General features: G+C 51.6%; 51 protein-coding genes and 1 pseudogene. 18 read left to right on the top strand and 34 right to left on the bottom strand.

Going from position 1 to position 57,671, the window contains the following annotated elements:
• The first annotated feature begins 341 nt into the window (after positions 1-341).
• The 4 genes from D3P08_RS16055 to D3P08_RS16040 all read left to right on the top strand — a co-directional run bounded on the left by D3P08_RS16055 (position 342) and on the right by D3P08_RS16040 (position 4,207).
• Entirely contained in the window at positions 342-812 is a 471-nt protein-coding gene (locus D3P08_RS16055) for an NUDIX domain-containing protein (protein WP_119600726.1), read from the top strand.
• A gap of 218 nt (positions 813-1,030) precedes the next feature.
• A complete protein-coding gene (locus D3P08_RS16050; protein WP_119600725.1) occupies positions 1,031-2,146 on the top strand; it encodes a putative periplasmic lipoprotein in 1,116 nt (371 codons plus the stop codon).
• A gap of 340 nt (positions 2,147-2,486) precedes the next feature.
• Entirely contained in the window at positions 2,487-3,458 is a 972-nt protein-coding gene (locus D3P08_RS16045) for an alpha/beta hydrolase (protein WP_119600866.1), read from the top strand.
• Between the two features lie 218 nt (positions 3,459-3,676).
• Positions 3,677-4,207 (top strand): dihydrofolate reductase family protein, encoded by a 531-nt coding sequence (locus tag D3P08_RS16040; RefSeq protein WP_119600724.1) that lies wholly within the window; start codon positions 3,677-3,679, stop codon positions 4,205-4,207.
• A gap of 112 nt (positions 4,208-4,319) precedes the next feature.
• On the opposite strand, the gene D3P08_RS16035 is transcribed toward D3P08_RS16040, so the two are convergent.
• Complete coding sequence (locus tag D3P08_RS16035) at positions 4,320-5,084, bottom strand: TioE family transcriptional regulator (RefSeq protein WP_119600723.1); 765 nt, start codon at positions 5,082-5,084, stop codon at positions 4,320-4,322.
• Between the two features lie 167 nt (positions 5,085-5,251).
• Here D3P08_RS16035 and D3P08_RS16030 point away from each other — a divergent pair, with 167 nt between their 5' ends.
• Both D3P08_RS16030 and D3P08_RS16025 read left to right on the top strand, forming a co-directional pair.
• The gene (locus D3P08_RS16030) at positions 5,252-6,232 is read left to right on the top strand and encodes an ATP-binding cassette domain-containing protein (protein ID WP_119600722.1); all 981 of its coding nucleotides are present in this window, start codon (positions 5,252-5,254) and stop codon (positions 6,230-6,232) included.
• Positions 6,229-7,053: an ABC transporter permease gene (locus D3P08_RS16025; RefSeq protein WP_119600721.1), complete on the top strand. Its 825-nt coding sequence runs from the start codon at positions 6,229-6,231 to the stop codon at positions 7,051-7,053. The genes D3P08_RS16030 and D3P08_RS16025 overlap by 4 nt, the downstream gene beginning before the upstream one ends.
• Positions 7,054-7,116: 63 nt before the next feature.
• On the opposite strand, the gene D3P08_RS27895 is transcribed toward D3P08_RS16025, so the two are convergent.
• The 3 genes and pseudogenes from D3P08_RS27895 to D3P08_RS16015 form a co-directional block, all read right to left on the bottom strand.
• Positions 7,117-7,359, bottom strand: a complete 243-nt coding sequence (locus D3P08_RS27895) for an S-layer homology domain-containing protein (RefSeq protein WP_119600865.1) — start codon at positions 7,357-7,359, stop codon at positions 7,117-7,119.
• Positions 7,357-7,413, bottom strand: a pseudogene (locus D3P08_RS28090) (S-layer homology domain-containing protein); the annotation flags it as partial. The pseudogene D3P08_RS28090 and the gene D3P08_RS27895, both read right to left, overlap by 3 nt.
• 120 nt (positions 7,414-7,533) lie before the next feature.
• Complete coding sequence (locus D3P08_RS16015; RefSeq protein WP_119600720.1) at positions 7,534-7,854, bottom strand: hypothetical protein; 321 nt, start codon at positions 7,852-7,854, stop codon at positions 7,534-7,536.
• Positions 7,855-8,081: 227 nt separating this feature from the next.
• Here D3P08_RS16015 and D3P08_RS16010 point away from each other — a divergent pair, with 227 nt between their 5' ends.
• Together D3P08_RS16010 and D3P08_RS16005 are read left to right on the top strand one after the other, a co-directional pair.
• Positions 8,082-8,981: a class I SAM-dependent methyltransferase gene (locus D3P08_RS16010; protein ID WP_119600864.1), complete on the top strand. Its 900-nt coding sequence runs from the start codon at positions 8,082-8,084 to the stop codon at positions 8,979-8,981.
• 56 nt (positions 8,982-9,037) lie between these two features.
• Entirely contained in the window at positions 9,038-9,424 is a 387-nt protein-coding gene (locus D3P08_RS16005; RefSeq protein ID WP_119600719.1) for a nuclear transport factor 2 family protein, read from the top strand.
• A 55-nt stretch (positions 9,425-9,479) separates the two neighbouring features.
• On the opposite strand, the gene D3P08_RS16000 is transcribed toward D3P08_RS16005, so the two are convergent.
• From D3P08_RS16000 to D3P08_RS15965, 8 genes are all read right to left on the bottom strand, one after another.
• Positions 9,480-10,655, bottom strand: a complete 1,176-nt coding sequence (locus tag D3P08_RS16000; protein ID WP_119600718.1) for a sugar ABC transporter permease — start codon at positions 10,653-10,655, stop codon at positions 9,480-9,482.
• Between the two features lie 12 nt (positions 10,656-10,667).
• Positions 10,668-12,188 carry a sugar ABC transporter ATP-binding protein gene (locus D3P08_RS15995; RefSeq protein WP_119600717.1) on the bottom strand — a complete coding sequence of 507 codons (1,521 nt, stop codon included), beginning with the start codon at positions 12,186-12,188 and terminating at the stop codon, positions 10,668-10,670.
• 89 nt (positions 12,189-12,277) lie between these two features.
• Positions 12,278-13,387, bottom strand: a complete 1,110-nt coding sequence (locus D3P08_RS15990; protein ID WP_119600716.1) for a sugar ABC transporter substrate-binding protein — start codon at positions 13,385-13,387, stop codon at positions 12,278-12,280.
• Between the two features lie 132 nt (positions 13,388-13,519).
• The gene (locus tag D3P08_RS15985; protein WP_119600715.1) at positions 13,520-15,640 is read right to left on the bottom strand and encodes a methyl-accepting chemotaxis protein; all 2,121 of its coding nucleotides are present in this window, start codon (positions 15,638-15,640) and stop codon (positions 13,520-13,522) included.
• A gap of 946 nt (positions 15,641-16,586) precedes the next feature.
• On the bottom strand, positions 16,587-17,735 hold the full coding sequence (gene xylF / locus D3P08_RS15980; RefSeq protein ID WP_119600714.1) for a D-xylose ABC transporter substrate-binding protein: 1,149 nt from the start codon (positions 17,733-17,735) through the stop codon (positions 16,587-16,589).
• Entirely contained in the window at positions 17,722-19,281 is a 1,560-nt protein-coding gene (locus D3P08_RS15975) for a response regulator (RefSeq protein ID WP_119600713.1), read from the bottom strand. Before D3P08_RS15975 ends, xylF begins: the two co-directional genes overlap by 14 nt.
• The gene (locus tag D3P08_RS15970) at positions 19,256-20,722 is read right to left on the bottom strand and encodes a sensor histidine kinase (RefSeq protein ID WP_119600712.1); all 1,467 of its coding nucleotides are present in this window, start codon (positions 20,720-20,722) and stop codon (positions 19,256-19,258) included. The genes D3P08_RS15975 and D3P08_RS15970 overlap by 26 nt, the downstream gene beginning before the upstream one ends.
• On the bottom strand, positions 20,719-21,693 hold the full coding sequence (locus D3P08_RS15965) for a sugar ABC transporter substrate-binding protein (RefSeq protein WP_119600711.1): 975 nt from the start codon (positions 21,691-21,693) through the stop codon (positions 20,719-20,721). The genes D3P08_RS15970 and D3P08_RS15965 overlap by 4 nt, the downstream gene beginning before the upstream one ends.
• 283 nt (positions 21,694-21,976) lie before the next feature.
• Between D3P08_RS15965 and D3P08_RS15955 the strand changes: the two genes are divergently transcribed.
• On the top strand, positions 21,977-22,582 hold the full coding sequence (locus D3P08_RS15955; RefSeq protein ID WP_119600709.1) for a pentapeptide repeat-containing protein: 606 nt from the start codon (positions 21,977-21,979) through the stop codon (positions 22,580-22,582).
• A gap of 44 nt (positions 22,583-22,626) precedes the next feature.
• Here the strand turns inward: D3P08_RS15955 and D3P08_RS15950 are convergent, their stop codons facing one another.
• From D3P08_RS15950 to D3P08_RS15940, 3 genes are all read right to left on the bottom strand, one after another.
• The gene (locus tag D3P08_RS15950) at positions 22,627-23,844 is read right to left on the bottom strand and encodes an MFS transporter (RefSeq protein WP_119600708.1); all 1,218 of its coding nucleotides are present in this window, start codon (positions 23,842-23,844) and stop codon (positions 22,627-22,629) included.
• Between the two features lie 24 nt (positions 23,845-23,868).
• The gene (locus tag D3P08_RS15945) at positions 23,869-24,894 is read right to left on the bottom strand and encodes an ROK family transcriptional regulator (protein WP_119600707.1); all 1,026 of its coding nucleotides are present in this window, start codon (positions 24,892-24,894) and stop codon (positions 23,869-23,871) included.
• Between the two features lie 172 nt (positions 24,895-25,066).
• Complete coding sequence (locus D3P08_RS15940; protein ID WP_338068727.1) at positions 25,067-26,977, bottom strand: multicopper oxidase family protein; 1,911 nt, start codon at positions 26,975-26,977, stop codon at positions 25,067-25,069.
• A 350-nt stretch (positions 26,978-27,327) separates the two neighbouring features.
• Between D3P08_RS15940 and D3P08_RS15935 the strand changes: the two genes are divergently transcribed.
• Positions 27,328-28,020 (top strand): response regulator, encoded by a 693-nt coding sequence (locus D3P08_RS15935; RefSeq protein WP_119600705.1) that lies wholly within the window; start codon positions 27,328-27,330, stop codon positions 28,018-28,020.
• Positions 28,021-28,033: 13 nt separating this feature from the next.
• The gene (locus tag D3P08_RS15930) at positions 28,034-29,350 is read left to right on the top strand and encodes a HAMP domain-containing sensor histidine kinase (RefSeq protein ID WP_240647573.1); all 1,317 of its coding nucleotides are present in this window, start codon (positions 28,034-28,036) and stop codon (positions 29,348-29,350) included.
• Between the two features lie 39 nt (positions 29,351-29,389).
• On the opposite strand, the gene D3P08_RS15925 is transcribed toward D3P08_RS15930, so the two are convergent.
• Genes D3P08_RS15925 through D3P08_RS15915 form a run of 3 tightly spaced genes read right to left on the bottom strand, consistent with a single transcriptional unit; the run spans position 29,390 to position 31,759 of the window.
• Positions 29,390-29,998, bottom strand: coding sequence for a dienelactone hydrolase family protein (locus tag D3P08_RS15925; protein WP_119600703.1), 609 nt, complete (start codon positions 29,996-29,998; stop codon positions 29,390-29,392).
• A complete protein-coding gene (locus tag D3P08_RS15920) occupies positions 29,995-31,074 on the bottom strand; it encodes a sensor histidine kinase (protein WP_119600702.1) in 1,080 nt (359 codons plus the stop codon). The genes D3P08_RS15925 and D3P08_RS15920 overlap by 4 nt, the downstream gene beginning before the upstream one ends.
• 1 nt (position 31,075) lies before the next feature.
• Positions 31,076-31,759 (bottom strand): response regulator transcription factor, encoded by a 684-nt coding sequence (locus tag D3P08_RS15915; protein ID WP_119600701.1) that lies wholly within the window; start codon positions 31,757-31,759, stop codon positions 31,076-31,078.
• A 187-nt stretch (positions 31,760-31,946) separates the two neighbouring features.
• Here D3P08_RS15915 and D3P08_RS15910 point away from each other — a divergent pair, with 187 nt between their 5' ends.
• The 3 genes from D3P08_RS15910 to D3P08_RS15900 all read left to right on the top strand — a co-directional run bounded on the left by D3P08_RS15910 (position 31,947) and on the right by D3P08_RS15900 (position 34,867).
• Positions 31,947-32,957: a DJ-1/PfpI family protein gene (locus tag D3P08_RS15910; RefSeq protein ID WP_119600700.1), complete on the top strand. Its 1,011-nt coding sequence runs from the start codon at positions 31,947-31,949 to the stop codon at positions 32,955-32,957.
• Positions 32,954-33,580: a DUF2306 domain-containing protein gene (locus D3P08_RS15905; RefSeq protein WP_119600699.1), complete on the top strand. Its 627-nt coding sequence runs from the start codon at positions 32,954-32,956 to the stop codon at positions 33,578-33,580. Before D3P08_RS15910 ends, D3P08_RS15905 begins: the two co-directional genes overlap by 4 nt.
• 444 nt (positions 33,581-34,024) lie before the next feature.
• A complete protein-coding gene (locus tag D3P08_RS15900) occupies positions 34,025-34,867 on the top strand; it encodes a hypothetical protein (protein ID WP_119600698.1) in 843 nt (280 codons plus the stop codon).
• Positions 34,868-34,943: 76 nt separating this feature from the next.
• Here D3P08_RS15900 and lacZ read toward each other — a convergent pair whose 3' ends face one another.
• The 8 genes from lacZ to D3P08_RS15860 all read right to left on the bottom strand — a co-directional run bounded on the left by lacZ (position 34,944) and on the right by D3P08_RS15860 (position 45,425).
• Positions 34,944-38,057, bottom strand: coding sequence for a beta-galactosidase, LacZ type (gene lacZ / locus D3P08_RS15895; protein WP_119600697.1), 3,114 nt, complete (start codon positions 38,055-38,057; stop codon positions 34,944-34,946).
• A 43-nt stretch (positions 38,058-38,100) separates the two neighbouring features.
• Positions 38,101-39,522, bottom strand: a complete 1,422-nt coding sequence (locus D3P08_RS15890) for a glycosyl hydrolase family 28 protein (RefSeq protein ID WP_119600696.1) — start codon at positions 39,520-39,522, stop codon at positions 38,101-38,103.
• A gap of 87 nt (positions 39,523-39,609) precedes the next feature.
• Positions 39,610-41,196, bottom strand: coding sequence for an extracellular solute-binding protein (locus tag D3P08_RS15885; protein WP_119600695.1), 1,587 nt, complete (start codon positions 41,194-41,196; stop codon positions 39,610-39,612).
• A 75-nt stretch (positions 41,197-41,271) separates the two neighbouring features.
• Complete coding sequence (locus D3P08_RS15880; protein WP_119600694.1) at positions 41,272-42,141, bottom strand: carbohydrate ABC transporter permease; 870 nt, start codon at positions 42,139-42,141, stop codon at positions 41,272-41,274.
• A 31-nt stretch (positions 42,142-42,172) separates the two neighbouring features.
• Positions 42,173-43,156 carry an ABC transporter permease gene (locus D3P08_RS15875; protein WP_240647571.1) on the bottom strand — a complete coding sequence of 328 codons (984 nt, stop codon included), beginning with the start codon at positions 43,154-43,156 and terminating at the stop codon, positions 42,173-42,175.
• 214 nt (positions 43,157-43,370) lie between these two features.
• Positions 43,371-43,784 (bottom strand): VOC family protein, encoded by a 414-nt coding sequence (locus D3P08_RS15870; RefSeq protein ID WP_119600693.1) that lies wholly within the window; start codon positions 43,782-43,784, stop codon positions 43,371-43,373.
• A 77-nt stretch (positions 43,785-43,861) separates the two neighbouring features.
• Complete coding sequence (locus D3P08_RS15865) at positions 43,862-44,581, bottom strand: sigma-70 family RNA polymerase sigma factor (protein ID WP_240647568.1); 720 nt, start codon at positions 44,579-44,581, stop codon at positions 43,862-43,864.
• A gap of 124 nt (positions 44,582-44,705) precedes the next feature.
• The gene (locus tag D3P08_RS15860) at positions 44,706-45,425 is read right to left on the bottom strand and encodes a YceI family protein (protein WP_119600691.1); all 720 of its coding nucleotides are present in this window, start codon (positions 45,423-45,425) and stop codon (positions 44,706-44,708) included.
• 194 nt (positions 45,426-45,619) lie between these two features.
• On the opposite strand from D3P08_RS15860, the gene D3P08_RS15855 reads away from it, so the two are divergent.
• From D3P08_RS15855 to D3P08_RS15845, 3 genes are all read left to right on the top strand, one after another.
• Positions 45,620-46,303: a response regulator transcription factor gene (locus D3P08_RS15855; protein WP_119600690.1), complete on the top strand. Its 684-nt coding sequence runs from the start codon at positions 45,620-45,622 to the stop codon at positions 46,301-46,303.
• Complete coding sequence (locus D3P08_RS15850) at positions 46,288-47,682, top strand: HAMP domain-containing sensor histidine kinase (RefSeq protein ID WP_147381814.1); 1,395 nt, start codon at positions 46,288-46,290, stop codon at positions 47,680-47,682. Before D3P08_RS15855 ends, D3P08_RS15850 begins: the two co-directional genes overlap by 16 nt.
• Before the next feature lie 204 nt (positions 47,683-47,886).
• Entirely contained in the window at positions 47,887-48,378 is a 492-nt protein-coding gene (locus tag D3P08_RS15845) for a hypothetical protein (protein WP_119600688.1), read from the top strand.
• A gap of 355 nt (positions 48,379-48,733) precedes the next feature.
• On the opposite strand, the gene D3P08_RS15840 is transcribed toward D3P08_RS15845, so the two are convergent.
• From D3P08_RS15840 to D3P08_RS15810, 6 genes are all read right to left on the bottom strand, one after another.
• Positions 48,734-49,288 (bottom strand): 2'-5' RNA ligase family protein, encoded by a 555-nt coding sequence (locus tag D3P08_RS15840; RefSeq protein ID WP_119600687.1) that lies wholly within the window; start codon positions 49,286-49,288, stop codon positions 48,734-48,736.
• Between the two features lie 679 nt (positions 49,289-49,967).
• Complete coding sequence (locus tag D3P08_RS15830) at positions 49,968-51,152, bottom strand: MFS transporter (protein WP_119600685.1); 1,185 nt, start codon at positions 51,150-51,152, stop codon at positions 49,968-49,970.
• 64 nt (positions 51,153-51,216) lie between these two features.
• On the bottom strand, positions 51,217-51,807 hold the full coding sequence (locus D3P08_RS15825; RefSeq protein ID WP_119600684.1) for a TetR/AcrR family transcriptional regulator: 591 nt from the start codon (positions 51,805-51,807) through the stop codon (positions 51,217-51,219).
• Between the two features lie 138 nt (positions 51,808-51,945).
• On the bottom strand, positions 51,946-52,644 hold the full coding sequence (locus D3P08_RS15820) for a hypothetical protein (RefSeq protein ID WP_147381813.1): 699 nt from the start codon (positions 52,642-52,644) through the stop codon (positions 51,946-51,948).
• Positions 52,645-52,753: 109 nt separating this feature from the next.
• On the bottom strand, positions 52,754-53,569 hold the full coding sequence (locus tag D3P08_RS15815; protein ID WP_119600682.1) for a sensor domain-containing protein: 816 nt from the start codon (positions 53,567-53,569) through the stop codon (positions 52,754-52,756).
• Positions 53,570-53,689: 120 nt separating this feature from the next.
• Complete coding sequence (locus tag D3P08_RS15810) at positions 53,690-54,229, bottom strand: hypothetical protein (protein WP_119600681.1); 540 nt, start codon at positions 54,227-54,229, stop codon at positions 53,690-53,692.
• Positions 54,230-54,404: 175 nt separating this feature from the next.
• On the opposite strand from D3P08_RS15810, the gene D3P08_RS15805 reads away from it, so the two are divergent.
• Complete coding sequence (locus tag D3P08_RS15805) at positions 54,405-55,697, top strand: galactokinase (RefSeq protein WP_119600680.1); 1,293 nt, start codon at positions 54,405-54,407, stop codon at positions 55,695-55,697.
• 157 nt (positions 55,698-55,854) lie between these two features.
• Here D3P08_RS15805 and D3P08_RS15800 read toward each other — a convergent pair whose 3' ends face one another.
• Positions 55,855-56,856, bottom strand: coding sequence for an NADP-dependent oxidoreductase (locus D3P08_RS15800; protein WP_119600679.1), 1,002 nt, complete (start codon positions 56,854-56,856; stop codon positions 55,855-55,857).
• Positions 56,857-56,954: 98 nt separating this feature from the next.
• Positions 56,955-57,278, bottom strand: a complete 324-nt coding sequence (locus D3P08_RS15795) for an ArsR/SmtB family transcription factor (RefSeq protein WP_119600678.1) — start codon at positions 57,276-57,278, stop codon at positions 56,955-56,957.
• Positions 57,279-57,671: the final 393 nt, after the last annotated feature.

Below are 57,671 nucleotides of genomic sequence, written 5' to 3'. Positions count from 1 at the left end.
TCATTCACGGACGGTTTTGCAATACGAGCTAGTTTGCCGAAAAAAATCGGCAGCCTCGTTAAGCTATTTGGCAGTTTACGCCAATACCAATAGGGAAATTTTTCTTGACACTAAAACAGTGATGTGGGTATTATTTCCATATAGTGATGATTAAGGAGAATAACGATGTATACTTTGACATTAAAACAATCTCACCATCATGAAAAGCGTTAATCCATTCTTCTAAAAATTAGGGATGGGTTAACGCTATTCGCGCTTCCCATTCTGCGATATGCAACGCGCAGGACTTAGGGTCTAGCGCGTTTTTTATTTTTTTTCACAAAAGAAACGGAGGAGTAGAAATGGCAATCATAACAGATTCAAAAGGTAATATTTTTTTGGAGTTTATGAAAATTGAGTATGATAAGCTCAGTACAATTACTCTGGATGCTCCACTAACACATGCTCTAATTGTGGTGAAGTGCCAAGAAAAGTACCTCTTCTTACATAATAAGTGGAGAAAGAACTGGGAACTGCCAGGAGGTATTATTGAACCGGGTGAGAATGCTCAACAATGTATAATTAGAGAATTATTTGAAGAAACCAATCAAAATATTGACACAGTTGTGTTCAAAGGTCTAATGAAGTTTAGACTTCGGCCAAGTTTTCATGGACCAGAACGAACAGAATACGGGGCTTTGTTTAAGGGTGAACTGTGCAAACTTGATGATTTTATTGAAAACGATGAGGCTTCATCAATCATCCTATGGGATGGTATATCAGAGATTGGTGATATCGCCGAAATAGATAGGAAGCTAATTGAATTCGTGTGATAGATGATTGTACAGCAATCCAGGGAGCAGTTTGCCGCCGCGGCAGCTGCTCATTTTCATTGAACGAAGGGGTAGATTTGCATGGTAAGTCTCAGTCGACCTTTATTGAGAATTGGTAGCATTTAGAAACAAAGTACTCTTTTTATTCGTCTAACGTACGTGTACTTGAACTAGGATGTACTTGCAGAAGAAACTTATTGGAAGGAGCATAATGTAAGATGAAAAAATTGTTCTTTGCAATGGTACCCGTGTTGCTATTAACTGCGTGTGCAGAGGCGACAACTACCATCACGAACTCACCGGCTCCTTTATACGCGGTAACCGCAAGTCCAATCCATACAGCGCTTTCAGACGCATCCAACACAATCGTTGCAGAGGGACCGCTTACATTGTCAAGGAACGATCTATTCCAGCTTACAAAGAAGCAAGAATACTTGAGTGTAGTGCTTAAAAACGGAACATATTTTGAGGACTGGTCACCAGGGCCTTTAATGGGTCGCAATTGGGAGGGAGAATTCGAAATCCAGCTATCCAATGAAAACGGCGAGGTGAAAAGTGCTGTCGAATTAAACGGTTATTTCAATGGCGAAATGGTGTTTAACTCGTTCTTTGACATCGATTTCGATGATTACAACGGGGATGGGAATATCGACTTTACGATTGGTCAATATGCATCGAGCAATGGCGGTATATTTAAGCTGTTTACGCTCGACCAGTCTGGACGAATCGCAGAATTGCCTATTAAAGGGCATCACGAGCTATTCGTGAGCGGTACTGGACGTTACTCCACCAAGTTAGCTAAAAACAAATTTGGTTTTTCAAGTACGTATTATGATAACAGTATCGGAAAAGACGTCATACAATCCTTTGTGTGGAACGGAAAAGAGTTTGTCAGTGAATCGGAATTCGGTCAACCGACGGACTCAGAATACGATCTCTCCAATCTGAAACTGCCCCTGCCGAAGGGATGGGACTTAAGTAAAGGAGACCGCTTTAGCTTAGCCATCACCGATGAAAATGGGGTCAATCTCGGGAGTATTGTTACGTACCCGTATGCTGACGATTTTGACTTTAGACTTTATAAGCCCAACCATAGCGAAATTACAAATGAAGAAACGATCGATACTCCCATCGGAAACGGCAAACTATATACGCTCGACGCTGACAACGGTACTGCCGCCTCCGGTCTGACTGGCACACATGACGTTTATTTTGCAGTTATCCCTATAGAAGACAGAATTGTTTACGTACTGGAATTTTCAAAGCATGATAAAGAGGCTGCGTCCAAAATGCAATTCATCGGTCTGCTGAACGGGTTGCAGTTAAAAAAGTGAACACCAGCCGATTGGAGATATTGCTGATTAGGAAGGCCCTTCATCCCTTCGTGGATGCTGGCCGATTACGGTACGTAGCTCTACAAGTAACTACGGCAGCCGGCTACTGACCGGTTGCCGTTGTTGCTCGTTAAGGTAACTGACAGAATAGCCCCATCAAAATAGAAGTTATGAGTGGACATAGGAAAAAGGATGTCATGGGTGTGCAAAAATAAAAAATTCGCTTTTACTGTGTAATTAACCATGATCAAAAGTTTAACGCCCATAATTTGAATCTTATCAAGTTATAATGTGTTACCTAAGAGGCGAAGACCGTTGTTCATTTATGGGGGAATTGAAGATGAATGCTATAGCGAAACGCTTATCCTACAATGAATCCGAACTGTATTGGAAAAATTATCAGAAATTCTTTCCTGAAGAACTGCGATTAAATGAGAATTGTTTACCGACTGAAGAGTGGTGGGATTGGAACGATATTCGTGTCCATCTCGATCGGATGTCTGTTCCTGATTCAAAAATTAAAGTTATCTTAATACACGGCGCGGGTGGGAACGGTAGAATGCTGGCCCCCTATGGACGAATGCTGCAAATAAATGGGTATGATGTTTTATCTCCTGATCTTCCTCCCTATGGTTTAACTTACATGGATTCATTGAAATCATTAGATTACCTGCTATGGATTGAACTACTTACAAAATTGATCGAGCAGGAAGTAAAGCGAGACGGTAAACCGATTGTTTTGTTAGGAGCAAGTATCGGTGGCATGCTTGCTTATCATGCTTCGGCCATGAGCACGCATGTTAGAGGATTGGTCGTCACAACATTTGTAGATACAAGTCATTCAAAAGTTCGGGATCAAATTGCCCCGAATAAGTTAATTAGTCGTTTAGGTAAATTCTCAATGGATGTTTTCCCCTTTATTTTGGATCAATTTCGAATTACTGTTTCGAAAGTATCTAGGATGGAATTAATTACGAATAACTTCGAATTGACCGAACTAATCATAAAGGACCCGCATGCGGCAGGCACAAAAGTCACATTACGTCTTCTTAGAACTTTTATGAATATGAAACCATTGATTCAACCTGAACGTTTCGACATTTGCCCTGTATTACTTGTCCATCCTGAAGTAGATCCAATGACGCCTTTTGCCCTAAGCGAACCTTTTTATAACCGATTAAAAGGCAAGAAAGAATGTGTAATATTAGAAGGGTCTGGACACTTTTCAATAGAACAACCAGGGTTGGACCAAATGAAAACCGCCGTACTTTCTTTTTTAAGCGAGATTGAAAATGAAACTAACAGACTATAATGCAAGGATAAGTTTTACGAGTGATCGGTTTGTTACACTAACAGAACCTTTGTGAAGCTAATAATCAATTCAGTCAGGCAAGACCTGTTCACATTAGCAATCCATGAGAAACCGGGCATGCTGTTGGAAGATATAATGTAGATATAAAAGAGGCTGCAGTTGGAACTTTTAATCCTGATCCTAATATGCGAGGAAAACCCGGGAGGAGAGCCAGTCGTATGGCAAAGATCGTTTACGCATTGAACATGTCTCTGGACGGGTACGTCGACCACATGGCATTCCAGCCTGACCCCGTGCTATTCCGTCATTTCATCGACGACGTGCGCGGGTTGACCGGAAGCCTGTACGGGCGCCTTATGTACGAGACCATGCGGTATTGGGATGAAGACGATTTGGAATGGAATGCACCGGAACGAGAATACGCAGCAGCGTGGCAAAGCAAACCGAAGTGGGTGGTGTCCAGGACGTTAAAGTCCGTCGGCCCGAACGCTTCTCTGATCGAGGGGGACCTCGAAGCCGCTGTTCGTGAGCTGAAGACAAAGCATGAAGGAGAGATTGAAGTTGCCGGACCGCAGTTGGCGCAAAGTTTAACGGAGCTCGGTCTCGTTGATGAGTATCGGCTTTATCTCCATCCCGTCGTGCTGGGTCACGGCAAGTCATTCTTCGCCGGTCCGCGGCACCCGCTGCGCCTCATAGCCAGCGATCGGATTGGCGAGCAGGTGATCAGATTGACCTATGTACCAGTTTAGTGCCTGTACTGCCATACAATGTTGGCAGCTTTGTTTCAATAGCGACAGCCTAGGACTTTACTTTCTCGTCCATGGCTGTCGCTTTTCGATTTCAAGGGTCAGACACCAGCCGCTATCCCTCCGTGTCCATCTGCAAATCTTGCGCGGTGTACGGATTCCCCAATCCTTCTGCCGGCATTAACCCCACCTCTTTGCACAGCTCGACCAGCTGGTGGACGGCATAGAACTGCCGCTGTCCCCGTTCATGAATGCGCCGCAGCGCTTTGACCGCAACCCGCTTCGCTTTCTCAAAGCTTTGATGCTCCACCGCTTGTACAAGCTCTTTCATATGCTCCAAAAAATAAACGGTGCCCCGCAGCGTTCGGATCAGCAAAATTTGCCGAAGATGCGTCGGGGTGTATAGCCGGTACCCATTATCGGGATCCCGTTCGGGTATGATAAGCCCTTCCTTCTCCCAATGGCGGATTGCCGATGCCCGCACGCCGGCGAGCTCGGCGGCTTCCCCAATCGTCATGCGGGATTTCGGCTTTCTTCCTGGGGGGATCGGCGGATCCGGCGATTGCAGAAGCGAGAGGGTCTTGTCGGCGGCCTCCTTCTCTTGATAAAGGGCTGCCTGCTCCCTATTCACCAGCCAAAACGCCGCATCCATGTCCCCCGCTTGTATATACCGCAGCGCCTCGGACGTCACCGCCGTACCGAAGCCGGCGAACATCGCCCGGAGACAGCGGAAATAGGCGCGGTGCGTTCTTGTATAAAGACGATAACCGTTTGCTCCGCGCTCGGGCGGCGGGACAATCCCCCAAGCTTCGTAATGGCGCATGGCGCTAGTGCTGATATGAAGCTCGCGGGCAATCTCGACCGGCTTATAATACTCCATGCGTTCACTCGCTCCTCCCGAAACCAAACATTCTAGAAAAACATTAAAGAACATGCTTGATACTTTGATCCAAACCCCTTTAATATTCGAGAAATATTGTTCAAAACCTTCTCACTTGCATCAATGTTGTAATCTTGAATTGTAGCTGATGAGAAGGAGGAGGATTTATGGAACGGATCCGTTACGCAATCGAAGCGCGAGGGATTCAAAAATCGTTCGGCGGCACGGAGGTGCTCAAAGGCATCGATCTCCAAGTGGAACGCGGCACCGTGTACGCGCTTCTTGGGCCGAACGGCGCGGGGAAGACGACGCTCGTGCATATCTTGTCTACGCTTCTTCGCCCGGACGGCGGAGAAGCCCGCGTATTTGGGCTCGATGTCGTACAGAGCAGCGATGCCGTCCGCAGACATATCGGACTAACCGGACAATTCGCAGCGGTGGATGAGTCGCTTAGCGGCCGGGAAAATTTGATGCTGTTCTCGCGATTGCTCGGCTACCGGAAGCGCGACGCTGCCGCTCGAGCGGAGGAATGGCTGGACGTATTCGGGCTATCGGATGCGGCCGGGAAGCAGGCGGGAACTTACTCCGGCGGCATGCGGCGGCGGCTCGATATCGCTGCGGCAATGCTGGTGAAGCCGGAGCTTCTGTTTCTGGACGAACCCACGACGGGGCTCGATCCTCGCAGCCGGAACGAGGTATGGGACATCGTCCGTCTGCTTACGGAACGCGGCACAACCGTGCTGCTGACTACGCAATATTTGGAGGAGGCCGACCGGCTGTCGGACCGAATCGCCGTTATTCACGAAGGCGTAGTCATCGCCGAAGGAACCCCAGCCGAGCTGAAAGCGTCCGTTGGCTCCGGCACAGTTCGCGTGCAGCTCGCGCGGAAGGAGCAGCGAGGCGATGCCGCGATGGCGATGCGGCAGGTGCTCGGCGCTGCAGCCCGGCAGGATGCTGATCCGGCGGTGCTGACCGCTCCGGCGCTTGACCCCAAGCTGGCGGCTCGCTTGCTCTTGGAGTTGTCGCAAGCCGGCATTGAAGTGGAGCAATTCTCGCTCGGGCAGCCGAGTCTCGACGAAGTCTTCCTGTCGCTGACCGGTCAAAAAAATGAAGTGCTTTTTGAATCGAAGGAGGTGCAGTCGTCATGAGTACGACGGAGTCAAAGCTGATGTTGGCGCTGAACGCTGGAGAAACGCCTCGCCGGCCTCACGCGCTGCATGCCATAGCCGCCTTTGTCTGGCGGTCATGGCGAGGGACGCTCAAAATGCTGCATTATTTGGCGATAGACGTGCTCATCTTCCCCGTCATCTTCCTGCTCATATTCACGTATCTGTTCGGGGGCGCCATCTCGGGCGGCACCGGCGCGTATTTGCAATATTTGCTGCCCGGCATGCTTGTCTATACCGTAACCAGCATGACCGTCTATATCGGCATCGGGATTAAAAATGATATCGACCGCGGCGTGTTCAACCGGTTCCGCACGCTCCCTTTCTGGCAGCCGGCGGCCATCATTGGAACGATGCTTATCCAGCTGTTGACCTATACATCCGCGCTCATTACAACCATTCTGTTAGGGATGGCGCTTGGGTTTCGGCCGGAGGCCGGTATAATCGGCGTCTTGTCCGGCCTCATCTTTGTCGTGCTGTACGCCTTCTGCCTCAGCTGGCTGTTCGCCTTTATTGGCGTTATCGCCAAAAAGGTCGAATCCATTACAAGCATGACCTACATCGTCCTGTACCCGCTTCTGTTCACAAGCAATGTATTCGTCGATACATCGACCATGCCGGACTGGCTTGGCCCTATCATCGCATGGAATCCGATCAGTCTGGCCTCGACGGCCGCCCGGGGACTGATGCATGGCTCGGCGTCTTTCGGCGATCTTGCATCGGCGCTCGCGGTTATGGCGGTTTTTGCGCTCGTGTTCGCGCCGCTGACGTTCCGGGCGTACCGCCGAAAAGGTTCGCAATAAGCATAGGGTCGTCGAAAATCATGCAAAATGCAAAAGGGGCGCCGATATGCGGCGCCCCCTTCATTACTCTGAACCGAGCAAATTATAAATCATAACAGCCGCTTGCGCGCGATTTACGGTTCCGTCCGGGTCGAATTTGCTGCCGGTTACGCCCTGCATATTGCCTTCTTCCGTAAGCAACGCTACGGACTCCCGTGCATAATCGGCTATTTCAGAGCCGTCTTTGTAAACTCCCAAGGAAGCCTCAGTATGTTCAGCCTCTAAACCGGATAAAGCATTCAACACATTAGAGCCCAAAACCGCCATCTCTTGCCTCGTTATCGGACGGTCAGGCGCAAATTTCCCGTCACCGACGCCCGGAAAGCACGAAGAAAACGATCTGTTTGCAGGTCCTGCTCTGTATCATGTTTTTCCTCCTTGGATTACGATGAATCAATCTCGTAATACTTTCGTCGCAGGAGGAATATATTCCTTGTTCAATTAATCGTGTGTAATCTCATGCCGCTCCAGCTGGCCATCCCGATTAAAGTAGAGCCTTAATAAGCTGTCGTCTACGCCTAATCCGGCTGACCCTAAGTAGTAAACGAACTGCACCGACGGCTCTTCCAGCCGTTGTTCAGGCTCGCCAAGCAGGTCAATAATCTCGGTCGCTGTCATTCCTTCAAGCTCATATTGGCTCAGCATACTGTTTACCATTCCTTTTCTGGACTCCGGTTCCTCAGCCCACTTTTCCTTATGGAATGAACCGCTGCATGAACAAAGCATGACTAAGACCAGCATAGCAAAACTTATCTTTTTCATAGGACCGCTCCTTTCCTGCTCAATATCTAACGGAAATAATCCGTAAATGTTGCATTCGGGAGTTGAACTCGGTTATTATGGATATATTGAGTCCATAATCGTAGAGAGGCCCTGATGCGTCCACACACCAGCCAACAAGCTGCTGCGTTCACATCAGAATCGGTTTTTCGCGTTTTAATTATGGATATCTGTTGTCTATAATAATATCTAGGAGGAAACAGCTGATGATGAACGATTTCTTCGACGCCGCGATTTGGGAAGAAGCATGGAAAAGACATGGCGATACCTTGGTGAACAAAATGAAACAAGCAGGCATTGACCCGGCGCGCTCCTTTGATCATAAAGCGAAAACGTTTAATGAGCAGTCCTTTAGCGAAGAAGGAAAAAAGCGGAGCAGCCGGATTCTGAACTGGCTCGAAACCCAAGGGGTCCGCTTCGATAACGCCTCCGTCCTTGACATTGGCGCCGCTTCGGGCGTGTTTTCGGTGCCGTTTGTGGAACGGGGAGCTCAAGTAACCGCCGTAGAGTCTTCTCCTCCGCTTGTCGAGCTGCTGAAAGAAAACGCGGCACAGTTCCCTGAAGACAAGGTAACGATCGTGCCGGAACGGTTCGAGGATATTGACCCGCACGCCAGAGGCTGGAGCAAAGCATTTGATCTTGTATTTGCCTCGATGTGCCCCGTTATTCACGATTGGGACAGTGTAGAGAAGCTGCTCCAGTGCGCACGGGAGTATTGTTATATCAGCATGCCGGCCGGTTCGGCAGAGCATAGTCTGGTGAACGAAATTTGGCCTCTCGTCACGGATAAGCCCTTCAATCCGAAATATACGGAAATGGGCTATCTGCTTCATCTGCTGTATCTGAAGGGCTACTCCTACGAGTCGCTTGTCACAACCGAATCGAAAACGGCGGAAATCTCCACAGAAGAGGCTATGCAAGAAATAATGCACTTACTGCGCGGCCACGGTCTTCCTGCTGACGACCGGAATCGAAAAATAATTGCCGACTATTTGGAACGAGCTTATCCTTCCGGCACCGTAGTAACTCATCAGGGCGGCCGCTACGGCAAGGTGCTGATTCGTTTGCAAAATAAAAGCATGATTTACCATTCAAAACAAAACGTGTAAAATGTCACTACTACCAATCGCTATGAGGACAAGTAATTATAGGGAGGAGCTCGCAAATGGCGGCGGTCGATGAAAACCTAGAAATCATTAAAAGTTATATCGAGGCTTATAATTGTTTTGATACCGAGGGTATGGCAAAGCTCCTGCATGAAGAGGTCATTTTTAGAAATTTTATGAACGGCGAAATGAATACCGAGACAAAGGGCATAAAAGAATTCAGGCAATTAGCTGAACAATCAGCCTCGTTATTCTCCAGCCGTCGTCAGACCGTTACCAGTACCAGAGCAATTGATAGCAAAGTAGAAGTAGAAATTGAGTACGAGGCTGTAATCGCTCACGATTTGCCTAACGGGTTAAAGTCAGGGGATAAACTGCAGCTAAAGGGTAAGTCACTATTTGAAATTCGCGAAGGCAAGCTATCGTTAATTGAGGATTATAGTTAGGTGATTACAAATGAAAGGGCGCCGACAAGCGGCGCCCTTCATTGCTTCTATGAAATTAGCCTCTCTTCTTGCGCGTCATGACGTCGAAGATAACCGCTGCCGCAAGCACGCCGCCGCGAATCATGTACTGATAGGAGATACCTACGCCGAGCAGGTTCATGCCGCTGGTGAGCGAAGCCATTACAACCGCGCCGATAACCGCGCCCGTTACTTTACCTACGCCGCCTGCGGACGATACGCCGCCGACATAAGCAGCCGCAATCGCGTCAAGCTCGAACAGCGTACCGGCTGTCGTTGTCGCGGATTGCAGACGGGACGTGTACAGAATGCCGGACAATGCGGCCAGCATCCCCATGGAGCCGAATACGATATACGTAATTTTCTTCACGTTGATGCCTGTCAAGTGAGCCGCTTCCGGATTGCTGCCTACCGCGTAAATATGTCTGCCAAGCACCGTCTTCGTCGAAATGAAGTGGTAGAGGGCAACGACAAGCAGCACGATAACAACCGTCCAGGAGAAGCCGTTATAACCGGCAAGAATCCAAGTTACATAAGCGATAATAGCGGAAACAAAGATTAACTGAATGGCAAAGATCCCTTTGGAAACCACATCGAACTGATACTTAATCTTATTTTTACGCTTATTGATCTCGCTATAAATGTACAGAATAATAGCCAGAGCGCCCAAGATAAGGGATAGCAAATGCAAGCCGCCTACTTCGGCAATCGAAGGAATAAAGCCGTTGCCGATCGCGTTAAAATTGTCATCCTTGATGATGATGGTACCCGTCTTCTCCGTTACTTGAAGGAGCGCGCCTCTGAAAATCAGCATCCCCGCCAAGGAAGCAACGAAGGACGGAATGCCGAATTTCGCGACAAGGACGCCGTTAAACATCCCCACCACAATGCCGAGCACCAGAATAATCGGAATGGTCAGATAGAACGGTACGCCCGCCTGCGAAAGGAGAATCGCGGCGATCGCGCCCAGGAAGCCGGCTACAAAGCCGACAGACAAGTCGATCTCACGGATGACGATAACTAGCGTCATACCTACAGCCAATACGGCAATGTAGCCCGTCTGGTCAAGCAGGTTACTGATATTACGGGAGGACATGAACAGTCCGTCCGTCAGAATAGTGAAGGTGAGCATGATGACGAACAGGGCAATATACATGCCGTATTCGCGAATGTTCACTTTGAGCAATGACTTCGCTTCATTAAAAAGGTTCATAGGGTCTTCCTCCTATAGTGTTGCAAGCTGCATAATGTTTTCTTGAGTCGCCTCTTCAATCGAGAGCTCGCCTTTCAAAGCTCCTTCGGCCATTACGTACACGCGGTCGCTCATGCCAAGCACTTCGCCAAGCTCGGAAGAGATCATAATGATGCTCATGCCTTCGCTGATCAGCTTGTTCATAATCGTATAGATCTCGAACTTGGCTCCGACGTCGATACCGCGTGTCGGTTCGTCCAAGATCAGCAGCTTCGGCCCAACGAACAGCCATTTGCCGAGCGACACCTTCTGCTGGTTGCCGCCGCTGAGCTTGCCGACGAGCTGCTCGACGGAAGGCGCCTTCACATGCATTGAGGCTTTGTATTCATTCGCGATCTTTACTTCTTCGTTCTCGTTGATCACGCCGTTTCTCGAGATGCCCTTCAAATTCGCGGCAACGACGTTGCTTTTTATATCTTGAGCAAGGAATAGGCCGTCGCCCTTCCGGTCCTCCGTCACGTAAGCGATACCCGCTTTGATCGCGTCGCTTGTGTGGGAGAACTTCTGTGGCAGACCGTCTACAAATAAGTCGCCTTGCAGTTTATAAGACTTGGGATTTCCGAAGATGCTTTGCGCCAGCTCCGTGCGTCCCGAGCCCATTAAGCCGGCTATTCCGACGATTTCTCCCTTTTTCACGTGAAGATTAACATTTTTTACGACATAGCGGCCCAGCTGCGTATCATAAGCGGACCAATTGTTAAGCTCCAAAATTTTATCGCCGAACTTCTTGTCCGGTCTCTTCGGATAAATGTCGTCGATCTCGCGACCAACCATGTTTTTAATAATCGTGCTCTCGGTAATTTCGCCTTTGGACCCTTCCAATGTGCAAATCGTACGCCCGTCGCGGATGACTGTCGCCCGGTCCGCAATCGATATAACTTCTTTCAGCTTGTGGGAGATCATAATGCAGGTAATGCCTTGTTTCTTCAGCTCGCGCAGCAGCTCGAGCAGGTTCTCGCTATCGTTTTCGTTAAGCGCAGCTGTCGGCTCATCGAGGATGAGAAGCTTAACGTCTTTGCTTAAAGCTTTGGCGATTTCGACCAACTGCTGTTTGCCGACGCCCAAATCCTTGATTAATACTTCCGGATTTACGTCGAGTCCTACCTTTTTAAGCATGTCATTCGCTTTAACGATTGTTCGGTTCCAATCAATGACCCCGCCGCGTTTCACTTCGTTGCCGGCAAAAATATTCTCGTACACGGTGAGATCCGGGAATAACGCCAGCTCTTGATAGATAATCGCAATACCGGCCTTCACGCTGTCGCTGATTTCGCCGAATTGCTGTACTTTGCCCTCGAACACGATATCGCCAGTATAGGTGCCGAAAGGATATACGCCGCTCAGCACTTTCATCAGCGTGGATTTGCCGGCGCCGTTCTCGCCGATCAGGCAGTGAATCTCGCCCTTCTCCACCTTGAAGCTGACATCTGTGAGCGCTTTGACTCCCGTAAATTCCTTGGAAATGTTGTTCATCTCCAGTATATATTCGCTCATCGTTATGCCCTCCTAACCAAACAACAGTTACAATTACGGGAATCGTGGCGTCTCCGCCACGATTCCCCTTGTACTATGCTTTTTCTGTATTACAGACCCGTGAACTCGTCAGCTTTGTAGTATTCCGATTCAATCAGCTCTGCCTTCACGTTGTCTTTGTTCACAACGATAACGTTTGTTTGCTTAGCTGGAACGTCAATGACACCGTTGTTGTACGAGCCTGTTGTTTCAGGCGTTTTGCCGTCCAGGATGGATACAGCCATACCCATTGCGTCCGTTACCAGCGTACGAACGTCCTTGAATACCGTCATGGACTGCTTGCCGTCGATAATGTACTGAATGGAAGCTTTCTCAGCGTCTTGACCAGTAATGACATAGCTAGTAACCGCGCTGTCCGCACCGAATACGTCTGCAATGGAACGAGCTGTTCCGTCGTTTGGAGCAAGGATCGCTACATCGCCTTTTTGCTCAGCCGAAGCCGATGTCAAATGCGTTTGAGCTTTGTTTTTCGCTTCGTTAGCATCCCAGTTTGTTGTTACTTGGCCGATAATTTTGCCCAGCTCGTCGCGGGACAGTTCAGCTTTGTCTTTCAATGCTTCCGCTTCGCTGGAGTTCGCAATCACGAATGTGCCGTCAGCGATTTTTGGCTGAAGTACTTTCCAAGCGCCGCTGAAGAACAGGAACGCGTTGTTGTCGGAAGCCGCGCCAGCATACAGGTACAGCGGTTGACCCGAACCTTTAGCGTTGTCTACCAGGTATTTCGCTTGCTCTGCGCCGACCGACTCGCTGTCAAAGGTTACATAGTAGTCAACAGCGTCTGTGTCCGTAATTAAACGGTCATACGCGATAACTTTGATGCCTTCTTTTTTCGCCGCTTCTACAGAAGCTGCAGCTGCCGCGCCGTCATGAGGACAGATGATAAGAACTTGAATGCCTTTGTTGATCAATGTTTCTACGTTTTCTTTCTCTTTCGCGGAAGAACCTTGGCTGAACAAGATTTCCGTCGTATATTTCGTGCCGGAGAGCGCATCTTTAAAGCGCTGCTCGTCCTGCACCCATCTTGGCTCGTCTTTGGTAGGCAATACGATGCCGACGCTTACTTTACCGCCGCTTCCGCCGCTGTTATTTCCGCATGCAGCCACGATAATCGAGAAGATCGCAACGACCAGCAGAAGAGAAATCGACTTCATTTTCTTCATTTTTTTGTACCCCTCTCAAAATGTTTCTTTTGGTTACAGGTCAACTATAGCACCGAATATTCGTCATGAAAGCGCTATACAATAGCACTCTTTTGCGAATGCCTTGACTTTTTTGACGAAACTTGTCCCCTTTTATTTGTCGGGCTGGTCCTCCCCTGATCCTGACAGACTGTCCATATCCACCTTAAACTTGGAAACCGCGTCTTTCAGCTCCGACACCAGCTCGACCAGACGGTTCGCATGCTCGGACATCTCTTTGAGGGATCCGGTCTGCATATCAACCGAAGACGCAATCTCTTGCGTGGAAGCTGTTGTCTGCTCGGAAACGGCCAGAATGCTTTGAATCGAAGCGACCACCGCTTCCTTCAAATGCTCGACGCTTCGGATCGTAAGGAGCTCGCCCTGCACATGCCGCTGCATCATTCCTAGCGAATCATTCATGTTGCGCATGGTAATACTAACCTGCGAGACGGCTTGCTTCTGCGTCTGGTTCACCGCATTGGTGTCGCCTACGACGGCTACGAGTCTGCCGGTTTGCGCAAGCATGCCTGAGATGGTCTCCTGGATGGTCTTGGCCGACAATCTCGCCTGCTCCGCTAAGCTTCTCACTTCATTCGCCACAACGGCGAACCCTTTTCCGTGCTCTCCCGCCCTGGCGGCTTCAATCGATGCGTTAATGGATAAAATATTCGTCTGCTCGGTTATCTCAAATATTGCTTTCGTTACGGAAGAAATCGATTGCGACTGCTTGTTCAGGTCATCCACCAGGTGAGAAACCTGTTGAAAGGCTTGCTCCAGCCGCGTATACGACTCCTCCAGATGCTTCACTTGTTCGTTGCCGCTTTCGATATGCCGGCTGGAGTCCGCAAGCGCATGCTCCATCTCGCCTGACTGCGCAATGAGCGTGCCGATTCTTTGGCTTAATTGATGCACGGCCTCGGAGCTTTTTTCGATCTCGCTCGATGTATTGGCAGCGCCAAGCGCGATTTCTTCCGTCGCGCGCGCCACTTCCAAGCCGGCCGCCACATTGTCGCTCGCGATCCCGCTTACGCTGTTCGCCGTCTGCTCCACGGTTCCGACGCTGGCATGAACGCGCTGAATCAGCCCCCGGATACTGCCAAGCATCGCATTGTAGCTATCCGCCAGCATCCCTAGCTCATCCTTTTTCTTATAATCAAACTCTGCGACTAAGTCGCCTTGGGCTGTCCGTGAAATCGTCGAACGCAGTCTGTTGATTACTTTCAGCAGTCCCGACGCGATATAATAAGCCGCAAATGCGCCAATACATAATCCGACCGCAAGCGCAATGACGCTCGTCACCACAAATTCGGACAGGCTCTCGCTCAGCTTCTCTTTGTCCACGAAGGAGACGATGCTCCAATTCATCGAATAAACGAACGAAACTTCTCCGTTATAATGAACCCCGTCCCAGGTAAAATCGATTTTGCTGCGTTTACCGTCCGCGACCTCTTGTACCCAGCCGAACTCCTTCTTCATCTGTTCCTTGTCTGGCAGAACATCTTCTCCGCCCGCAGCGCTGCCATTCGGATCGATATTTTTCCCGTCCATACCCCGCATAAAGGAGGAGACGATTAAGCCACGGCTGTCATAGATGATCAGCTTGTTCCTTCCGAACATCTCGTTCGATTCCCGCAGCGCGCCGATTCCGTTCAAATCCATATCGAAGCCCGCCACGCCGTACAATTGCCCGCCGGCCATAACGGGCGTCATAACCGACACCGTCATTTTGCCCGTCAATTCATCCTGCCGGACATCGGTCCAGACGGTCTCCTTCTTTTCCAAAGCAAGCTTGTACATTGGCGTCTCACGCGCGTCGCCCTGCATATCGATGGCAGGCGACCTGTGCAGCTTTCCCGTCTCGGCGGATATGAAATAGACGCCCTGCAAGGACGGGTCCTTGGCCTTTGCCGTCTCCAGCAAGAAGCCAATCGCCGCATCCGGATTATCCGAATGAAGCGAAGCCATCTCAACGCTTCCCGCAAGCTGTTCGACGGACTTCTGATATTGTTCGGTTAGCATACGGACTGCTCTGGTAGCGCTTTCAACTTGAACGGCATTGTTCTCCGAGAAGGTGTTCTCGAGCGATGTTTTAACGGTTGAGAAAAGCATGGCGGTAGATCCCAGCAGCGCAATGAACACCGCCGCAGAAATTAAAGCCATCCACTTGACGCGAAGAGAGCGCGCATTGAATCGAATATTGTTCCTGATGACACGTTGAAGTGCATTCTTCATCCGGCGTAACCCCTTCTCTAATGAAATGATTAGGCATGTCCATCAAGATTTTACTCGACGAAGGAAGGAGACACCGGAACAATTAGCGTTATTAAATTGCTGTGTGTAGTATTTTTTTGTTGTGCGACCGTGGAAATGGGCGGCTCGGCCAATTAAATGGATGAACGGTACTGGCATTTACGCTGTCATCAGAGCGTAATGGAAATGCGAAAAGGACCCCACTCCCTGCCGTGAGGCGGGAATTGAGGTCCGTGTTCACGATCTATTTTCGTCCGGCGCGTTTTAGGCGGCAGGGGCGGCTTATTTCGTCCGATCCGCATCATCCGGCGCGTTTAAGGCGGTGAGAGCGACTTATTTCGTCCGATCCGCACCGTCAGGTGCTTTTAAGTCGGCGGGAGCGACTTGTTTCGTCCGATCCGCATCATCCGGCGCGTTTAAGGCGGCGGGAGCGACTCACTTCGTCCGATCCGCGCCATCCGGCGCGTTTAAGGCGGCGGGAGCGACTTGTTTCGTCCGATCCGCGCCATCAGCGCGTTTAAGGCGGCAGGGGCGGCTTATTTCGTCCGATCCGCATCATCCGGCGCGTTTAAGGCGGCAGGGGCGGCTTATTTCGTCCGATCCGCACCGTCAGGCGCGTTTAAGGCGGCGGGAGCGACTTGTTTCGTCTGGTCCGCACCATCAGGCGCGTTTAAGGTGGCGGGAGCGACTTGTTTCGTCCGATCCGCGCCATCAGCGCGTTTAAGGCGGCAGGGGCGACTTGTTTCGTCCGATCCGCGCCGCCCGGCGCGTTTAAGTCGGTGGGAGCGACTTGTTTCGTCTGGTCCGCATCATCCGGCGCGTTTTAGGCGGCAGGGGCGACTTATTTCGTCCGATCCGCATCATCCGGCGCGTTTAAGGCGGCGGGAGCGACTTGTTTCGTCCGGGCCGACATGGACTCTACTCTTTGCTAATCTTGGTCCAAGTACCGGTACACATCCTGCCGGGAATGGAAGCCGTCTGCGATGATGGTCGCGTCGAGATTAAGCTTGTCGACGGCAATCGGGGAGAGCAGCACGGACGGCACTTCGATCTTCCCGTTGTTCACCTTGCGGTCCGCGCCCGGATCCTTGCCCTGCGCCAGCATAACGGCAAGCTCGGCCGCCTTCTGCGTGAGCGCACCGATCGGTTTGTACACCGTCATCGTCTGGGTTCCGGCGACGATGCGCTGGGCGGCCGCCAAGTCCGCGTCCATGCCGGCTACGGGAATGCGCCCCGCGAGCCCCTGCGCCGCAAGCGCCTCGATCACGCCGCCCGCCGTCGCGTCATTCGCTGCGATCACCGCGTCAATCTGATTGCCGTTCGCCTGAAGCGCAGCCTCCATGTTGGCCTTGGCGCTCGCAGGCGTCCAGTCCTTGCTCCACTGATCGTATACGACCTGAATATCGCCGTTGTCGATGAACGGCTGCAGCACGTTGAACACGCCCTTTTTGAAGAGATGGGCGTTATTGTCCGTTTCGGCGCCGCCGATGTAGACGTATTTCCCTTTCGGAACCAGCTCGGTGATCGCCACGGCCTGCATCATGCCGACCAGCTCGTTGTCGAAGGAGACGTACAAGTCGACCTCCGAGTTTTTGATCAGGCGGTCATAGGCCATCACTTTAATGCCGGCGGAATGCGCCTTCTTCACTATCGCCGCCGTCGCCTCCGCGTTATGAGGAACAACTACGAGCAAGTCGACGCCCTCGCTAATCATCTGTTCCGCCTGCATGATCTGCACCGCGTCATCGCCGTTCGAAGCCATAATCACGACCTCGGCGCCAAGCGCTTCGACCGCCGCCTGGAACTGATCCCGGTCCTTCAGCCACCGCTCCTCAAGCAGGGTATCCATCGAAAACCCGATTTTAATCCTGTCGTCCCCGGCAGGCTGAACCGGAGAAGTAATCGCCTCCTCGCCTCCCGCAGTCTGAGTTGGCGCCAGATTGGCCGTTCCGCTGCTGCCCGCATTGTCCTTGCAGCCTGTCACGATGAAGAGGAGCGCGATCGCAAGCAGAAGCAGCCAGGCTTTCATCCCATTCCTTCTCATCCGGTCCGCTCCTTTGCCGTTAGTTCTCATCATCGGTCAGCCTCTTCTTGCCAAGCAGCGTCTTGCGGTATTCCTTCGGCGACACATTGGACATCTTCTTGAATACCTTGCTGAAGTAATTCGGATCGTGATAACCGACCTCGAACGTAATTTCCTTCAAGCTTTTCTCCGGATCGCCCATCAGCTTCTTCGCTTTCTCGATTCGGCATTCCGTCAGAAAGTCGATGTAGTTAATCCCGAGCTGCTCCTTGAACATCTTGCTGATATAAAAGGGACTTAACCCGACCCGCTTGCCGATCGCGTCGAGCGAAATATTTTCATGGGAATGCTCCATAATGTATTGCTTGATTTGCTGCATCGTATCCGGCTCGAGCCTCTCGTAATAGTCCACATACGACTGCCGCATCCGGTCAAGCAGATGCCCGGTTTCGGAGCGAAGCTGCCTGTAGTTCTGGGCTTGGAAGGAGAACAACGGCGTTCCCGTCTCCACCCCCAGCTCGCTAAGCACCCGAGACGCCAGCCACAGCAGCTCCAGCACGCGCTGCTGCGCGTGCAGCAGATTCGTGCCTTCATTCTCGAACAGCTGGATGAAGTCCATTACGCTTGTCCGGACCTGCTCCCATTCGCCGAGCCGCATATGATCAAAAAACTGTTTTTCCTTCTGCCTGATCTGCTGAGGGTCCGCGGCCATATGGAGCGCCGGCACATCGGAATAGAACCGGTATTTCACCGGCAGCGTCGTATCGATCGAAGCGATAAGCGCCTCATGATAGGATTGCCGAATGAGCGCCAGCGACCCGCATTCATTCCCGATCCCGACGAACCAGCCCGCTCCCGCTTCCGACTTAGCCGCAGATAGGATCTCCCGGGCGAGAAGCATCGCTTGGGAGCGATAGGATCGCTCCGGATCCCGAATCACGATGATCGGGAGCTGCCGCCCGTAAAGCGCTCCGACCAGCGCATTGCCCGCATGCCGCACCTTCTCTTTGACGGTGGAATAGGCGCTTTCCCCTCCCGGCGGCAGCGACACCAGCATTACGAACATCTCGCCCGCCGTACGGATCTCCAGCAGGGCGACGAGCTCATCGACATGCACGTCATGCACATGGTCGAACAACAGCTGCGTCACGATATCGGTCTCAATCAGCGGCAGCGTCTTTCGAAGCGCGTCCTGCTGCAGCATGCTCGTCTCGAGCGATCTGCGCTCCTCCTCAATCTGCGCGATGACCTTCCCGACCGTTGCAATGATCTCGCTAGCCTTGCTTGGCTTGAGCAAATAATCTTTGACGCCCAGCTTGATCGCCTGGCGCGCGTATTCGAACGCGTCGTAGGCGGTCACCATAATATATTTGATCCCGGGATTTTCCGCGCTTATCCGTTCAACGGCTTCCAGACCGCTCATCCCCGGCATTTTGATATCCATCAAAATAAGATCCGGCTGGAACGAACCTGCCATCTCGACGGCGATTTTCCCGTTTTTAGCTTCCTCAATGACAAGCTCTGGAAAGCCCTTCCGCAATATCGCGTGCAGCCCTTCCCGCTCGATCTGTTCATCATCCACGATCAGGAGCTTTATCATAGCTGTCGATTCCCCTTGTTTTCGGTATTTTCAAAATCACTTTAGTGCCGCGCTCGCCATCGCTCTGAATGTCCATCACATCATCGATACCGTAGAAGAGACGCAGCCGCTTCACCACGTTGCTGAAACCGATGCCGGTAGAATGCCCTTCCGTTTCGACAACATGCTCTTCCAGGATTTGCTTTATTTTCTCCTTGGTCATGCCCGGTCCGTCATCCTCGATCTCGACGAATACCCGCTCGCCGCCATCGATAATACGGAACCAGATCACGCCGCCCTCCTCCATAGGCTCAACCGCATGGATGACGGCATTCTCGACAATCGGCTGAAGGGTCAGGCCCGGCACCTGGACATGCAGACAAGAATCATCGATGTCGGCATACAGACGCAGCCGCTCGGTAAACCTCGCTCTTTGTATGTCAATATACTGCCGCATAACCTTTACTTCATCATACAAGGTAACGGACCGGTCGAGCCGCTTCAAGTTATACCGCAGCAGCCCCGCTACGCTGACGAGCAGATCGCTTGTCTCCTCCGAGCCTTCCAGATAGGCCTTCTTCGATAACGTATCAAGCGTGTTGAACAAAAAATGCGGATTGATCTGGCTCTGAAGACTTCGAAGCTGGCTTTCCTGCAGCAGCAGCTTATTCTCCTGCAGCTCCTTCTCAAGCTGCGCCTTCTGCTGAATTTCAGATATTAGGTTGTTAATATTGACCCTCATGCGGTCGAACATCTTCGCCAGGAACGAGATTTCGTCATTCGAATTGACCTCGATCTGCAGATCAAAGCGCCCTCGGGAAAGCTCCTTCGCCGCCAGCGTCAGCTTCTGCACGGGCCGCGTAATGCTGAGCGAGAACCAATACGTGAACAGCAGCAGGAGGAAGGTAATCAGAAGCAGCAGCAGGACGCCCGTTTTTTTCAGCTCCTGGGACTGTTCGATAATGCCGCGGTAGAATTGATCATAGGTCTTCAGCTCGGTATCGAGCAGCGTAAGCGTCATCTCGGATATATACTTCGAGATGCGCGTCGCCTCGTCGAACGCATCGGAGGAAGCCTCCGAATCCTTCTCCGATTGGAAAAGCAGCGAACGGTCTGTCGTTTCAACCAGGCTGTCGATCAGGTTCGTGTAGCTGGTTATAGCGAAAGCGTTTTCGACATTCTGCAGTTCGGAAACCTCGGCTTTCGCCCGCTGGATGTTCGATTTGCTCGCATGAAGCAGCTCCAAGTTATCCGGAGTCGGGGCCAGCAAGTAGTTATTGAGCGACGCAATCATGTGCTGGCTCGCGCTTGTCACTTCATTCATGCGCAGATAGCGCTGCAGAATATCGTTGTATTGGTCCTGCGTCTTCTGATTGTAGTAAGTAAGCGCGCCCCAAATGGCAGCCATAATAAACAATACGATTGTCGCGAGGGTCCAAATCTTTTTCTGTATACTGTTCATTGCGCGTCCATCGCCTTTAACATTCTGATTTCGGTTAAGTAGCCGTTCATATCGAGCGGAACCGTCTCTCCCCTCAGCCATTGCAGCATCATGTCTACGCTGATCTGGCCCATCATTTCGGGCGACTGCTCGATCATGCCGTCGAGCTTGCCCTGCTGCATCAGTCTGAGCGACTCGCGTCCGTCATCGAAGGAGTAGATATGATACGGCTCGATTTGCGAACGCCTGCCGACCTCCAGCAGCATCGCCTCCGCTAAGTCCGCGTTGACCGCGATGAAGGCGTCCACATCGGGCAGGCGATTCATCAAATCCCTCGTAGTGGCGATGATCTGCTCCCTTGTATCCGGCGTCTCCGCATATTCGGTCCGAACGTTCGGGTAGCTCTTCAGCACGTCCTGAATGCCGCTCACCCGCTGCTTCTGGTAATACTCCTGATGCGCATCGGCGAGCAGGATAACGGTCCCTTCCGTCCCCATATCCTGGACAAGCTGATTCGCGATCATCTTTCCCGCCTGATATTGGTCTGAGCCGACATACGTCCTCCTCAAGCTTTCCGACATCGGCACATCATTCGCGACGGTAATGACAGGGATACCGTGAAAAGCCGCCTTCACCTTCGTCAAATTTTTAAAGCTTTCCGTGTCCAAGCCTTGCACGATGATACCGTCCACCTTCGTATCGATCGCAATTTCAATTTTTTTCAAAAAATCCTCCTGATTGCCGTAGCTTCCCCATACCTCAAGGCTGGCCCCCTCTTGCTGCGCCTGCTTCTCCGCTCCCTCGCCAACCTTTTTCCAGAACGGCATCTCCAGCTCTTGCGTAATCAGCACAAGCCGGTATTGGGACTGCATAGCATCCGTCGGCTGCGGCAGCTTCCAGTCGGAGCGGAACGCCTTCTCCGCCGACACGAAGGTGAAATAACAAAGCGTTATACATAGGAGGCCAAGTATACCTATGACCGTTTTCCGCAAATGAAGTAGCTCCTTTGTACTAGTATCTACGTTCATCATATCATGAGCATGACAATGTTCAAGTGGCAGTAAAATGCAAAGACTCTTTCCGGTACAGGGACGCTCCGCAGCCTCTGAACGGCATAGAAAAAAAGACCTTGACTTTTAAGCAGGCTTACAACGGTACTTGACACCCGTGTGCTATAGTAAAAGCGGTATTTCACTTCGAACACGTTCAGGTAAGCCTTATTTACGCTATAAATCATGCTGTTTCCACCACTTTTGCCCAGCGGGAGGCCCTTTTATGTTTCAGCATATCAACCAAAAGTTTGAAGACGTCGATTTTGGAGGCCGTGATTTAAGATACGGCGAGCTTATCAATTGCACCTTTGCCCGATGCTCGTTCTCGAACGGATCCTTGGAGGAGATATCGTCCATGAACTGCCGTTTCACGCAGTGCAACTTCACTGGGGCGTCACTAAACGGTTCCATTCATAAAGAAACGGCGTTCGAGAATTGCAGCTTCAGCAGCGCGAATCTCTTTGTGGCCAAATTTGAGGATTGTAAAATGATCGGCTCCGAGTTCTCAAACGCGAATCTGGACGGGATCTCCATCCTTCAAGGCGACTGGTCCTATACGAATTTGAGGCACGCCCGGCTCGTTAGACAGGATTTGCGAGGTATTAAATTTTATGAGGCCGATTTATCGGGAGCCAATCTGGAAAAGGCCGATTTACGAAATTGCGATTTCACGATGGCGGTACTGGCAAAAGCCAATTTGCAGGGAGCCGATGCTAGAGGAGCCGTTATGGAAGGAGTCGATTTCAAAACCTTTGCCATTTCAGGGCTGAGGATGGATAAGGAGCAATGTGTGCTGGTTGCTATTTCCTATGGAGCGAAGGTCGTGTGATGCAAAAAAGCAGCCGGTCCCTTCGACCGGCTGCCCTTGATTCATTAGAGCGGAACGCCAATCTCAGACGCGCGCTCCTTCCGTTTATTCAAAAGCACGTTCAACCGTTCCGAGCACAGCAGCATCGCTCCAGCTGACAGAACAATATAGAGCGGGAAGATGCCGATGCCCGCGAACCCGGCAAGCAGCCCTAGAAGCGGCGGCATTAAGGTGCTTCCCGTATAGGCGACCGCCATCTGATAGCCCATAATGCGCCCAGCCTGTTCCTTGCCGAACCGCGCGGGCGTCTCATGCAGCATGCACGGATAAATCGGCGCAAGCCCCAGTCCCATAATTAGCAATCCGGCAAGCGAGAAACCGGTCGGAAGCGGAAGCAGCAGAAGAAGCGCCCCGGCTAGCGCCGTCGCCTGGCCGCCCCGGATGAGCAGCCGGTTGCTCAGCTTGAACGTAATGAAGCCCGTAATCAGCCTTCCAATCGTAATGCCCGCAAAATAAATCGCCACCCACTGCGCCGCCTGGTCCGCAAGCAGACCTCTCTCCTTCACCAAATAACTGCTGCCCCACAAGCCTACCGTAATCTCGACTCCGCAATAGAACAAGAACGACGCGAGCGCGTACGTAACGCCACTCATGCGCATTTTCGGCAACCCCTCGTTGCCAAGAGACATCTCCGTCTCCGTCTGCTCCGCATCCAAAACAGCGCCTTGATTCACGCTGCGGGACTTCCACAGCGGGAGCGTGACGAAAAGGACGATCACCAGCGCGAACTGAATGCCCGCTACGGTTAAATAACCGTCTCTCCAAGAGCTATCCCCCGATAAAAAGGCCGCCATAATCATCGGGCCCGCCGTCGCGCCGACGCCCCAGAAGCAATGCAGCCAGCTCATATGGTGGGCTTTGTACCGCTCCGCGACGTAGTGATTGAGCCCCGCATCGACAGCCCCGCCGCCGAGTCCAAGCGGGATGGCGCAGACGATCAGCCATAGGATGGACGGCGCATACGAGAATCCCGCCAGCGCCCCAGCCGTCATAATACAGCTTATAAGCGTCACAGCCCCCGTGCCAAACTTGCGCACAACGGCTCCGCTCAATAAGCTGGACACGATCGTGCCGACCGTAACCGTCATCGACAACACCCCAGCCATTCCAAACGGGGCGTCCAGATTCGCCCGCATGATCGGCCATGCCGAGCCAAGCAAGGAATCCGGCAGACCAAGACTGATAAAAGCCAAATAAATAATAAGAAGTAAAATTGTTGCCATATTTGCAGCTCCTGTCTATCCATTTCATTCGTCTGTAGAAATCATGACTTGCAGTCCGAGTCTCTTCAGTCCGTTCAAATAATCTTCCTTCCAATCGCTTGCCATAAGCCTCGGAAGATGCTCCTTAGCGATATAGGAAGCGCTTCTTGCCGCGATCGCGTCCAGAAGCTCCCCGCTTACTTCATCTTGGCAGAATATCACGGCACTCGGATTCAATATCGCCGTAAACGCAGCAATCAGCCGGCTCACGGCATCAACGCCGGCCGACTCCCGCATGACGCTAGCCGCCCCGCCGGCGCTTGCTATCGCTTGCTGAAAGTTATGAGCGTCATACAGCGGCACGAACGACACCTCGCCCGAAAAGGAAGTCATCCCTCTCACGACTTGACCTCCTATCAGAATGCCCGCGCCCGGTCCGTTTTGACCGAAATACAGATAGATCAGCGACGGGCTCTCGCCGGCGCTCACCCGGTCGTAATAGCCCAACACCGCCGCGTTCATATCGTTCTCCGCCACGACTGGAATCGCAAACCGCTGTTCAAAATAACCTTTCAGGTCGAAATGCTGGAACTTCTCGTATCCCGGTATAAAGATGATGCGCCCCCCGTCCACCGCTCCGGGCACACCGAAGGAGAGCGAGCGGATTCGAGGAAACCGATCAAGCAAAGCCTCTATATGCTTCGCCAGCGCCTCGATGTCGTCAAACAGGAAGCCGGGAGCCGTTCCTTGCTCCTTCACTTCGCCTAAGGCGTTGTAAATCGTATACTGCGTTTCCGATTTCTCGAGAAACAGCGCCGCGCCCAGCTTATAATCCGGGTTGTACGCGTAACGCTGCGCCCTTCTGCCGCCGCTTGAGAGGTCTAGTCCGGCGTCCAGCAGCTCGCCCGCCTCTTCCATCTGGGCGACAACCTTGCTGATCGTCGGAAAGCTGATGCCTAGCTTTTCGCTTAGCTCCGCCTTCGTCGCGCTTCCGGACGCCAGCAGCACGGACCGTATGCCTCTCAGAACCGCCTTCTTCATTTCCTTCGGCGTCGAAATTCTCTCGTTCATAGAACCATCACCTCGATTACAAGAACTTATTAAACGCATTTAATAAGTATGCGTTTATCGTAACAGAGTTCCGGCTTCATGGGAAGCGCTTCGTATCCGGTCGATAAAAAAAAGCCGGTCATTCCGACCGGCTGCCATCCAATCATTCCGTCATTTCACGGACTCCTATACGTTAATCCGGCAAATTACCGGACCTTGTGCCCACTTCGTACGAAGGAAGCACATGGTCATACATGAGGTGCAGGATCATCCCCGTCTTCGCATGATCGAGGTTATGGCAATGGTCCATCCACATGCCGGGATTGTTGGCGAGGAACGCCACCTCGTACGTTTCGCCGGCATAGACGTTTAACGTGTCGGTGTACCATGGCGTCGCTACCTCCCTGCCGTTCTTTTTCAATACGATCATATGATGGCCGTGGAGATGCATCGGATGCTCGGTAAGACTCCGATTCACGAAGGTTGTTTTCACTTTATCGCCTTCTTTGACAACAAAGGTTGGCGTATGGGGGTGAACCTTCCCGTTAATCGTCCAAAGGAAATGGAACTTTCCGTTATAGAATCCCATCTCGTTCCCAAGGATCATGACAAATTCCCGGTCGAACGCCGCCGCGGTCGTTAATTCATTGACGACGGGCTTTCCATAATGCGAGGGATCGAACAGCTCCGATTCCTTTTCGAAGGGCTGCATTTCCGGCAGCGTATCGCTATAGAAAATAACGCCGGGACTTTCAGCATCCTTACCGTCTCCCATTTTAAACTGAACGGGATGTTCCGGCATTGTAAAAGAAAGATCATATCGTCCGCCGGAGGCAACCCGGAACGCGGTTCGATCCGTCAATTGTCCCGGCTCTTGAATGTCCACTCCGTCAATGGCCGTTATTTGATAACCGGTCCCCTGAAGCCTATATTTTTGCGAGTAATTGTCCGTGTTGATGATTCTCAGTTTAACTTTCCGGCCAGGCTCCACCTGCTTTGTTTGCGTCTCATCTTCCTCTCCAAAAGCGGTCTTCTCTCCCTGATCGGTAACCCAGTCATGATTAATCAAAATCAGCTCTTCATCGACGTTTCCCGCCTTATTCTTCGATTCGACGATAAGCGAGCCGAAAAGTCCCTTCACAACCTGCTCGGAGGCTTGCTGATGGGAGTGAAACCAGTAGGTTCCTTCTTGCTCCGCGCGGAATTTATAAGTAAACGACTCGCCCGGTTTAACGACATTCTGGGTCATGCCGGGCACGCCGTCCATCGCGTTCGGCACGTTGTAGCCGTGCCAATGGATCGTCACGCCAGCGTCGATATCTTTGTTCACGAGCTTCACTTCCACCATGTCCCCATAACGCACGCGAAGCTCCGGCGCAAGCTCTCCGTTATAGGTCCAGGCATCGACGACGGCGCCGGAGGAGAGACGTATTTTCTGCTGCTGGGCGACGAGCTCGAACTTTCGATCCGCCGGAGCGGCAAGGTCGCCTGTCAGCGACGCCACTTCAACCATGCCGCCATGATCCTGATGCGTAGAATGTCCGGACATCATCGTAGGCGATCCGCCTCCCTCATCCAGCAGATGATGGTTCATCATATCGGAGGCTTCCGGCAGCTTGGAGGCATTGATTCCATAAAGCGATGCCGCAAAAACAACCGCACATAGCAAAAATAGGGTTCCAGCCGCCGTAACGGCCGCCGTCAGGAGCTTTTTCCAGAAAGGTCTCTCCGCTTGCTGCCCGCTTAGAACGGTTCGGTACCTTTTCAAGACAACAAACGAAGGTAAAATTAAGAGAACAAGAAGCAGTGCAGGCCGTTGCATCATTTCGAGCAGGCTTGGCATAACGGGCTGGGCAAAAATGTTACTGAGCGCGCACAAGCCGGAAGCTGCCGCAACCGCATAGACAGGGATAACGACCATCGGATGACTCGCGGTGTTCCGCGCTTCCGCCGCAGATTTTCCGGCCTCTGCCCGAATCTTGTTCAGCTTCGGCAGCGTGAACAGCATAAATGCCAAATGAGACACCGCCATGACGGGAACAACGGCTTTCACTGTCCCTTCTACCAATAACCAGCCGTTATTGGCATACAACAATAGCTGCAAAGCATACCATCCGGCTCCAAGCAGGAGAGCAACGCAGCTGATTCCAATGCATACCGATGTCCAACGCTTCAACCAGCGAGGGCTCGCTACATAACAGAGCACCGTCGTCACGCATCCGGCAAGCGCCCACAATATTGTCATGACAAACGCTAGGGGAATGCCAGCAAAGTTCGCAAATACGATCATCTCTTCACCTTTTTCGTTTCCAGAATTTGAATATGATGTTAGAATAGCACCGGAATGTTGCGAACTTGTTGCGACTCTATCGAGAGGTGATGATGCTTGCGTTACGGCTTTTCGTCATTCGATATAATAGACTCATAGAATGCGTTTCCGGGGAGGGGCTGTGCATGGGAATCAAAGTATTGCTCGTGGAGGACGAAGAGAAAATATTATCGCTGATGGAAGCTTATCTCCTCAATGAGGGCTATGAAATTTTGACGGCCAGGGACGGGAAGGCGGCCGTTCAGCTGTTCGCCGATCACAAGCCGGACATCGTTATCCTGGACTGGATGCTCCCGCAGATGAACGGGCTGGACGCGTGCCGCCGCTTTCGCGAAATCGGGGAGCCTGGCATCATTATGGTAACGGCAAAAAATGAAGAGACCGATAAAATCGTCGGCTTGGAAGTCGGAGCTGACGACTATTTGACGAAGCCGTTCAGCTTAAGAGAGCTGTCGGCGCGCATCCGGTCTTTACTTCGGCGAATGAACAGGGCGGATAGCAGCGAGCAAGGCAGCGTGCTGCGAAGAGGCGATTTGATTATACGCGAGGATAGCCTGCAAGTGTTTAAGGGAACGCAGGAGCTGCGGCTTACGCCGACCGAATTCAAGCTGCTTCATTTGCTGGCCTCGAAGCCGAGCAGGGTCTTCAGCCGAATGCAGCTGCTGCAGCATGCGTTTGAAGAAGAATTTGTGATCGACGAACGGACAGTTGACGCCCATATCAGCAAGCTGCGCAAGAAGCTCGATCCCGATCCGTCCGCTTATATCCAGACCGTGTACGGATTCGGGTATCGTTTTGGGACCAACCATGAAAATTAGAAGCAAACTCCTATTGTCTACGGGCATTCTGGTCCTGTTTATCTTGTTCTGTCTATTCGCCGTCACCCAGATTCAATTTTATATCATACGGGATTACGCTTATGAGGAGGATAAGGCCAGCTTTACAGCTCTGAAGGAGGAATTCGAACGTTATTACGCGGAGCATGAGGAGTCGTGGGCGGGAGTAAGCGAAGCTGCGCTCGAACACAGCGCGCCGTTTCTTGAAATCGCGATGACGGCGGACGGAGATACGTTATACCGCAAAGGGAATCTCTCCTTTTCAGGCATTGCCGAGGGCGGCGTCCCGCTAAAGCTGTTTTGGAATGAACGCGAGATAGGCAAGCTGTATGCAATGAACGAACGCCAGGTCAAGACGTTCGAATTCAGGTCGCTGTGGTATGGCATTTTGCCTAATATTACGCTTGTATCCCTGCTGCTAACCTCCGCTGCGGCGCTAATCATCATCTTGTTGTTAACCTGGACGCTCACTTATCCCATTCGGAAAATTGTCGCGGGAATCGATAGCATGAAGAAGGGTAAACCTGAAGCCGCGCTGCCTGTCCGAAGGAAGGACGAATTCGGACAGATATCACGGGCTCTTCAAGAAATGTACGATAGCCTAACCGGTCTGGAGAAGTCCCGCAAGCAGCTGCTGTCCGATGTCGCTCACGAGCTGAAAACGCCGCTCATGATCATCCAAGGAGAGCTGGAGCTTGCACAGGAGCTGGAGACCCCTTTGTCTCCGGCTAAAACGTCATCGCTGCTTGATGAGGTTCTGAGACTTTCCCGATTGGTGCACGATGTGCTCGACTTATCCAAGCTGGAGGCCGGCGGAACGGAGCTGCGAAAAACAACGGAAAATATGACCGCCATGGTGGACGATTTGGCGGATAAAATCCAGTTTTTGGCGGAAGAGAAACAAATCGAAATAACCGTGCAAGCCGGCAAGGAGAACATTGAGGCGTCCGTTGATAAACAGCGCATTCTTCAGGCCTTGTACAATATTATGACGAATGCCGTCCACTATACGGACAGCGGCGGACGCGTCCGCATCCGAATCGATCAAGTACGCTATGCCGGCCAACAAGGCGAACTCGTACAAATCGTCGTTGAAGACAGCGGGCATGGCATATCCGAAGAGGATCTGCCCCATATTTTCAACCGATTCTATCGGGCAGACCGCTCTAGGGCGCGTTCGAACGGCGGAACCGGCCTCGGTCTGGCGATTGCCCAGCAAAATATACTGCTGCACCAAGGCAGAATCGACGTGCAAAGTCAGATTGGAAGGGGAACAAGCTTTACGATCTTGTTTCCGGCCACTCTTGAATGATATTCTGGCTCCATTGCCGGGTACCGAACGAGGCCCGGCTTAGCAGCTTTGCGAAGGGATCGATTGGATAAAACTCATCATGAGGCTAAACGCTTGCTGCGCGGATTGTTCTTTATATTTGGAGGAGCAAGGGTCGCTAAACCCATGCAGCCCTTCAAATTTATAAACGGCGGTGCCTTTTCTTTGTAACGTTGAAATGAGCTCATCCACCTGAAATGACCGTTCTTCCTGCGGAAAAAACAACAGGACCGGACACTTTGGCGTGATTTCCGTATAGTTTCTAATGCGCGATCCATAGTAGCCGACGATTCCGTCGACCCCTTCATGCCCGCTGCACAGCCAGGCCGCCGTCGCCCCTACGCTAAATCCAATTAAGACGACTCTTCTATATTTCCTTTTCGCCTCATTTACGATTGCAATGACTTCTTGACAGACTCTCGCAAACCCCACGTTGTTCATAAAATACTGGTACGCCATTTCCTCTTCCGAATAAGGAAAAGGCGTCTTCCGCTTTAATAAATTGGGGCAAATCACATCAAATCCTTGCTCGGCTAACGATTCGCAGATTCCTTCCATATGGCGGTTTAATCCATAGATTTCGTGGATGACAACGAGAAGCGTATCTGCATTATGTTGTATGCGTATCATGGAGTCCTCCCCGAATGCAGTGGAATCCACCCCGACAGCATCGCGCCGCCTTCCGGGTAATTGCTTGCCGTCAGCTCGCCGCCATGCTGCCGGATAATCCGCTGGGAAATCGTCAAGCCAAGCCCGGCGCCGCCAGTCGCCCGGTTTCGCGACTGCTCGCCTCGGTACAGCGGTTCGAAAATCCGCTCAAGCTCCTCCGGGGAAAAGCCCGGCCCGGAATCGCGAATCGTAAACGCCGCGCGTTCTCCGTCGCGCAAGCATGCGACAGCAATACGGCCATGCAGAGGCGTATGCCGCACGGCATTGTCCAATAAATTGCTAATGGCCCGCTCCAGCAAATGCGCATCTGCTTTTAAAGGGCACCCGCCCAGCTCGAACCGGGTATGAATGAGAATCTTTTTTTCTTGGGCCTGCGGCTCAAGGCTTTCGACCGATCTTTGCGCGATTTCGCAAAGGTCGCTTGGTTCTCTGCTCAGCTCAGTCTCCGCATACTCCATCCTCGTGAACGTGAACAGATCCTCTACCAGACGGTCCAGCTGCGCGGACTTCTCCTTGCATACGGCCACATACTTCGCGACCTGCTCCGGCGTACGCGCAATGCCCTGCTCAAGCCCGTCCAAGTAACCCCGCAACGCGAAGAGCGGTGTCCGCAAATCATGCGCGACGGCGGCGATCACGAATCGGCGTTCCTCCTCGAGCGCCGCTTGCTTCCGGTACGCGTCTTGAAGCCCGCTGACCATCACTTCGAATCCGTCCCGCACCTCGGCGATCTCCTTGACGGACGACTGAGGCAGCCCAACGTCCAAATCGCCTTCGGCAATTTGCCGCGCGGCTTGGCCCATCCTCTCCAGCGGATCGAGCAGATGTCTCCTGATGCGCAAGCCAATGATCAAAAAAGCGAGCAGCAGACCCGTAAACGCGGCGATATGCGAAGCTATATACGAGCCCGGTTGACCGCTTCCAATATCCAGCGAACCCGTAGCCATCAGAAAGGCTGTCACAAAAAAAATCCATGGCAGCAGCAGAAGCAGCGCTACGCTAAGCAAAAAAGACGTTCGGACGCGAAGCTTTCCCATGCTATACCCCCTCGAAGCGGTAACCGACGCCCCATACGTTCGTTAAATATTGAGGCCGGTCCGGATCAAGCTCCACCTTCTCGCGAAGGCGGCTAAGATGGACGCGAATCGTATGTCTGTCGCCGACGCCCTCCCAGAACTTCTCGAGCAGCTGGTCGTAGGTAAACACCTGCCTCGGATGCTCGGCGAACAACCGCAGCAGCTCATACTCCTTCGGCGTAAGCGAGACAGCCGTTCCGTCTACGAACACTTCCCTCGTGGACAAGTCGAGCTTAAGACGGCCATAATCAAGAAGCTTCGGCGGACTCGATTGCTGCGCCCTTGCACGCCGCAAGACCGCCTTCACGCGGGCTATAATTTCCCCTGGCGATGCGGTTTTGACAATATAATCATCCGCCAGCGACAGCCCGCGAATCTTGTCCACATCGTCGCTGCGGGCGCTTAGGAACAGGATCGGAACGTCGCTCTCCGCCCGAATCCGGCGGCACAGCTCGAATCCGTTCTGTCCCGGCATCATAATATCCAGGACGATACAATGAATAGCCTGCCGCTGGAACGCGTCCCACGCTTGCGCGGCATCGCATGCGGTTATGACGTCGTAATTTTCATTCTCCAAAAAGTCCCTCAGCAGTTCAACGATACTTTGATCATCGTCCACTACGAGGATCGAAGGTAACGAGCCCATCATTATCCCACCTTTTCATCCTATCTTATCACTTTTTCGGCAGGAGCCAACGAAGGAAGCTGTTTTGTGACGGTTTGTTTATCGTTTCGTGACTTTTTTGCCGCCGCTTTCGAGAGATTCCTCTGCTAAGCTTCCATTGTGCTCAGGGACGGCTCGTCCCGCAGTAACGGATGAAGGAGATGACATGATGTTGAACGTTCAAATTGTTCTTTTTGACGGGTTTGATCTATTGGATGCGATCGCGCCATACGAAGTATTTTGCGCGGCGGAGCTGATGACGGAAAATGCGCTAAACGTGGAGCTCGTCACCGCCGAGGGTCCCAGGGATGTGCCCAGCGGCACAAATGGCCTGAAATTGGAGGCCAGCGGAAAGCTGAACCCCGAACGTGCGGGCATCATTCTCGTGCCAGGCGCATCGGGACCCGTAGCAGGAGACAGCCCGCATTCGGTTCCTGCTATTCTGGCGCGGACGGCAGAAACAGAGTTGACTGGCATGCTGAAGCAAGCGCTCGCGCGTGAAGACGTCGTCGTCGCAACGGTATGCGGCGGTTCACTGCTTTTGGCCATGGGAGGGTTAATGGAAGGCCGGCCGGCGGTAACCAATCATCTGGGTATGGAGGTGCTGGGAGCAACCGGTGCCATTCCCGTTCCAGCGCGTGTCGTGGACGACGGCAACCTGGTTTCCGGAGGCGGCGTGACGTCTGGACTAGATGTGGCGCTGTACCTCTTAGAGCGTGAGCTTGGCCCGCGCATCGCGCATGAGGTGGAGCGTTTATTCGAGTTCGAACGAAGAGGGACGGTCTGGCGAGAGGCAGGGATTTCGCCTAAGGCATGGACAAAGGATGAACCGCAGCCGCAGCTAACCGAGAGTAAACCGACAGTCATGGACGTAGACGCCTTTGCTTTCGATGGAGACTGGGATACAACTATTGCTACGCCGGTAGGGAAGCTGCAAGTCCGGCTTGCGATTATCACATACAATGGCATCGTCCACGGGAAGGCCGTGCAAGGGAACGAGACCGTTGACTTTTTGGATCCGGTGCTACAGGGCGGCAAGCTTACTTGGCAGCTGCGAGTTACGAAGCCGATGCGCTTAAACCTGAAATTCGAAGTCACCGTTGACGGAGATGTCATGACCGGAACCGCCAAAGCCGGCATGCTGCCGGCATCCAAGTTGACGGGCAAGAGGATCCTATGAAAAAACAAATAACGGGATATGCCTTGCTTGCCGGTGTCTGCATCCTTTTTGTCCTTTACGCCTTGGCTAAAAATTATATCGTCGATCCCGGAGCCGAAGGGTTCTTGATCCATAAGACGGAGCTCACGCGCGAGCTGAATCTCCCCGTCTGGTTAAACGTGATGTATATCCACGTCGCGTTCGCCTGTATCGCTATGCTGGCGGGCCTTCTTAACTTCTCCAATCGTTTCTTTGAGAAGAGCCGCAAGCTTCATCGGATCAACGGCTATGTGTATATCGTATCCGTCCTGCTTGTCGTCGTGACCTCCGGCTATATGGCGCCTCACGCCACCGGGGGCAAAGTTTCCAGCATGGGGTTCAATCTGCTGAATCTCATCTGGCCGGCCATTACGATTACGGCGCTTGTTCACATCAAGAAGAAACGCATCCTCCAGCACCGCAATTGGATGATTCGCAGCTACGCCTTTTGTTTTACGAACATGGCGATTCATCTCATCACGACTCTCTTCCATCAGGGCTTCGGCTTTACTTATTCGGGCAGCTACACCATCGGCGTTTACGGCGCCATTGCGCTGCTGCTGGTCATACCTGAAATCATCATTCGGTACCTGCGAAGAAAATGATAACCTTTCCCCTCTCCCTAACGTCTCATACCATAAGGCCAAATCATTGGGAGAGGGGGGCTGCGCTCTGAAGGGAAAAGCGGCGCTCAGCGCCTTGCTTGCCGTTATGGTTACCGCTATTCTTGCGGGGGCATTTTGGCTCTACCACAATCGTAGCGAAGCGGTGTACCAGCGCATCATCAATCAGGACGGAAGAAGGCGTATTCAGGATCCTTAACGAGCAGCTGCCGGCTCAAGGGATTTGGCTAACGTCCTGCGGGATGCCTGAACCCGGAGCTTCCAAGCATGGGTGCGAAAATTATACGCATTACTTAATCGATGTTATTACGAACGCAGACGAATAATAAAACTAACCGGTAGGGAGGACCATTGGTTCTCCCCAGCGGCCTCAAGTATAGGCAGCAACGATAAGGGAAACATTGTAAAGGACTAGGAGGTAGACCTATGCCTAACTATGTGCCTTACATTGGTTTAATCATCCCTTCGATCATTCTCCTGATCTGGCTCCTCATCAAGACCAAACAGTTTCATACTTTCGTTATCTTTTCATCCTTTGCCGGTATGATCTATGTTTTCGAGGTTATCATTGTTGTCGTGCTTGGCGCTTACGAATATATGCCGCAGGTTACGCCTATTAAGTATCTGGACAGCATGATCGGTGCATCCGTCTCCAATACCTTCACCGTTCCATCAATTGCGGCTTTAATTGCCGTATTTCAGCTGCGCTTTCGGTGGATTGCTTTCTTCTCCCTGCTGCTGGGAGGCATCGAAATCCTTTTTCTGCATTGGGGCATTTATAAACATGAGTGGTGGAGGGTCTCCTATTCGATTGCGGGCTTTGTTTTTTATTTTTCGTTAACAAAGTGGTGGTTCCGTCAATTTTACGAAGGAAGCCGGCCGATTCAAGCCGTCACCTTCTTCCTCTACACGATGTCGCTGATTTATACGTTCGTCCTCGTATTGATGCTATCCGGGATCAGGCTGTTTAAGCCGGGTATCTTTCACGATGTGTACCGCGACGATACGTTCTTTACTACGATGTACGGACTTTTGAAAACAACGCTGATTACAGCCGCGATCTTTTGGCTCAGGGATTGGCGCTGGCTGTTCGCCGCGGCGGCCGTTATCGTCACCTCGCATTACCTCCTGATTCGGCTTCATATCCTGAACATTTTTATTCCGATGTGGATTTACATTTTGATCTACTCGCTCTGCTGCAGTGTCGTCATTTGGCTCTGTTACCTTGCGCGGCGCTCGGTTCAAAGGCGTCTAGCTTCCTATCTGTGAATCATCACTCAAAAAAAGCGGCAAGCCCGAACACCGTTTGCGTGTCCAAGCTTGCCGCTTTAGCTTAAATTACCGTTTATTTTCCGGTTAATGCGAACCGAAGTCTATATACTCTGTTCGCCGGGTTCGTATAGGCCGGATGAACTCTCGCTCCCCAGCTGTCGTCGCCGCCTACGCCCATCTGACGGTCGATAATCCGCACCACCGTCTTCCTGCTGTCCGGCAGAAGATGCACATGATCGTGCGCCTCCAATTCTTCGGGACGATACGGAAGCACATTCAGCTCGATCCTCGGCCGCCCTTGAATATGCAGTCCGTTCCCTTCGGCATCTGAAAGGACCGCGAATCGAACGTCGGTCTTGTTCCCGCATTCCTGCGGGCGCAAATACGAGACGAATTGCTCCTTCACGGTTCCCTCGAATAAGCCGAGACGCGCGCCCTGCTTGCGGTCGCTGTACGATTCGTGAGGGCCGTTGCCATACCAGGCCACGGTGCCGAAAGCTTCCGCCATTTCGAATAGGACGCCAACCTCCGGGATTTCCGGTAGTCCGTCCGCCGGCGTCAGCGTCATCTCAGCTTCAACCTTCCCATCCGCCGTAACGACATATATCATCGAGCATTTGGAATGCGAAGCTTCCGGAAGGCTATAAGCTGCCTCCACTCTTATTTGTCCAGGCTGCTCCTCATATTCAAAAGCCAACAGCTCGCGCGTCTTGCCTGCCGTACGCCAAACGCCGCAGCGCTCCGGATGCCCGTTGCCCCGGTCGTTGTCGGTGTAGGCCCGCCAGAAATTCGGTACGACGGCGGAAGCCAGCAGCTCCTTGCCGTTCCATTGGTATGACGTCAACTCGCCGGATAACGTATCCCAAGCGAGCCGGAATTGATCGCCGCTTACGACCAATGTGCCGGCCTCAGACACTGCCTTAAGCGGTCCCTCGGGAGAACGGCGTACCAACGGTTGAGCGTTCGGACGGACCGGCACAATAAACTGCTCGAACGCGACTTCATGCCCCTTCTCCGCCCACAGCTCATCCTCCTTCAGAACAAAACGAAGGGTGAGCACGAATTCGTCCTCATGCGAGCCGGCGGCGGGAACGGTATAAGGAATGGCGATGACGCCCGTCTCCCCTGGCCCGATATCGGCATGGAGCTCTCCCTGCTCGACAAGAACGCCGTTTTTCGCCATATCCCATTTCAGAAGATACGGAGACAGCCGGCCAAATAGCTGCTTATTCTGTACGGCGAACGTCTGCTTCGCCCAATCCAAAGCGGATACGCCGATATTTTGGTAGCACTTCTTCACCTCATGCAGCTTCGGCGTTACCGTCCGGTCTGCAAAGATCAAGCCGTTGCCGCAGAAATTGCCGTCATGCGGGGATTCGCCAAAGTCGCCGCCGTAGGCCAAATAGCTCTCTCCATCGGCCGATTGCGTTAAGATCGCCTGATCGATCCAATCCCAGATGAAGCCGCCCTGCAGGACAGGATAACGTTCGAACAGCTCCCAATATTCATGAAGCCCGCCGCAGGAGTTGCCCATGGCATGGCTGTATTCGCATAGAATAAACGGCTTCTTCGGATTCCCCTTCGCGTAGGCCTCCACCTGCGCCGGTCTCGTATACATCTGGCTTTCGATGTCGGAGGCCGCTTCGCTGGCCCGCCAGTGGAAGACGCCTTCGTAATGGACAAGCCGGGACGGATCCTCCGCGCGGAAATAATCATACATCTTGATGAAGTTGTCTCCCCCGAACGACTCGTTGCCGAGAGACCAGATCAGGATGCTTGGATGATTCTTATCCCGCTCGAACATCGACTTGCACCGGTCGAGCACATTGTCCGTCCATTCGGAACGGCTGCCCGGAACCGTTAGATCGCCCAGCTCCTGCTGGCCGTACTGCCAAGAGCCATGCGTCTCGAGATTCGTCTCGTCGATGACGTACAGCCCGTATTCGTCGCACAAATCGTACCACAACGGATGATTCGGATAATGCGAGGTTCGGACCGCGTTAATGTTATGGGCCTTCATCAGCCGGATATCCTGCACCATCTCCTCCTTGGTGACCGCCCTGCCCGTACGGCAGGAGAACTCATGACGGTTCACCCCTTTGAACAGGATGCGCTTGCCGTTTATTGTCATCAAGCCGTCCTGAATCTCGAACCGCCTGAAGCCCACTTTGCTCCGGGTTGTCTCCAGAACGTTCGACTGACTGTCGGCCAGCTTCAGCACCAAGGTATAGAGATGCGGCGTTTCCGCGCTCCACAGCAGCGGGCTCGCGACCTGCGCTGACAACTGAATGCGCGCTTCCCCTATGCCGCTAAGGTCGGCGCTCCCGCTCATCCTCACAGCAGGCAGCAGCTGCAGATTGCCGTCATACAAAAGCGCCTCGATCTCCACGCCGCCTTCCTGGACCTGAAAATAGTTTTGAAGCTTAACGTCCACCGTTAACGTTCCGTCTTTGAAGGCCGAATCCAGCTCCGCTTGGACACGGAAATCGTATAGATGAATGCCGGGTTTCGAGTACAGGTACACGTCGCGGAATATGCCGCTCAGCCGCCAGAAGTCCTGATCCTCGAGCCAGCTCGCGTCGCACCAGCGGTATACCTCGACCGCCAGCTTATTGTCCCCTTCGCGCAAGTAGGGCGTCAGGTCAAACTCGGCCGGCGTAAACGTATCCTCGCTATAGCCGACAAACTCGCCGTTCAGCCATACATAGAAGGCGGATTCGACACCTTGGAAGCTGATAAACACAGGGTCCCCGGCCCAGCTCTCCGGTACGGTGAAGGTGTGGACATAGGAGCCGACCGGGTTATAGGCCGTCGGCGCGAACGGAGGCTTAATCGCTTCCCGCTCCGACCACGGATACCGCACATTCGTGTATTGGGGATAGTCGTAGCCTTGCAGCTGCCAATGCCCCGGCACGCGGATCTCATCCCAATCGCCGCAGTCGTAGTCCGCGGCATAAAACTCCTGAATCCGGCTGTCGGGATTAGGGGCGAAGGCGAACTTCCACATGCCGTTCAGCGACTGGATGCGGCGGGATACTCCCTGCTCCGCGCTCAGCGCCTCGTCAACCGTCTCATATGGCGTAAAGGCCGCATGCGCCTCCATCCGGTTCAACTGAAAAATGTCGGGATTGTTGTTCCACTCCGGGTAACCATTCTTGGGCGGGGCATAGCTGAATTTCGTTTTCATCCGATGCGCTCATCTCCAAATCGTCATTTGATCCTTTCTTGCCTCACTCGAACGTCACATTCCGTTGAAAATCGTTTAATAGAAAGTGACCCTCCTGCGCGTTCCTAACCAGCTTGCCGTTCAAACGCAAATTGCGGAAATGAACGCCATCCACCAGCCGGTCCGCATCATAGCCCGCAATAACGGAAGGGTTTCCGCATTCGCCGGTATATGAAAGATTACGGAAGAAGACATGCTCTACGCGGCTTCCGGGGCAAGGATTGTACTTCTCGTTCCAGAACACGCGGATATCGATGAGCCTTCCGAGCTCAAAGGGCTCCACGCGGATATCTTGAAACGAGACATGACGAACCGTGTTTTGGTCCCCGGCGTTTATCGCCATGCATCCCCAGTAGCCGTCCTGAGGCTCATGATGCTCCAGGATATCGATGTCATAAAAGGTAATATTCTCGATTGTGTCTCCATTTCCTTCATGGTCGCCATGAACGCCGATCATAATCGGATGCGCGACATCCGCCCATAGAACGGCGCCGCTGACGCGCACATTGCATGTATCGCCTTTAAATTCCCCTCTGCTTCCGTATATCGCAATGCAGTCGTCGGAGGTGCGGAGGAACACATCTTCAATATGGATGTTTCGGCAGGACATCATATCGATGCCGTCGCACCAGCCCCGCGTGCTGAAGGATTTGAAGCCGCGAATATGAACATTCTCCGACTGGCCGAGATGGATGCTGTAATGGGGAGGGTCGATCGAAATGATATCCTCTACCGTAACATTGCGGGAATAATTGATTTGCACGGACCGCCAGTAGGTCGTCTTTTCGATATCGCGCAAATAAACGATGCCTCTGCCGCCGATCCGGACGTTCTCGGCATGATCGCATACAAGCGAGCCGACGATGACGGCTCCTCCTGCAAGATAAACCGTTGTGTTCGATGGAATATGGAACAGGCCGTCTTCAAAACGGTGCATCCCCGCTCCAAAATATACGATAGGCTTGCGGTTCAGCTTTATTTTTTCATGAACGGCATAGTCGCCCGGCTCGATGAACAGCACATCGGGAGACTGCGGATCCGGCGCATTAGCGTCCAGCGCGATCGCGAATAGATGCAAATTATGAAACCGGTCGCCGTTCGCTTCTATGCTTAATTGGCACGGACGGTCCAGCTGAAAGGTAATCGTATTGCCTTGAACCGTACGGTTCACATTCTTGGACAGCGGACGAATCTCCACCTCGCGCAGCTGCTCACGGTTATACGTAACCTCGACTTCAACGAGTCCCTGCAAATCGAGTGCCGCCATCGACGCTTCGCGGACATCATGCATATCGACCCGGACCAAATAGGGAAATAATTCGCGCCATTCCCCGCCCGGCACTCTAGCTTTTACGGTAAAATCGGGGTTGCGGACCGCTCCTTCAGGTGCGGAATAAACAACAAGCTCTGATGCGGAATGGTTCATAAATAATCCTCCTCCATAGAAAAGAAGGCCGCTCGGATGACCCCTCCTACCAGCGGATCCTGATCACCTTCGCAGCCTTCATCTTTTTTATTTAGCGGATTGACGCTCCTGGTAAATCTTCGTCGCCTCGTCCAGCAGCTCTTGGCCGCCGGTTTTCAGCCATTGGTTTTTGAAGCCTTCGAATGCCTTATCGATGTCCTCGTCGCCGATAATCGCCTTAATATAGAACTCGTCCTGAAGCGTCGTCAGCGTCGCCATGTACTTGCCTTTCGTCTCCATCGCTGTCGGACCGAGAATATCGCTCGTCGTTTCGAGACCCGCGTTCACCTTATCGCGGAACTCCAATTTGTCCGGCGTAAAGTGGAACTTCCATGTGCCTGTATCCCGTTCAATAAGCGGGTTATAGAAGCCACCGATGCCCATTTCACGCGCCGGGTCGGCCGTCGCCGTGAACTCTTCCTTCATGACGGGAACGCCGTCTACCAGATCGTAGGACTCGCCTTCCACTCCGAATACGGTGCGCAGGTAGACTTCATCCTTTGTCGCAAGGTCCTCAAGCATTTGCAGTATGCGGATGCGCTTCGCTTCGTCCTCCTGAACCTGCTTGCCGAACATCAGCGGCACCTGCAGCGGACCGTTCGACATGACGATCGACTTGCCGGCCGGGCCGATCAGTCCCTTGCCGTAGACAGCGGTAATGCCGTTCTCCGTATTGCCTGCGACCGCGCCGAAAAGATGGTGGTACATTTTATGATCGATATAGCCGATCTTCTTGCTGGACCACTTCTGGTCGAGCAGCGCGCCGTCATCCGTCATAAACTCCGGATCGATCAGCTCCGATTTATACCATTGGTTAAGCAGCTTCAGGGCTTCCTTCGACTCGTCGGTAATGCCGCCCCAAGTCACGCTGCCGTCCGCAGCCAGCTTGAAGTGGTACGGGTTCACGCCATACGCGGCATAAATCGAGTTGAACAGCTGCACCCGTACGTCTTTGCCCCGGCCGCTGATGCCGTACGTATCCTTTTGCCCGTTCTTATCCGGGTCGTTATTGCGGAACTTCGTCAGCACGTCTTCCAGCTCCTCGATCGTCTTCGGAGGCTCCTTATAGCCGATCGCTTCCAGCCATTCGCCATTGTAAGTCGGGATAAATCCATAGGCGCCGTTCAGCCAAATTCTCGGCACGCCGTAGTTCTTCCCGTCGATAATGCCGATATTCCACGCGTTCGGGTCCACCTCTTCCACATGGGCCGTATAGGATGGCATATACTTTTTGATCTCCTCCATGTCGATCTCGGCTATAACGCCTTGTCTTGCCCAGTTCGTCATGTCCGCTTCCGTAATGTTATGAGGGAAAATATCCGGAATCTCGCCTGACGCGATCATCGTCTTATAATTTTCGTCCGTTCCTCTCATGTTGACGAATTTCACGTTATAACGCTCTTCCAGATACTTCTGCGTCGGATTGTCATCGTTCGTTGGAATCTCCCATGTCGACGCGTTGGTCGCGATGGTGATTGTCTCATCCGATGCCTGATCGTTGGACGCGTTTGAAGGCGCGTTCGTGCTCGAGTTTGCGTCTGTGCCCGTATTTGAATTCGAGTTATTCGAGCATCCCGCCGCGAATACCGAAACGGCGAGCGCAAGCACTAAGCTGATTTTTTTCCAATGTCTCATTTTTTATGATCCTCCCTTTTATAAGTTCAAGCTTTATATAATCGGGCAGCGGATAAGCCGCGCGGTTATACCGGGTCATCCCTTCAGCGAGCCGATCATCGTTCCTTTGACGAAGTATTTTTGCAGGAACGGGTAAATGATCAGAATCGGCAGCGCGGCGAACATAATCGTAGCCGCCTTGATGGCAGGCGCATACTTGAGATTTCCAACAACCGTCCGTCCGAACGTTTCGGCGTCCGTATTCGTGATGACAATCTCCCGAAGGAAAAACTGAAGCACCTGCTTGTTCTGATCGGTAATGTACAGCACCGCATCGAACCAAGAATTCCAGTGGCCGACCGCCGTCCATAAGGCAAGGGTGGCAAGCACCGGCTTCGACAGCGGCAGGATGATGCTGAACAGAATGCGGATGTCATTCGCGCCGTCAATCTTGGCCGACTCCTCGAGCTCCGTCGGAATCCCCATAAAGAAGTTGCGCAGCACCAGCATCGAGAAGGTCGGAACCAAGCCCGGCACGACGTACACCCACACGCTATTCATCAGGTGCAGCCACTTCATCAGCAAGTAAGTCGGAATAATGCCTCCGCCGAAAAACATCGTGAACAGGATGATCATCGTGTAGAAGCTGCGGTGAGGCAAATATTTGCGCGACAACGGGTAGGCGCAGAGCGACATGGCGACTAGGGTCAGCAGCGTGCCGACGACCGTGCGGAATACCGAGTTGCCGAAGCCGGTCCATATTTTCGTTTGGCTTAGAACCTGGTTCCATGCGAAGAAGTCGATCTCCCGTGGATACAGGTGGAAGCCGAATCGGCTCGCTTCGCTTGGACTGCTAAGCGAGACGGACGCGATATGGAGAAACGGATAAATCGTCGCGATACATAGCAGAGAGATTGATAGGACGAGAATGGCCTGGAAGACATGTTCGCCGATTGTAGGTTTCATTTACGTTCATCTCCTTTCGGGCAGACTCTGGCTACAGAACCCCTTCTTGCCCCATTTTCTTCATGACATAGTTGGTGCCGAGGACGAGCATAATGCCGATGACATTTTTGAATAGCCCGACGGCCGTGGTAAGGCCGAACTGGGACTGCTGAATACCGGCCCGGTACACATAAGTGTCGATAACGTCGGCTACCTCGTACACGGCAGGGCTGTATAGGTTGAAGATTTGGTCGAAGCCCGCGTTCAGGATGCCCCCCAGCGAAAGGATGAACATGATCGACACGACCGGCAGTATGGAAGGAATCGTAATATGCCGGATCCGCTTCCACCGGTTCGCCCCATCGATTGTTGCGGCCTCATACAGGGTCGGATCGATGCCGGATAACGCAGCCAAATAGATGATTGTGCCCCAGCCGATTTCCTTCCAAATCGAAGTGACGACTAGCGTCGGCCGGAAATAATCCGTATCGGCCAAGAAATAAATCGGTTCCCCGCCAAACAGCTTGATGATATAGTTCACCGGCCCTTCGGACGGCGACAGCATGACGACGATAATACCCGACAGAATGACCCAGGAGAAAAAATGCGGGATATACGAGATCGATTGCGCGAACCTTTTGAACAGCTTATACCGCAGCTCGTTCAGCATAAGCGCAAGAATGATCGGCGCCGGGAACCCGAATATAATATTGTAGAGACTGATCAAAATCGTATTTCGGAAGATCCGCGCAAAGTCGGGCGATTGGTAGAACAGAAACTTAAAATGCTCCATTCCGATCCAGTCGCTGCCCCAAATCCCTTTGATCGGACTAAAGTCTTTGAATGCCAATTGAACGCCGTACATCGGCCCGTAATGAAAGATGCCATACCAGACGAGGACCGGAATCAGCATGAAAAACAGGTATTTATTTTTCTTATATTCCTTCCACGTGTGTTTCCATTTCGGCGGCTTCTTCGCCACGGAACCGTTTTCAATTTGCGCGATATTCGCGATGCCCGAATTTGTCTGGCTCACTGCCTACACTTCCTTCCTGCAATCCTGCTCATCGAAAGCCTTACAAGCCCAATTGTACCTGCAACCGGAGGGGCATAATGCCAAAACGATGCGGGAAAATGTTTGTTTATTGGCGTGATGCAGCCAGACTCCTTAAGCGCCCTTGACGGCAAAAAAAGCCGCGCTCCCCATCCGCAAGGATAGAGAGCGCGGCTCTTTGCAGCGCGTAAACATGTTATTCGTTTGCCTGTTCATCCTCTTCCGTCGGCCAGCCGCCCCATAGGTTCGACAGATGTCCGTCCGGGTCGCGCAGCGTAAAGCTGTAGCCGCCGCTTTTTTTGAAGACCAGCTCACCTGTCTCGACACCCTTCTCCCGAAGCTCCCGGTACGCTTCATGAATGTTGTCCACTTGCAGGGAAATGATCGGCTGCAGCTGCCCCTTGCTGTTCGTGAAGTCCAGATTCGGCACCTTCGGACTCTGTATTAAACCAAGTCCTACGCCCGCCACGTTCAGCCAGGCTTCCGTATCGCCAGGCGCATATTCGAACGTAAACGGAATGCCGAGCACATCCTTGTACCACTTGACCGACGCGTCCACATTTTTGACCGGCAGTTGAATGACCGCGTAGTTTTTAATTGCAATCGCCATTATTTCCTCTCCCTTGCGTATAAATGCTGCTTTCCCTCTATAAACGCAATGCGGGCTCAAAAAGAAACGGGGTCTTCCTATTTCGCTTGAAAAATTTCAATAAGATGCCCGTTAGGGTCGCGGAACGTGAAGGAGTACCGCCCGGATTGAACGGAGACGCTCTCCACCTGCATTCCCCTGGACGCGAGCGCGAGATATGCCGTGCAGATCCCCTCCGCATCTCCCTCCCGGAAGGCGGATAGGAACTGCTCGAAGCTTTCCTTCGTCAGCATACCGTCCGAAGGTCCCGTTGACGGTTTCGCGCGATCCGTTCTCCAATCATTCGTGTCGTTCATCATCGTCCGCAGCCGGCGGCGCGCCCGCTTCAGGCCTTCTTTCACGGCGCCAACCGTCATGTGCAGAAGCTCGCCCGTCTCCGCCGCGCTGAAACGAAAGACGTCGACGAGCAGAATCAACACCATCTGCCGCGGATTCAGCCGGCCGGCCAGCTGCTCGAGCGACTCCCGCACCGTAAGCTCGCTTACTGGGCTAGCCTCTGCCAGATGAAGCGCTTCATCGAAGGTCACGCTATCTCCTGCGGCTTTCCGCTTCCGGTATTGATCGATCCATACGTTTTTGGCGATGAGGCGCAGGTACGACTTGCTCACTTGCCGCTCCGGCGCTTGCTCAAGCGACCGGTATGCTTTCAGCAGCGTCTCCTGCATCAAATCCTCCGCGTCCCATTCGCTCGAAGCCAGCGCGCGGCAGTAAAGCCTAAGGTCTGGAAGATACGGTTCAATGACGGCTATAGGATTCAACGATTTTCTTCCTTCCGAACTAATGTCATCCATTCCCTATTGTAACGGCTTTCGGCATAGGAGAAAAGACCTATCGAAGCAAAACAAACCCCTCTCGTTGGCCGAGAAGGGCTTGTTGCCATCGTTATGCCTTATTCAAAATAAGCTCCAGCTGTACGGAAAGCTCGTTCTCCGTCTCCAGCACAACCGTATGCGGACTCGTCATGCCAAAGTCGGCGAAAGTGACCTTCGTCGTGCCGGACAGCAGCAGCTGCCCGTCCTTATACATGGCGTTCGAGGCGAAGGTAACGTCCTTGCCAATGCCTTTGACCGTCAGCGTGCCTGCGATTTCGACCGGCACCGCGGTTCCTTCCGTCCATTCCGCCGGCAGCGGGGAGATCGAGGCGGCCTGGAATGTCGCCTCGGGAAATTCGCCTACCGCCAGCAGATCCTCCCGCTCCTTCACATGACCGTCCCGCTGGCTGTTGCCGGAATCAAGCGCCGTCATATCGACGACTCCCTCCCCCGTCATCCCCGCCGCGTCATTAACATCCACAGTCCAGGACCCCGTTACGGCTTCATTGACAAAATTAACGGTTTCTCTGGAGGTCGTAACCGACCAGTATACTTTGGAGCCTTCCGCAATCGCCCAATTTCCGTTTAATTGCTCAGCCGATAAGGCCGCAGTGGAGCCGCCTGTCTCATCCGCATTCGTCTGTCCGGACGGTGCCGGTTCCTCCAATACCTCCATGACGGACTCTACCTCTACTTGATTGCCCATATAACGATCCATTGCCGCATACCCGCCGGCTCCGATCACAACGACTAAAGCAACCGACAACAGTACGATATGTTTTCTCTTCATCGATACCTCCTATTTATGCGGCGGCCGCCGACTAAGGCCATTATACCCGTCCAATGTGTCGAGCAGATGTCGGCGGCAAAGCCTTAACGGCCGGTCTTTTTTATCTGCCGGCGCCTCAATTGGGAAACATTGCCGACCATCTCGCAACGTTGCTACAATGAGAGCATAAAGAGCGAAAGGGGGCTGTCTTATCATTGAAAACCATTCTGGTTGTTGAAGACGAACCGGCTATCGCGCGCGTATTGACCGCCTACTTGCAGAAAGCCCATTTCCGCGTCAAGCTGGCAGCTGACGGCCGGCAAGCGCTCGAATTATTCGCTAAGGAGACGCCGGCGCTTGTGCTGCTCGATGTCATGCTGCCGCATATCGACGGCTGGGACGTGCTATGCCGAATAAGGGAGACGAGCAGCTGTCCGGTTATTATGCTGACCGCTCGAGATGCGGTGGAGGACAGGCTGAATGGGCTGAACGCCGGCGCGGACGATTACATGCCGAAGCCGTTCGTGCCTGAAGAGGTCGTCGCCCGCGTGCAGGCCGTCCTGAGACGGCCCTCCCAATGGACGGACGGCGGACGTCTTCGCCGGTACGGCCGGCTGTGCATCGACTTTATGGCGCAGCATGTCTCACTGAGCGGCGCTCAGGTGGCGTTAATGCCGCGCGACTTAGCGCTGCTGCTTTTTCTGGCGGAGCATCCGAACCGGACCTTTACCCGGGAGCAGCTAATCGAACATGTATGGGGGGCGGATTATGAAGGCAGCGACCGCGCGGTCGACTTGTCGATCAAGCGTATTCGGCAAGCGTTAGCGCACTGGCCGGAGACGGAAGGGGATATCCGGACATTAAGGGGAATGGGGTATCAATTGTGGATCGAAAAATGAAGCAAACCTCCATTCTTTCCTATTGGACCGTCCGGTATTTTTGGATTCTATTTGCCGGGCTGCTCGTCATTGCCGCCGCGGCGGTCTGGTGGACCAAGCAGCAGACGATGGACAGCCGGCTGCAGACGGTCGAGCTGCTCGCGCAGGATATTGCAGACCGGCTTAGCGGAGAAGACGGAACTGTCACCGTACCGCCGTATCTCACTCAGCTTCTGCAAAAGCGCGCCCAGTATTTCAATCTTGGGCCTGGCATTTGCCTGCTCGTCACGGATCATAACGGCAAGCTGCTGTACGCTTCCGATCCGATCACCCAGGAGGAGCTTCCCCTGAAGCTGAACGCGAGTCTCGACCGCGCCCTGGAGCCGGGCATGAAAGCAATCATTGCCCCTATTACCTATGACGAGGCGAAAATTGGACAAGTCACGATTCTTCAGCCGACACGCCCTCTTACCCGGCTGCCTGATCTGCAATGGGCTTTCGGCCTCGCGTTCCTGAGCCTGGCTGCGCTCGGCTGGCTGACTATTTATTTATTGTCTCGGAAGCTGTCCCGCCCCATTCGAAAGGTTGCTTCGGCCGCCCGCGAGATCAGTCTCGGTCATTACGACGTATCCCTCCATGCCGATACGAAAGAGCGGGAGCTGGGCGAGCTGCTCCACTCCTTCAAAGAGATGGCCGGGAGGCTCAAGCAGCTCGAGCATTCGCGGAGCTTCATGCTGGCCGGACTGACCCACGAGCTCAAAACGCCGGTCACGTCGGTGAAGGGGCTCGTCCATGCGGTGAGAGAGAAGGTCGTCACCGGCGAAGAAGCCGACGAGTTCCTTGATATCGCGCTGTTGGAGTCGGGACGGCTTGAACGCATGGTTTCGGACTTGCTCGATTATAACGCGCTGGCTGCCGGGGTTGTCCCCATGAACCGTGACCGGCTGGATGCCTCAGCGCTTCTTAGCGAAATCGTCTACCAATGGAGATTGCTGCAGGAGGACGGCATGCCCGAGCCGTCGCTTCAGCTGCCCCACGAGCCCGTGCAGATTGCAGGGGACTCGCTCCGCATTCAGCAAATTATCGTCAACCTGCTCCATAACAGCGCGCAAGCGAAGCATCCGGACCGTCCCCTGCATATCGATATCGCTTTGCGTGTCCGAGACAAGCATGCCGAAATAACCGTTCGCGACAACGGCTCCGGCATTCCGGTATCCGAGCAGCAGCTCATCTTCGAACGGTTCTTCCGCGGGGAGAACAAGAAGCTGTCCATCCGAGGCTTAGGCTTAGGGCTGGCCTTCAGCAAGCTGCTTGCGGCAGCTCAGGGAGGAGAGCTTGCCTTTATCGAAAGCTCGGAACAGGGCACGACGTTTGCATTGACGCTGCCTCTTACGGAATAAGCTGTAGATTTCCGCAGGAAACGGTCGGCAGGTATGGAAATATCGGCGGTACAGGTGAAGCCTGTACCGCTTTTTTGTTGTTTATATCTGTTAATCAAAAGGGGGATGTTACCTGAAATGTGAAGCTAAATTTTGTAATTACCTTTAGTTGTATCTCCATTAAGGGATGAGGAGATTCTAAAATAAAAAGGATGGTGGCCAGAGGTGTCAATTAAAAGTCGTTGGTTAATCAATGTTGCGATGGTGGTCCTATCGTGGCTGACATTGCCCCTTATGAGTTCGCGCAGCCTAAAACGATTCCTCCCCGCAACCGTCTTGATTTTGATTGTTGAAATGATTCACGCTCGTTTCGGGAAGAAAAAAAAATGGTGGGCTTTTTATCAAAAAACCGATTCGATCCTTTTTAATGAGTTCCCTTTTCAAATCGGCCCTTTTTTTGTTACTTCGTTATGGCTTCTTAAATGGACTTACGGCAACCTAAAAAATTTTTTATTGGCAAATGTGGTGAACAATGCGTTTTTTGCTTTTGGCGTAACGGAAATTGGCCAAAGAATTAAATGGTACAAGCTAGTAAAGTTTAATCGGTTCGAATTTTTTCTGTATTTTTATCAAAAAGCCTTCTTATTATACTTCTTCCAGTATCTTTTTGAAAAAAGAAGGTCCTTGACGTTACCCAAAGGTAAAATGAAGGGGTAGACCGTATTCATTTTAACAAAAGGCGAACTAGAAGCAGCGACAGCTACGGACGAGAAGGATAAAGTCCTAAACTGTCGCTATTTGGCGTACTATTAGTTGCTGGGAATGCGTTGCTGCGTCACGCAGGCCTCTATTTTACCGAAGCAGCTGGCAGCTGCATCAGAATCAAGTAACACTCACGTAGGTTGGCGATCAATGCTGTCCCTCACTGATCTGGCAAAAGCCAGCTTTATGCCTTAGGAGGGCTAAATGATGAACTATCCCGCTAACCTCCCTTAAACGTAACGAAGCTGCCGATCGTGTTCCCAGCAGCTTCGCCCTGATTGGCATTGATTCCAGCTCGTCAATGATCCGATTAGAACAGCTTGGCAAGTTTGATATCTTCAAAAGGCGCGTTTTTTTTGATATCAAATACCCGCACGAATGTTACATCGAAGATGGGAAAAGGTGATAACGCTTCTTTCGCAGCCAATTTCATTTCGATGATTTCTGCTTCTTTCATGCCCCATTTTGTTTGACCCAAAGTCAAATGTGGAATGAAGTGATCTAACTCTATATACCTATCAATAAGTTCGGGCGGCGGGGAAACCGCATCTACCAAGTTTTTGTGCAGTTTATATATCTCTTTCGATTCAACGCTAAGGAATGTAACCGCTGTTCCGAATGTTGCTGGTTCCGACAAAGTTAACTGGAAGATTGGAAATGAAGAACAAGTTTCTCTTACTTTTTCAAGCCAATTCATATCCTCCGTAAGTCCGCTTTGGGCTTTAACCGTAATGTGGGGCTCCACCGGAGTCCTAAAGCCGTTGTGATCCCATCGATTTCGAAATACCTTAGCCCATTTATTACGAAACATCGAAATTTGTTCTTTGTAATCTTCAGGTGGAACGATCCCAATAAAAAAATGCATTTTTGCACACGCCTCCATACACTTGCATCCATTTAAAATAACTTAACGAGGCCGCCTGATTATGCTGGCAGCCTCGTCTTTGATTCACGATGGAACTAATCGATTTCCATAAACATTAAGATTGGCGATAACTATCGTTTGCCGTTTAACTTCGCTCTGTACAGTACGGCGAGAAGTAACCCTGTACTTAAAATAAATATTAAAGTCTTAATGTGATATTCAAAATCACTAATTAAGGTGATGATAAAGGTTATTGCTAACAAACCAATATTTTCTCTAATCCATTTTGAGGTCTTTAGAATGAATATCCTATAACCTACAATTCCATATACCATAATAAGAACAACATAATACATAAAAATTAAGTATGTACTCATATTTCCCTCCTTTGTATGAACGACCATCCCAAAACTGCCGAAAAATGAATCTTAATAAAATTGTACCACATATTGGAACGTTATCTGCCGGTCAGAGTTGCACTGTCACCAATATGTAAAAAGGCTGCCGATCAATAAATTGTTTAGCTTGAATGCCATTACGATTAAGCACCCTAATATCACTCTAATTTCAAGACCTTAGTTTAATGAGGCTGCCAAGCATAATTTCTGGCAGCCTCGTTAACTCCTCAATTTAACTATCATTCCCGCTAGTTGAGCGAGGGCGGATAAGCATTTAAAAGCTATTCGGACGCGTCAGTGCAGGGCTTCAGGGTAGATTTCGCCACTTTACGGTTGCTCTGAGCTAGATAGGGCAGTAAAGAAATTAATCCAAGCGCCCCTAAAGAAGCGCCGACCCATAGCGGGGAGACGGTCCCATATCCGGCATCGATAGCCATCCCGCCAAGGGTGGAGCCCACGACGATACCCAGACTAATAATAGAGCCATGCACTGTAGTGACTAAGGCTCCGGTGCCTGCAACGCGTGCGATCCGTGCTGTCATCGCGGGATTCATGGTCACCCCCGTCAATCCGATGACCATAACCGCAGCTATGGATACATAAGGGTTACGAACGAAGAAACCGAATACGACTAATGCGGAAGTCAATGAAAGTAGACCGATAACAAGGGTTGGCATCATAAAACGATCGGCTAATCGTCCCGTTACGACGTTGCCTATAACGGTCGCAGCTCCGTAAACGCCCAGAAGAAGCGGAATTGCAGAGGAATTAAAGCCAGAGAGTCGATCTAGAATCGGTGTAAAGTAACTAAATGCCGAGAATGTCGCACCGATAATCAACATACTAGTCGAATAGGCAGCCCAAAGATGGGCATTCTTAAAGACTGATAGTTCCTTACGCAAACTAACTGATTCGGCTCTTAAAGAGGAAGGTATCGCTTTAATGCCAAGAATTCCGGATATAAGCACCAGCACGACAACCGCCCAGAAGCTTGAACGCCAACCGAAATATTGGTCAAATAACATCGCAATCGGCAAACCGAGCGCAGTAGCGACCATGAGACCGCCAAGGACAACGGATGCGGCGAGTCCACGCTTTTCCGGCCCGACCATGTCGAAGCAAATCGCCAGGGAAACGCCGAAGCAAGCAGCTGATGAGATCCCCGTGATGATCCTTGCCGCCAGCATCATCTCGTAGTTAGTGGCTACGGCCCCGAGTATTTGACCGATCAGGAAAATCGAGGAAAGCAAGAGGAATGCTTGTTTTCTCGTTATTTTAAGAAAAGCGCTCGTTAGCATCGGTCCGCCCAAGATCATCCCTGCGGCATAGGCCGATATCAAATATCCGACAGCCGCTATTGAAACCCCAAATTCGTTCGCTAAGGAAATCATCATCCCGGACACCATAAATTCCGATGTCGTCATAGAAAAAATCATAAGACCTAATGCGTAAATCGCTAAAGGCATAGGATCAACCTCCCTATATTTTACTGATCAGTACAAAAGTATTTCGAAAAAGCGGCCTGCAACGTTAAAACAATAATTTCAGCGTTGCTTCGGCCGTTTGTACCGCTCTTTCGCGGCTTTGCGCCGCGACGTTTAACACTCTTAATCCGTAGTAACTGCTAAGGAACAGGCTCGCTAACTCGTTGGTTTCGCGGGATAGCGCGATCTCTCCGGAGTTTCGTCCCTCCTCGATGGTTTGTCTCAAGGCTTCCTCCAGTCGGTTCACGTGTTGATTGAAAATTCGTTCGACCGTCGGGTCTCTTTGCGCCCGCTCCATTGCGGCGTTAATCAACAGGCAGCCTCTTCGGCCTTTTTCAGAGAAATCCTCATGGATGACCCAATCCAGCAGAGCACGGATGCGGTCCTTGACGGGGACCGGCTGTTGCAGTATCGCAATTTGAGCTTCGATGCCGATCTCATGATAACGAAGCAGCACCTTCTCATAGATGACATGCTTGCTTCCGAATGCATTATACAAACTTCCTCTTCCAAGTCCCGTTTGCTTGCATAAATCTTCCGTAGAACAGGCCTCATAGCCGTTGGTCCAAAAAAGCTCCATGGCTGCATCGATAACCGCCGTATCGCGAAACTCTCGGGGTCTTCCGCTTTTCCCCATTTCCTCTCCCCCCTTTTATGCTGATTTACCATATATCTTATGCATTTTGTACTGATCTGTCAAATATTAACTAGGAGCCTTCGGCGAGGGACTAGAAATGATGTGATTCGGTATGGTAAACCTTATCCTCCATTCTCCCTATGCTCGGGTAAAGGGAAGAAAAATATTGATCAGCCCATTCAGCTGACGGAAGTGGTTTCGGTCCATAAGCACGACTAAAATTTCATTGCCAGTGTCAGTAAAAAAGAATCTTAGACTGCTGCCGCTCTCGGCAAGCAATTCAGAAAAGATGACGAAGACTTCAAGGCTCATCCAATCGTCCTGCACGGAAAGCGAGTAACAATAATCTTTGCCGTTAGCTTTAAAAGCGATCCATACTTCGCTTGCTTCAATATCCACGTAGTCCTGAATGTCGGTTACGCTTATAAACGGCACGAGCATATCTGCAATTCGTTTTAATCCATAGGCATAGTCCCCGTGGTCCTCGATACATTCGCGGTCGAAGCACCAAACATCGTTTGACGGGTATTCATCACCAACGCCTTCCCTTTCCCTTCCCATACTCATAAGAAGATGAATGTAAGGGCATTCCTCATAATCGCCGATCTCAAAATCGATTATGTCCCTGATTTCTACATTCTCTTTGAGCGTAATGCCCACTCTACCCAAGTTGGCGAGCTGCTCTTCAATTGAAATGCGGACTTGCGGAGGCATAGAACATTTATTTTTGCGCTTAAAAAAACGAAACATGTCTTTGATAACCCCACCGTCAAAAGCTTGCCCTCCACCAGCCCCTATAAAATAGAAGCTGCATGAAGGGATTATTCGGCGCGCCATGAGGCAATCCTGCCCCTGAAAGTACGTACTTTACATTCCATATAGAAAAAAACCTCCTATACGAGCACCAGATGCCGGTTTGCTCTTATAGGAAGTTCTAGAACCGTTATTATCTTGTTGGAAGATCGGCGGCGCCAATCGTTTCGCCGAATGACGGGACAAGTCGTCCCGATTGGGTCGCAGCAATCTCATGCGCTTCCATTGGGATGGCGTAACTGCCCCCGCCATAGGTCCCTTCCGGGTTAGGACGGTGAACGGGCTCGGGGCCCGACACGCTCATAACCCAAGCCGCATACCAGCGGCCAAGACCTTTAAGCATGAGCGGCAGCAGCAAAGTAAACACCAAGCCGACCCCGCCGGCGATCCAGGAGCGTTGGGCGGACGTCAAGTCCAAGTCGAACAACAGGTCCAGCCCCCATTTATGCGAAAACAAGTTGAAATCGAACAGCCGCATACTTACCTCGTAAGCAGCCGGCGAGAGCAGAACCGCAAAAGCGGTTACGGGCAGCACGATAGCAAAGGTGAACGCCGCGATGCCGATCGGAAGCTGCATGATCCCGAACAGAATGCCGCGGTACGATTTGCCGTCCTTCAGAACAGACAACAGCCAGGGCCGCCATCCCCGCTGTTCGCCGGGTGCCGTCCCCTGGGGAGCGGTAACGGCCGCCTTCTCCTTACCTTGGAACCAGGCTGTCGCGTACCTTCCTTCTCCCACCATTATCGCCCGGCACGCGGCCAGCGTTGCAGCCAGTAGAGGCACACCGATCAAAAATACCGATAGCGGAAGGCTTACGGACAAACCGGCTACCAAAATAACGAACGCTGCGATCCCCTTGGGAAGCGACAGGATGAGCATTTTCCACGATTGCAAGGCGCTTTGTTTCTTCATGAATACAACCACGCTTTCTCTTATTGTTGCTCTCATTGTAGCTCTTTCTTCTAAGTCTCATCATCCTCCTGACGGATGGAATCGAACCCGGACCTTGGTCCAGTCCGGGACCATCCATTCGGCCGGTGTTGAGGACAACAATTGCGAGCTTCACTTTTATTTGGCGTAGTGGTTCACGCTAAAAGCGTATAAAACCTTCAACATAAACAATAAGCTGACAATGAGCGTAAAGAGCTCCATATTCGGAAGCATCGGGACCCAGCCTAAGCCGCCAGCCAGCAGCAATCCCCCAACGAAACGCTGACGCGGCCCCGTTAACCCATTAATGACAAACGCGCTTACAATCGTGTATAACCAAACCCAGACGGCATTCATCACATCCGTTTCAAGCAGTAAGGCCAGCACAACGATGTGAACGTGCACGGCAATAAAGAGGAGGCGCATTTTATGACGAGCGGCGTAATAGTTGTTCGTAGACTCCGTGAAGTTCGCGATGCATCCGCAAAAGATGTCAAAGATCAACAGGAATGAGAGCACCCTCTGCCATAGCGGTATTCCATCATACATGTCGGGAAATCGCATAACGGCAGCTATGCTCAGAATTGCCCCAAATAGCAGGATGGACGCCATAGATCCAATAGATTGCCTTTCACCTAACATTTCTTGTAATGCCTTCGGAATAAGCACCTGCTTCATTCAAATCCACGCTCCTTATAAAAGGTAATCAAACATGCCAATCCTTAACGGAGGATTGGATTTCTAAAACCGCCTATTGCTTGCATATTCATCCTATCCGTGAATGCCGCTCTTCGACTACAATAGATATAACAACTACTACATAAACAGTAAAGGTCAGGAGGAACCATTCAGGATGAACGAACATTTCGAACAGCTATTTGGTTTGGATGAGACACAGCAATTGCTGGAGACGATGTACGGCCGGGAGCAGCAGGAGCAGCAAATTGGCAGGTACCGGAGGTGTATGGAAGGCTATCTTGCCAATTACGGAGAGATTGGGACGCTGAACTACTTCAGCGCGCCGGGCCGCACGGAGATTGGCGGTAATCATACCGATCATAACAATGGACGGGTGCTGGCGGCTAGCATTCAGTTGGATACGATTGCGGCTGCGGCAGCAGTGGACAGCGGTGTCATTACCGTGTTTTCCGAAGGATATCCAGGTCTGGCCGTCATCCATTTGGACAATCTGGAGCCACAGGAAGGCGAGGGAGGAACGGCCGCACTTATTCGCGGTATTGCGCACGGCTTCCAGAAGCACGGTTATCGGATCGGCGGTTTCAATGCTTACGTGAGCAGCAGCGTGCTGCCGGCGTCAGGACTTAGCTCTTCTGCTTCATTTGAAATGCTGATCTGTCAGATTCTGAGCACGTTCTATAATGAAGGCAGCCTGGATGCGGTCATGATGTCGCGCATCGGCAAGCATGCTGAAAACCTTTATTGGAACAAGCCCTCCGGGATGCTGGACCAAATGGCCTGCGCATACGGCGGAATGATTACAATCGACTTCAAAGAGCCGACAGAGCCGCAAATCGAGCCAATTCCAGGTACCTTCGAAGACGCTGGCTACAGCCTTGTCATTGTCAGCACTGGCGGCAACCATGCGGACCTGACGGAGGATTACGCGTCGATCCCGAACGAGATGCGGGCGGTCGCGCAGCAATTCGGCGCTGAGGTTTGCCGCGATTTGACGGCAGAGATGATTTACAGCCGTCTCACGGAACTGCGCGATACTGTCGGAGACCGGGCGGTGCTGCGCGCGCTGCACTATTTGGAAGAGAATGACCGTGTCGGGCAGCAGGTAGAAGCCATAAATGCCGGCGAATGGCAGAAGGTGCTGAAGCTCATTACCGCTTCCGGCAATTCCTCGTGGAAATGGCTCCAGAACATTTACCAGGAGTCCGTGTCCCGCGAACAAGGGATTGCGCTAACCCTCGCCATTACCGAACGGTTCATTGACCGGATTGGCGAAGGCGCCTGCAGAGTACACGGCGGCGGCTTTGCCGGCGTCATCCTCGCCGTTCTGCCGCATGCGGCGGTTGCGGAATACCGGGAGCTCATCGGCCGTACAACCGGAAAAGAACTGTTCACGATCCGCGTGCGCGAGATCGGAGCGGTTTGCTTGAATACCCTTTTGCAAGCTTAGATTGTTTAATTTTACCATAAAAAAAGCGGCAGCCTACGACGAAAAAAAGTCATGGGCTGCCGCTTACAAGTTCATAAAGTGTAACAAAAACTGCAGCCGGCTTGGCTGCAGTCTGCAGTCGAAAAAGAGATTGTGCTTGGTTGGATTCTTTCTAGAATTACTTTATTCTAATGACTACCTTTCCTTTGGCCCGTCCGCTCTCCAGGTAGTTAAATGCTTGCTCGGTATCTGACAAATGATATATCTTATCAATAATAGGCTTTATTAGACCTCCTTCAATAAAGTCCTTTAATATCTTCAATTGCGACCCACTCGGCTTCATAAACAGGAAGTGATATTTCGTTTGATTTTTCTTCTCTTGAGTTTTGATCTTGCGACTCACAATGGACAAAATTGTTGTTTTCACCCAGCCCAAATTTGCCTCTTTTCCAAATTTGGCGTTAGGGATGCCGGAAATGGATACGATTTGTCCGCCTGGCTTCAGAATGCGAAATGATTTTTCCAAAGCTGCTCCGCCTAAAGTATCAAAGACTGCGTCATATCCGGTAAGCAGTTCTTCGAAATTCTCATGTTTATAATTAATAATAAGATCGGCCCCTAATGATTTGACCAATTCATAGCCTCTATCACTTGCTGTTGTAGCAACAAAGGCGCCCATCAGCTTGGCTAATTGAATGGCGAAGGTCCCTACGCCACCCGAACCTGCATGAATCAGAATTTTTTGGCCTTTTTGTAAGTTTAAAATATCAGTAAAAGCCTGATAAGTCGTAAGTCCAATTAGCGGGATTGACGCTGCTTCTTCAAAGGTTAGATTTTTCGGTTTCAGCCAAATATCTTCCTCGTGAACAGCAATAAATTCGGCTAATGTTCCGATTCGGTTTTTGCGGGGTCTCCCGTAGACTTCATCTCCGGGTTTAAAGGAACTAACCCGTTCGCCAACCTTGACTACAACTCCAGCGAAATCATTTCCTAAGATTAGAGGAAATTTGTACTTCAAAAGAAATTTCATTTTCCCTTCCTTAATCTTAAAATCAATAGGATTTAAGCTGGAAGCATGAATTTCCACAAGCACATCATGTTCTCCGATATTAGGCACAGGTTGTTCTGTCATCACCAATGGAACGTTTTTCCCATACTTCTCAATGATCATGGCTTTCATATTTAATTATTCCTCTCTTATGTTTATTGGTTTAATCTAATAAACTAATTATGCAAAGGGAAGTCTTTGTCTCAGTTTCCCTTTAATTCCTTTAGCACTCACTGTGTCCAATTACACTCGTCTTCAACAGCACCGATTAATGATTTAAGTTGTTCAAGTGGTTTACGGACAGTCAGAACATAATAATTTTCTACACCTTTTTTTTCTGATGTAATAAAACCAGACTGTTTCAATACCTTTAGATGATGGGATACAGCCGGTCTAGACAAGTTTACATTACCTGATATCGTATTAACATTCAGGCCGGATTTGTTGTGTGCTAGCAGCATAATAATAGCTTGGCGGTTTTCATCGGTCAGCACTTCCAATAATGGGATACACTCTTTAAATTGTTGCAGAATATGTGCAGTTCTCCCGCTCATACGATCCATCCTTTATGTTCATTCGTTTAATCATATAAACGTAATTATAATCAATTGCTCAATTTAATCAAGCTCAAGGTTGCACAAATTCTCGAAGAAACGACAATTGAAACCGACTTTAAAGTCGAGTTCAGGTCAATGGATGATAATTCGACCAATTTTGGACCCCCTAATATTCAGGACAGGGCAAGATTGGGGCTAACGGGAGACTTTAGTTCTACAGATGATGAAGCAGCTTGCCCACGGCAACTGCTTCCTTTTCATTGAGCTATACCAGCTAATAGCTTGTCAACATTACCAGCAAAACAACATGAGAACTTGTGTTATATTGATTAATGAGCATGCCAAACAACCCTCCAACATGGGTTGTATTGGAAGGTTATACCATCAATT

The sequence above is a fragment of the Paenibacillus nanensis genome (assembly GCF_003583765.1).
Taxonomy (GTDB): domain Bacteria; phylum Bacillota; class Bacilli; order Paenibacillales; family Paenibacillaceae; genus Pristimantibacillus; species Pristimantibacillus nanensis.
Note: the sequence above shows the minus strand (reverse complement) of the source record. Positions and strands in the feature narration are given on the sequence as shown.

Excerpts from the sequence above, each read along its gene's own strand:
- D3P08_RS15905 (WP_119600699.1), top strand. The coding sequence starts at position 32,954 with ATGAAAAAACAAATAACGGGATATGCCTTGCTTGCCGGTGTCTGCATC.
- D3P08_RS15870 (WP_119600693.1), bottom strand. The coding sequence starts at position 43,784 with ATGGCGATTGCAATTAAAAACTACGCGGTCATTCAACTGCCGGTCAAA.
- D3P08_RS16015 (WP_119600720.1), bottom strand. The coding sequence starts at position 7,854 with ATGAAAAAGATAAGTTTTGCTATGCTGGTCTTAGTCATGCTTTGTTCA.
- D3P08_RS15910 (WP_119600700.1), top strand. The coding sequence starts at position 31,947 with ATGTTGAACGTTCAAATTGTTCTTTTTGACGGGTTTGATCTATTGGAT.
- D3P08_RS16055 (WP_119600726.1), top strand. The coding sequence starts at position 342 with ATGGCAATCATAACAGATTCAAAAGGTAATATTTTTTTGGAGTTTATG.
- D3P08_RS15800 (WP_119600679.1), bottom strand. The coding sequence starts at position 56,856 with ATGAAAGCCATGATCATTGAGAAGTATGGGAAAAACGTTCCATTGGTG.
- D3P08_RS15915 (WP_119600701.1), bottom strand. The coding sequence starts at position 31,759 with ATGGGCTCGTTACCTTCGATCCTCGTAGTGGACGATGATCAAAGTATC.
- D3P08_RS15935 (WP_119600705.1), top strand. The coding sequence starts at position 27,328 with ATGGGAATCAAAGTATTGCTCGTGGAGGACGAAGAGAAAATATTATCG.
- D3P08_RS16030 (WP_119600722.1), top strand. The coding sequence starts at position 5,252 with ATGGAACGGATCCGTTACGCAATCGAAGCGCGAGGGATTCAAAAATCG.
- D3P08_RS27895 (WP_119600865.1), bottom strand. The coding sequence starts at position 7,359 with ATGGCGGTTTTGGGCTCTAATGTGTTGAATGCTTTATCCGGTTTAGAG.
- D3P08_RS15825 (WP_119600684.1), bottom strand. The coding sequence starts at position 51,807 with ATGGGGAAAAGCGGAAGACCCCGAGAGTTTCGCGATACGGCGGTTATC.
- D3P08_RS15810 (WP_119600681.1), bottom strand. The coding sequence starts at position 54,229 with ATGAAGCAGGTGCTTATTCCGAAGGCATTACAAGAAATGTTAGGTGAA.
- D3P08_RS15815 (WP_119600682.1), bottom strand. The coding sequence starts at position 53,569 with ATGAGAGCAACAATAAGAGAAAGCGTGGTTGTATTCATGAAGAAACAA.
- D3P08_RS16040 (WP_119600724.1), top strand. The coding sequence starts at position 3,677 with ATGGCAAAGATCGTTTACGCATTGAACATGTCTCTGGACGGGTACGTC.
- D3P08_RS15925 (WP_119600703.1), bottom strand. The coding sequence starts at position 29,998 with ATGATACGCATACAACATAATGCAGATACGCTTCTCGTTGTCATCCAC.
- D3P08_RS15820 (WP_147381813.1), bottom strand. The coding sequence starts at position 52,644 with ATGGCGCGCCGAATAATCCCTTCATGCAGCTTCTATTTTATAGGGGCT.
- D3P08_RS15970 (WP_119600712.1), bottom strand. The coding sequence starts at position 20,722 with ATGAACAGTATACAGAAAAAGATTTGGACCCTCGCGACAATCGTATTG.
- D3P08_RS15880 (WP_119600694.1), bottom strand. The coding sequence starts at position 42,141 with ATGAAACCTACAATCGGCGAACATGTCTTCCAGGCCATTCTCGTCCTA.
- D3P08_RS16050 (WP_119600725.1), top strand. The coding sequence starts at position 1,031 with ATGAAAAAATTGTTCTTTGCAATGGTACCCGTGTTGCTATTAACTGCG.
- D3P08_RS15900 (WP_119600698.1), top strand. The coding sequence starts at position 34,025 with ATGCCTAACTATGTGCCTTACATTGGTTTAATCATCCCTTCGATCATT.
- D3P08_RS15920 (WP_119600702.1), bottom strand. The coding sequence starts at position 31,074 with ATGGGAAAGCTTCGCGTCCGAACGTCTTTTTTGCTTAGCGTAGCGCTG.
- D3P08_RS15890 (WP_119600696.1), bottom strand. The coding sequence starts at position 39,522 with ATGAACCATTCCGCATCAGAGCTTGTTGTTTATTCCGCACCTGAAGGA.
- D3P08_RS15860 (WP_119600691.1), bottom strand. The coding sequence starts at position 45,425 with ATGAAGAGAAAACATATCGTACTGTTGTCGGTTGCTTTAGTCGTTGTG.
- D3P08_RS15985 (WP_119600715.1), bottom strand. The coding sequence starts at position 15,640 with ATGAAGAATGCACTTCAACGTGTCATCAGGAACAATATTCGATTCAAT.
- D3P08_RS16035 (WP_119600723.1), bottom strand. The coding sequence starts at position 5,084 with ATGGAGTATTATAAGCCGGTCGAGATTGCCCGCGAGCTTCATATCAGC.
- D3P08_RS16025 (WP_119600721.1), top strand. The coding sequence starts at position 6,229 with ATGAGTACGACGGAGTCAAAGCTGATGTTGGCGCTGAACGCTGGAGAA.
- D3P08_RS15950 (WP_119600708.1), bottom strand. The coding sequence starts at position 23,844 with ATGGCAACAATTTTACTTCTTATTATTTATTTGGCTTTTATCAGTCTT.
- D3P08_RS16010 (WP_119600864.1), top strand. The coding sequence starts at position 8,082 with ATGAACGATTTCTTCGACGCCGCGATTTGGGAAGAAGCATGGAAAAGA.
- D3P08_RS15885 (WP_119600695.1), bottom strand. The coding sequence starts at position 41,196 with ATGAGACATTGGAAAAAAATCAGCTTAGTGCTTGCGCTCGCCGTTTCG.
- D3P08_RS15840 (WP_119600687.1), bottom strand. The coding sequence starts at position 49,288 with ATGCATTTTTTTATTGGGATCGTTCCACCTGAAGATTACAAAGAACAA.
- D3P08_RS15795 (WP_119600678.1), bottom strand. The coding sequence starts at position 57,278 with ATGAGCGGGAGAACTGCACATATTCTGCAACAATTTAAAGAGTGTATC.
- D3P08_RS15830 (WP_119600685.1), bottom strand. The coding sequence starts at position 51,152 with ATGCCTTTAGCGATTTACGCATTAGGTCTTATGATTTTTTCTATGACG.
- D3P08_RS15990 (WP_119600716.1), bottom strand. The coding sequence starts at position 13,387 with ATGAAGAAAATGAAGTCGATTTCTCTTCTGCTGGTCGTTGCGATCTTC.
- D3P08_RS16005 (WP_119600719.1), top strand. The coding sequence starts at position 9,038 with ATGGCGGCGGTCGATGAAAACCTAGAAATCATTAAAAGTTATATCGAG.
- D3P08_RS15975 (WP_119600713.1), bottom strand. The coding sequence starts at position 19,281 with ATGATAAAGCTCCTGATCGTGGATGATGAACAGATCGAGCGGGAAGGG.
- D3P08_RS16045 (WP_119600866.1), top strand. The coding sequence starts at position 2,487 with ATGAATGCTATAGCGAAACGCTTATCCTACAATGAATCCGAACTGTAT.
- D3P08_RS15945 (WP_119600707.1), bottom strand. The coding sequence starts at position 24,894 with ATGAACGAGAGAATTTCGACGCCGAAGGAAATGAAGAAGGCGGTTCTG.
- D3P08_RS15995 (WP_119600717.1), bottom strand. The coding sequence starts at position 12,188 with ATGAGCGAATATATACTGGAGATGAACAACATTTCCAAGGAATTTACG.
- lacZ (WP_119600697.1), bottom strand. The coding sequence starts at position 38,057 with ATGAAAACGAAATTCAGCTATGCCCCGCCCAAGAATGGTTACCCGGAG.
- xylF (WP_119600714.1), bottom strand. The coding sequence starts at position 17,735 with ATGATGAGAACTAACGGCAAAGGAGCGGACCGGATGAGAAGGAATGGG.
- D3P08_RS16000 (WP_119600718.1), bottom strand. The coding sequence starts at position 10,655 with ATGAACCTTTTTAATGAAGCGAAGTCATTGCTCAAAGTGAACATTCGC.
- D3P08_RS15805 (WP_119600680.1), top strand. The coding sequence starts at position 54,405 with ATGAACGAACATTTCGAACAGCTATTTGGTTTGGATGAGACACAGCAA.
- D3P08_RS15955 (WP_119600709.1), top strand. The coding sequence starts at position 21,977 with ATGTTTCAGCATATCAACCAAAAGTTTGAAGACGTCGATTTTGGAGGC.